The sequence below is a fragment of the Polaribacter aquimarinus genome, assembly GCF_003129485.1.
GTDB classification, from domain to species: domain Bacteria; phylum Bacteroidota; class Bacteroidia; order Flavobacteriales; family Flavobacteriaceae; genus Polaribacter; species Polaribacter aquimarinus.
Map to the genome: position 1 here is coordinate 173,015 of NZ_QFFG01000004.1, position 57,671 is coordinate 230,685.

Here is a 57,671-nt window from a genome sequence, read left to right on the forward strand (position 1 = left end):
TGAAATGTCATTAATGTGTAAACACTTAAAAAACTCAAAACAATGAAAAAAAAAATTACTCTTATAGCATTGAGCTTATTTCTAGTTTCTACAATTGCATTTACTCAAAAAACAGTAAAAGCATCAGAAATTATGAAAGATATAAAGGCTAGTAAATCAATATCTATTACAAATTCTACAATTGTGGGAGTTTTAGATTTTACTTATATGGATGAAGCTATGACCAAACTTCCAAAAAGAAAAAAGAATAGTTGGTGGAATGGTGATAATGACAACACCATAAAAAAACTAATAGATGTAAAAATTTCTTTTAAAAACTGCACATTTCAAGATGATGTTTTAGCTTATATTCCTGATGAGGACAGTGGTTATACATTTGTAGCAAGCTTTGAAGATATTGCTATTTTTAAAGACTGTAAATTTGAGCGTAAGGCAATGTTTAAATACTCTCGCTTTGAAAGAAACTCAGATTTCTCTGGAAGTTCTTTTGATGATGATAGCACATTTAAATATGCCAAGTTTGATCAAGATATTAGTTTTGCTAACACTACTTTCGATGAAGTTGCCACATTTAAATATGCTAAATTTAGAAAGAATGTCAGTTTTTCTAACTCAGTTTTTAAAAATTCTGCTACTTTTAAATACACTCAATTTAATAATGGTGTTTCCTTTAAAAACACAAACTTCGAAGAAGATTTAAATATCAAGTACATGAAAGTCTCTGGAGATTTTAACATCTCTAACATGAAAGTTGCCTACGATATTGATTCTAAGTATACTAAAATTAACGGAAAAAGTTTCAGTAAATATTTAATTGATAAAAAATAGGTATAAATACCTGTTTTTTATATCTCAATTAATTTTAAATTGCACCAATATTGAAATGGGTTGGATTAGGGGCTAACCTGTAACAAAACTGGCTAACTGCTTTAAAAGTAGTTAGCCTATTTTTTTACTTAAATTTATTTTCAACTTTTAGTAAAAATACTTTATTATATTGTACTATTAATTTAATTTTATGTACAACCAAGTTACTCGTCTTTTCGATTTTGCTTATTATCAACAAATAAACAAACCCATTAATAAGAGTTTTAATTTTAAGAAAAACGATGTTTGGCATTCCATTTCTACTCAAGAATATATTAATTCGGCTAATAAGGTTAGTGCTTCGTTACTTTCTCTGGGAGTAAAACCAAATGACAAAATTGCTGTAATTACTGAAAACAATAATCCTAATTGGCATATTTTAGATATCGGTGTATTACAAATTGGCGCTCAGAATATTCCACTTTACGCAACGCTATCAGAAAAAGATTACGAATATATTTTAAATCATTCTGATGCAAAATATTGTTTTGTTTCTAATAATGAAATTTATAAAAAAGTAAAATCTGTAGCATCAAAAACACAACTTAAAAACATTTATTCTCTAGAAGAATTTGAATCGGATTATGGATGGAATACTTTTCTTGAATTGGGCGAAAAAGAGAATCATCAACCTAAAATAGAAGAACTCAAACAAAAAGTAAAATCAGAAGATTTGGCTACTATTATATACACATCGGGTACCACAGGTACTCCAAAAGGAGTCATGCTTAGTCATAAAAATATTATTACTGCCGTTTTTGCCACAAAAGCATCTTTACAAAATATCGATAAAAACTCGATTCGAATTCTAAGTTACTTACCCATATGTCATATTTTTGAAAGAGCTTCATCTTACTACAATCAATATAGAAGCGCCGAAACTTATTTTGCGGAAAGTTTAGAGAAAATTGGAGACAATATTAGAGAAGTGAAACCCCATTATTTAGCAGTTGTACCAAGGCTTTTAGAGAAAATATTTGATAAAATTGTAGATAAAGGCAGTAGCTTAAAAGGAGTAAAAAAATGGCTTTTCTTTTGGGCACTTGAACTTGGAGAAAAATTTGAACCTTATCATAAAAATGGTGCTTGGTATCATTTTAAATTAAGAATAGCTAACAAACTTATTTTCTCAAAATGGAGAGCTGCATTAGGCAACCACATAGAATATATGGTTTCGGGTAGTGCTCCTCTACAGCCAAAACTAATTCGAATTTTTACAGCAGCAAACATCCCTATTTTTGAAGGTTATGGGATGACAGAAGCTGCACCAACAGGTTCTGTAAACGATATGAGAAATCACAATTTTAAAATTGGAACTGTTGGTAAACCCTTAAAAGGCGTTATAATTAAAATTGCAGAAGATGGAGAGATTTTGATGAAGGGTGATAATATTATGATGGGATATTACAAACAACCCGAACTTACTAAAAAAACAATTATTGAGGGCTTTTTACACACAGGTGATATAGGTATTATAGATGATGAGGGCTTTTTAAAAATCACTGATCGAAAAAAAGAAATTTTCAAAACTTCTGGTGGTAAATATATTGTACCTGCGGCCTTAGAAAGCGAATTTAAACAATCTCGTTTTATAGAACAGATTATGGTAATTGGTGAAGCCCAAAAAATGCCAGCTGCCTTAATTCAGATAAATTTTGAGTTTGTAAAAGAATGGGCAAAAAGACATAATCACAAGATTGTAGATGTAACTACCGACAAGAAACTGATTAAACGAATTCAAAAAGAAGTTAATTTTTACAATCAAAAATTTGGGAAATGGGAACAAATTAAGAAGTTTCAAATTACTCCAAATGAATGGACTATTGACGATGGTCACCTCACACCTACTATGAAAATGCGTAGAAAAATCATTTTAGAAAAATATCAAAAATTGTATCAAAAAATTTATAATTAACCATAAATATTATATTATTCTCAATAAAAAACTCTTATAATAAGTATTTGTTAAATCAAGGGAATTTAACTAATTTGCCTACTTCAAAATAAAATATATGGCAGTAGAAGTAACAAGACTATTCGATTTCCCTTATTATCAATTAGAAAAATACAATTTAGATAAAGCATTCATTTCTAAAACAAGTGGCGAATGGGAGAGTATTTCTACAAAAGAATATATTGATAAAGCCAATCAAATTAGTAGAGGATTAATCAATTTAGGTGTAAAACCAAATGATAAAATTGCTGTAATTTCATCAACAAATAGAACAGAATGGAATATTTGTGATATTGGAGTTTTACAGACTGGTGCACAGAATGTTCCTATTTATCCAACTATTTCTAAAGAAGATTATGAGTATGTTTTAAATCACTCAGAATCTATTTATTGTTTTGTTTCTGATGATGAAGTACTTCAAAAAATCAACAAAATAAAAAAGAAAACCAAACTAAAAGCCATTTTTACTTTTGATGATATCAAAGGAGAAAAAAGTTGGAAAGAAGTTTTAGAGTCTGGAAAAGATGAAAGTAATCAAAATGTTGTTGAAGATCGAAAAGCCAATGTAAAAGAAGATGATTTAGCTACTTTAATTTACACCTCTGGAACTACAGGAAAACCAAAAGGTGTAATGTTAAGCCATAAAAATATTGTTTCTAATGTTCTTAGTTCTTTCGAAAGAGTTCCTCTTGATAATGGCAAAGACAAAGGATTAAGTTTTCTACCTGTTTGTCATATTTTTGAAAGAATGATTCTTTATTTATATCAATACTGTGGTGTATCTACATACTTTGCTGAATCTATAGAAAAACTTTCTGAAAATGCTCAAGAAATTAAACCAAATGTAATGACTGCTGTTCCACGCTTGTATGAAAAAATTTATGATAAAATAATTTTAAAAGGCGAAGCTTTATCTGGAATTAAAAAAGCATTATTCTTTTGGGCGGTAAATTTAGGCTTACAATATGAGCCAAATGGTGCAAATGGATGGTGGTATGAGAAAAAATTAAGTTTAGCTAAAAAACTTATTTTCTCTAAATGGCAAGCTGCTTTAGGAGGCGAATTAAAATTGATGGTTTCCGGTAGTGCAGCTCTACAGCAACGTTTAACTAGGGTTTTTACAGCTGCTGGAATGCCAATAATGGAAGGTTATGGATTAACGGAAACTTCTCCTGTTGTTTCTGTTAACGATCAGAGAAATAACGGCTTTAAAGTAGGTACTGTTGGTAAAATAATTGATGGCGTTGAAGTAAAAATAGCAGAGAATGGAGAAATACTTGTTAAAGGGCCAAACGTAATGCAAGGTTACTATAAAGATGAAGAAAGAACAAATAATGTAATAAAAAATGGATATTTCCATACTGGTGATAAAGGAAAAATTGATGAAGATGGATTCTTAAAAATAACCGGAAGAACCAAGGAAATGTTTAAAACATCAGGTGGCAAATATGTTGTTCCTCCATTATTAGAAGGAGAGTTAAAACAATCTTTATTTATAGAACAAGTAATGGTTATTGGTGAAGGTGAGAAAATGCCTGCAGCCATTATTCAACCAAATTTTGAGTTTCTTAGAGATTGGATTAAACATAAAGAATTACAGATTGGAGATTCTAATGAAGAAATTATTGCCTCTGATAGAATTATAAAAAGAATTCAAAAAGAAGTAGATAAATGTAATAAAAACTTTGGAAAATGGGAACAAATTAAGCGTTTCGAACTTACACCAGATGTTTGGTCTATAGATGAAGGGCATTTAACACCTACTATGAAAATGAAACGTGCTGTGATTAAGAAAATTTATCAAAATTTATATGATAAAATTTATAAAGAGTAAAAATCATTCTTTTATAGCCTTTCTAAATTGAAATGCTTTTTTAAATTTTACCATTTTAATTTTTGACATAAACTAATTTGAAAACATTTTCTTTTAAATCCCTAATGATTTTGGTGTTTCAATAATGCTGGAAACTTCTTTTTAAATCGATTTAATCTTGGAATTGAAACTGCTTTTACATAACCTTGGTTTGGGTTTCTTTTTTCAAAATTTTGATGATACTCTTCTGCTTTGTAAAATTTTTTAAACTTTTTAACCTCGGTTGCTATTTTACCACCATAAATATCCTTATTTAATCTGTAAATGGTTTTTTCTATAATTTGTTTTTCTTTGTCATTATTGTAAAATGCAATTGAACGGTATTGTGTTCCATAATCTGGATGTTGCCCATTTATAGTCGTAGGATTATGAGAACCAAAAAATACTTTTACTAGAGTTTCAAAACTTACTTTTTTAGGGTTATAATACACTGCCACAGTTTCTGCATGTCCTGTTTTTCCCGTTCCAATTTTTTTATAAGTGGGATTTAATGTATTGCCACCAGCGTAACCAGAAACTGCTTCTTCTACACCTTTTACGCTTTCAAAAATAGCTTCTACACACCAAAAACAACCACTAGCAAAATAAGCTACTTTTGATTTTTTAGTTGGTATAAATTCTGTTTTAACTTCATTGTCATTTTTATTAAAAAAACCTAAACAAGAGAATATTAAAATTGATAATCCTACAGTAAAAATTGATCTAAAAATTTTCATCTACAAATAATTATATTTTTTAATAGAAAACTGCACCAAGAGTAATTTAACCAACTCTTAGTACAATTTTCAGAACTTTTAAAACGAAATTAATAATTCCGATGCTGTCTTAGACGAATTAATTACCTATAATTTACAACTTGTTTACAACTTTAGCATTTTGTTAAGAATACATGTTGCAGAAATCTTAATAGAACCTTATTTTTGTTGTGAACTTTAACAAATCTATGGAGCATTTTATAGTATCAGCACGTAAATACAGACCTCAAAATTTTGAGGATGTTGTTGGGCAGAAAGCTATAACAAATACCTTAGAAAATGCTATAAAAAATAATCATCTAGCTCAGGCATTGTTATTTACTGGCCCACGTGGAGTTGGTAAAACTTCTTGTGCAAGAATTTTAGCAAAGAAAATTAATCAGCAAGATACAGAACACCCTGAAGATGAAGATTTTGCATTTAATATTTTTGAATTAGATGCAGCTTCTAACAATTCTGTAGACGATATTAGAAGTTTAACAGATCAAGTTCGTATTCCGCCTCAAACTGGAAAATATAAAGTTTATATTATTGATGAGGTACACATGTTGTCTCAAGCCGCATTTAATGCCTTTTTAAAAACTTTAGAAGAACCTCCCCCACATGCTATTTTTATTTTAGCAACTACTGAGAAGCACAAAATAATTCCGACCATTTTATCGCGTTGTCAAATTTTTGACTTTAAAAGGATTGGGATTTTAGATGCAAAAAATTATCTTAAGATTATTTGTGAAAAAGAAAACATTTCTGCAGATGATGATGCCCTTCATATTATCGCTCAAAAAGCAGATGGAGCAATGCGAGATGCCTTGTCTATTTTTGATAGAGTGGTTAGTTTTTCTGGTAATCTATTAACTAGAGAAGCGGTTACAGAAAATTTAAATGTATTAGATTATGATACATATTTTAATATGACGGATTTATTGCTTAACAATAAAATACCAGACGTTTTAAATGCATTTAATACCATTTTAGGTAAAGGGTTTGAAGGTCATCATTTTATTAACGGATTAGCAAGTCATTTTAGAGATCTATTGGTTGCCAAAGATAAAACAACACTTGGACTATTAGAAGTCGGTGATAATGCCAAAAAAAAATATTTAACACAGGCTATTAAAGCTAGTATTCCTTTTTTAATGCAAGCTATTGATAAAGCTAATGATTGTGATTTAAAATACAGGGGCAGTAAAAATCAACGGTTATTAGTTGAACTGACCTTAATGCAAATTGCCTCTATCACTTTTGATGGAGAAAAAAAAAAGTCAGCTAACTACATAATTCCTGCAACATTTTTTCAAGCACTTTCTCCAGCTGCTAAAGAAATTGCAAAACCTTCTCAACAAAAAATAGAAGTTGTTCAGCCTAAGAGAAATACTGAGCCAAAACCTAAACTTGAAAAACCTGTTTTAAAGTCTGTTCAAAAAAGAACTTCTTCCTTATCTTTAAAGAGTATTCAACAGAAAAAAGAAGTTAAAAAATCTGATATTGAAGAGAATTTTGAAAATCATCCAAAAGATATATTTACTGAAAAACAATTGCAAACTCTTTGGAAGGAATATGCTGATTTACTTATCAAAAAAGGAGAAAAAAGTATGGCTTCCATTGTAAGCACTGACCTTCCTAAACTTCAAAATAACTTTAAAATTTCATTTACAGTACCCAACAAATTGATGCAAGATCAGTTTCATAAAGGAAGACCAAAATTACTTAAGTTTTTAAGAGAAAAATTAAACAACTATGGAATTGATATTGTTACTATTTTAAATGAAACTGTAGAGAAAAAATTTGCCTATACTCCGCAAGAAAAATACAAAAAATTAAAAGAGAAAAATCCGTTATTAGAAAAATTACGTCAGACTTTTGAACTAGATTTATAAGCATCTCCAATATCTTTCCCTAGATAAGATAAAACTAAATCTTGTTTGGTTTCTTCGGTTTTTTCAAATTCGGGGATTAAGTAAATACCATCTCCTTTTTCTATGAACAAAGGAATTGATTTTTCTTCTTTAGACAATAACTCTAATATGTTATTGTATTCTTCTTCAGAAGATATGCTTACTTCAATAATATCTGGATTATCTCTAAAAGCTTCACTTAAATTGATATAATCATCATTTGGTGTAAAAAAGTGTTCTCTCTTTTCTAAGTCTCCTTCTATAGCTTCTTGTGTAGAAGCAATTTTATAAGCCCCATGCTCTCCAAAAATCTTAGAAAAACTATTAATTGCATGATTATTAACCGCATCACTTCCTGTAATTGCAATTAAATACCCGACATCATTTAGTTCTATATTATTCGTTAAATCATCATCGTAAACGTCAACTTTAAAAGCTTCAATATCATCTTTTAAAGCTTCTTGAATAAAAGCCTGATTAGAATCTATCAGTATAACTCTTTTACCTTTATCTCGTAAATATCCTGCTATTAATCTTGAAGGATTCGAAGCCCCAACAAATAAAATTGCATCAGATTTCTTTAGAAAAACTCCAACCATTTTCGCAAAAAGTCTTGCAGTTGTTGCGTTTAATAAAACGGTACCTAAAACAATCATAAAAACTAGAGGAGTAATATATTCTGCACCTACTACACCTTGTTTTAATAATTTACTACCAAATAATGAAGCGATTCCTGCTGCAACAATACCTCGTGGTCCAACCCAGCTAATAAAAAGCTTTTCATTAAACTTTAGCTTCGATTTTCGAGTACTAAGAAAAACTGCTAAAGGCCTAATTACAAAAACTACAATACCAAAAAGAGCAGCAGTTTTCCAAGTATATAAAAGCATTAAATCTTCTATATTAATGTTTGCTGCTAGTAAAATAAAAAGAATGGAAATTAATAAAACACTTAGAGATTCTTTAAAATATAAAAGTTCTTTTAGGTTGCTGAGTTTACTATTTCCTAGTACCATTCCCATAACCACAACTGCCAATAAGCCAGATTCATGTGCAAATATTTCTGACTCAACAAAAACCAATAAAACAGTAGATAGAGAAACTACGTTTAATAAATAATGTGGAATTAATTTTTTATTAATTGCATAAGCCAATGCATGGGCAAATGTAAACCCAAAAGTAGTCCCAAATAGTAGAATTTTACCAAATTCTGTTAATGCTGTTTTAGTAAACCCGCCTCCACCTCCAACACTTATAAACTCGAAAACCAATACTGCTACTAAGGCTCCAATTGGGTCTATTAAGATTCCTTCCCATTTTAAAACTGTAGAAACATCTCTTTTCATTGGGATGTTTCTTAAAATTGGTGTAATTACTGTTGGTCCTGTTACTATAATTAAACCAGAAAATAAAAATGAAAGCTCCCAACCTAAATTAAAAATATAATGCGCAACAATTCCTGCTCCAAAAAAAGTTACAGCAGAACCCAAGGTTATTAATTTAGTAATTACTGGCCCAACATTTTTGATTTCGCTTCTTTTTAAAGTTAACCCACCTTCAAAAAGTACGATACTTATTGCTAAAGAAACAAAATAATACAAACCTTCACCTGGAAAGAGCCCTTTTTTGCCATTCCAAATGGGTTCTATCCATTTAGCACCATCATCACTAAAAAATTCAGCAGCTATTGGTCCTACCAATAAACCGATTAAAATTAATGGCAAAATTGCTGGGATTTTGAATTTCCAAGCCACCCATTGTGCTAATATTCCTAAAATGATAATTCCGGCTAATTCTAACATAAAAATTGATAATCGATTAAATGTAAATTTAAGAATGTTTCCTCATCCTAAAAATAAAAATATAGTTTTTTTCTTTCTTATAAAGTTTCCTATATTGTACCAATAACCTAACCTTTATTCCTATTTTTTGCAAAAAATTCATAAAATTTTAATTGGTTTTGCTTTTTCTCCAAATTTAAAAGCTAATATTTTTGAAGCTGTTAGACTCGCTAATATGTTTGATGCGCAATTAGTTGGTGTGCATGTAGGTACAAAATCTAACCAAAAAAAAACAGATTTAAACGTTCTTTTATCTGAAGCTGATAAATTAAAAAACCCTTTTAAAAGTATCTGGAAAGAAGGGAATCCTGTAAAAGTGATTTTAGAAACATGTTCTCAAGAAAGAATAGACTTATTGATTTTAGGTGCAATTCAAAAAGAAAATTTATTAAAATATTATGTAGGCTCTATTGCCAGAAAAATTACTCGAAAAGCGCCTTGTTCTGTGTTACTTTTAATAAAACCTTCTTTAGAAAGAGTTTCTTGTAAACATATCGTTGTTAATGGATTAAAAGACGAAAAAACTGAAGAAACCATTAAAACAGCTTTTGTTGTTTCAAAATATTTAGAATGTACTAAAATTACAATTGTTGAAGAAGTTAGTCAAGAAGAATTACATGTTAAAGTAAATGATGATAAAACTTTACGAAAAGCAAATATTGCCAAAGAAAGACTGACAACTAGAGAAGATCAACGCGTTAAACACATTTTAGAGGATATAAAAAGCAAAAACATTACTGTTAAAACACAAAGTATTTTTGGAAAAAGAGGGTATTCTATTGGTCATTATGCTAAAATTAAAAGAGCTGATTTATTAGTCATGAACGCTCCAAATAAACTTGGGATTTTTGATAGAATTTTTCCACATGACATTGAATATATATTATCTGAATTACCAACTGATGTATTAATAGTAAAATAAATGAAAAAGAAAAATACTTTTAAAACGTTTTTGGGTGATGTTCCACAAAATTTATTTTCTGGGTTTGTAGTTTCATTAATTGCACTACCTCTTGGGTTAGGGTTAGCTTTAGCTTCTGGAGCTCCTCCAATTTCAGGAATTATAGCTGCTATTGTAGGAGGAACTGTTGTTGCCTTGTTAGGTGGGTCAAATGTTACTATTACCGGACCTGGAAACGGTTTAGTTGTAGTCATACTTGCCTCTATTACCACACTTGGAAATGGAGATATGCAACAAGGTTTTTTGTACACTCTAGCAGCGATAGTAATTTCTGGTATTATTATGGTTATTCTTGGGTTTTTAAGAATGGGAGCTCTAGGTGATTTCTTTCCTGCTTCTGCAATTCAAGGAATGCTAGCTGCAATTGGAATTGGAATTTTTGCAAAACAGATTCACGTGATGTTAGGTAATCTTGATGTCAAAGGAAGTATTGTAGAATTATTAATTCAAGTTCCAGAAGGCATTTATAACCTTGTAAAAAGCGATAATTCTAGTACATTTTATGCAGGATTAATAGGTATTGGTAGTTTGTTAATTATGGTTTATTATAGTAAAATCAGAAATAAATATCTCAAATTAATTCCAGCTCCAATGTGGATAGTAGTTTTAAGTGTAGCTATTTATTATTATTTTGATTTGCTTTCTGTTTCAAATTATCCCATTGATAAAAAATTACTAATCAGTTTACCTAATGATATTTTATCAAATTTTGCTTTTCCAGATTTCTCAATTGTCTATCAAACCAATTTTATAAGTGCAGTTATAGGTATTACCTTAATTGCTAGTATAGAAAGTTTATTAAGCATTAAAGCAGTTGATAAATTAGACCCTTTAAAAAGGCGTTCTAACGTAAATAAAGACATTCGCGCTTTAGGTTTCGCTACTGTTATTAGTGGTTTTTTAGGAGGTTTAAATGTAGTTACAGTTATTGCAAGAAGTTCTGTTAATGTAAATAATAAAGGGACTAATCGATCTGCAAATTTTTTTCACGCATCCTTTTTAGTTGTTTTTATTTTACTTTTTGCTGCAGAATTGCGTAAAATTCCTTTGTCAGCTTTAGCTGCTATTTTAGTTTTTACAGGTTATAAATTAGCTTCACCAGAAAACATTAAAAAGGTGTTTGAAATTGGTAAAGAACAGCTTATTATTTTCTTAGTTACTTTATTTACAACAATTTTAACAAATCTAATAACAGGTATTTTAGTTGGTATATTCATAACTTTCATTATTCATATCATTATTAATAAAAATATGATGTTGTTTCTAAAAAACATCTTAAAACCTAATGTTCTAATGTTTAAAGAGGATGAAAAATTTTATGTAAGTGTCAAAAATTTTTCTAGCTTTTTAAATTATACAAAGCTTAAAGGAAAATTAGACCAAATACCTCAATCTGAAGATGCTATTATCGATTTTTCATTATGTGATTTTGTAGACCATTCTGTAATGGAGAATATGAGCAACTATGCAGAATCATTTTCAAGAAAAGGTGGACATTTTGAAGTAATTGGTTTGGATGATTCTAAATCTGGCAGTGAGCACCCATTTGCCTTACGTAAAACTCAGCAAAAAAATGTAATTAATGAAAATGTTGTACTTACAAAACGTCAAATATCTATACAGCAAATAAGTGAAGAAATGCATTGGAAGTACAATGCTTTTTCCGCTCGAGAGATGGAAGAGCTACCTACCTTTGGGTATTTTAAAACCCGTAAAATAAATAAAGTTTCTAACGTGTTATCAAATGAGGATTGTACCATTTTTGATGTAGAATATTCTGAGGGTGCATTAATTGCAAAACAAATATATAAAGCAACAATGCTACACATTCACACTTTAAAGCCTATTCCCAATTTTACTTTAGATAAGGAAGGTATATTTGAATATATTTTAGACTTTGCTGGCTATACTGATATTGATTTTGATGAACATCCAGATTTTAGTAGACGTTTTTATCTGGCGGGAGAAAATGAAGAAAAAATTAGAGATTTTTTTACAGATGAACTAATTTTGTTTTTTGAAAGTAACAAACAATATCACATAGAAGCTTCAGAAAATGGACTTTTAATAATTGGTAAAGGACGTATAAAAGGCATAAAAGAAATTAAAGCACTCGCCTATTTTGGTATGGGTTTGCAAAAAACGATATAATACAAATGTTAGGATTACAATTTGAAACTGAAACTTCTTGGGCAGAAATTGCAAAAGACAATCTACAGCAAATATTAACAGACCATGCTTTTTTAGAGCAAAAAGCAGCTTCTAATGCAGTTTCTATCATCATTAATTATTCCGAAGAAACTGAACTTGTTAAAGAAATGAGCAATATTGCCATTGAAGAAATGCAACATTTTAAAATGGTGCATTTATTAATGGTAAAACGTGGAATGGTTTTGGGTAGAGAGCAAAAAAATGATTATGCAGTAAGGTTGCAAAAATTTTTCCCAAAAACCAAAGACAGGACAGATGCTTTAATTCAACGTTTGTTAGTTGCTGCATTAATTGAAGCTAGAAGTTGTGAGCGTTTTAAAGTGTTTTCTGAAAACATGGAAGATGAAGAATTGTCTAAATTCTACAATAACTTGATGATTTCTGAAGCCAATCATTACACCACTTTTTTACAATTTGCTCGTAAATATCAAGATAGAGAAATTGTAGATAAAAAATGGAATAATTTACTGGTTTTCGAAGCTGAAATGATGCGAGAACGTGGAAAATTAGCTAAAATTCACGGGTAATGTTCTCTAAAGAAGAAGCTGCTAAACTCAGAAAAGAATTCTGGACCAGTTTTGGAAAATCATTTCCAAGAAAATGGTTATTATACAATACAAAAATAAAAGGATTATCTTTTAAGTTTGTAGCAGATAGAAAAAAAGCTGCTGTTTGTTTAGACATTGAAACCCCGGATGAATTGGTCAACTTATTGTATTACGAACAAATGATTTCTTTAAAAACTTTACTAGAAAATGAACTTCCAGAAGTTATTTTTGATGATGGTTATCAATTAGAAAACGGAAAGCAAATTCATAGAATTTATGTTCCATTTGATGGTAAATTTAGTATTCATAACAAAAATACATGGAGAGATTGCTATGAATTTTATATTGAGACCATGAACGCATTTGAGCTCTTCTATTATGAATATGAAGACGTTATTAAGAATATATAAACTTCTCTTTTAATCTAAAAATTAACAAATACACCTACGTTAAGGATTGCAACGGCATCCCCTGAACCTGTTTCAGGGATATAGTGAAAAGCCCGACCTGAAAGGTAACGCCCTTAAAAATCACCCAAAAGAGCGATTTTATTGCTACCATATTTCTTTTTCTATTTTATAAAATTGATACTAAAAGGATAACTTGGAGCTTCGTTATTACTCGCTTTTACAGCATTAATTATAGGGAAAATTAAATAGAAAAACCCAATTGCAATTAATCCTAGAATACCTAATCCTAATAATAAAATTAAAGGAATACAAATTAAAATATAGATAAACATAGAAATTCTAAAGTTTAAAATTGCTTTTCCGTGCGCATCCATATCTAAAACTTCATCTTTTTTTGTAAGCCATAAAATTAATGGTACTATAAAACCACCAATACCCGTTACAAAATCTAATAATTGGCTTAAATGTGTAAGTACTAATAATTGTCTGTTTTGTTTCATTTTTATATTTAAAGTTTAGTTATGTACTTATTTGACGCACAAATTCTTGTTTTGTTACAAAGATACATTTACAAACTAATTAAGCTGTGTATATTTGCAATATGATTAAAAACGATACTATTATTGCTTTAGCTACTCCTTCTGGAGTTGGTGCAATTTCTGTAATTAGACTTTCTGGAGAAAATGCAATTAGCATTGTTAATACATTCTTTAAATCTGTTAAAAAAGGAAAATCGCTTAAAAACCAGAAATCGCATACTATTCATTTAGGTCATATTATTAATAATACTGTGATTATAGATGAAGTTTTAGTGTCTGTTTTTAAAAATCCAAATTCTTATACAGGAGAAAATGTGGTGGAAATTTCTTGTCATGGATCGAGTTTTATTCAACAAGAAATTATTCAGTTATTTTTACAAAATGGTTGTAGAATGGCTGATAATGGTGAATTTACCATGCGTGCTTTTTTGAATGGAAAGATGGATTTATCTCAAGCAGAAGCTGTTGCTGATGTCATTGCTTCGAACTCAGCTGCAAGTCATCAAATGGCAATTCAACAAATGCGAGGTGGAATTACTAATGAATTAAAAGAATTAAGAGTTCAATTACTAGATTTTGCTGCTTTAATAGAGTTAGAGCTCGATTTTTCTGGAGAAGACGTAGAATTTGCAGATAGAACCAAATTTAAAGAATTAGTCGCAAAAATCTCTTTTGTTTTAAAACGTTTAATCGATTCTTTTTCTTTTGGTAATGCCATGAAAAATGGTATTCCGGTTGCTATTATTGGAGAACCTAATGTTGGAAAATCTACACTTTTAAATGCACTTTTAAATGAAGAAAAAGCCATTGTTTCTGAGATTGCAGGTACTACAAGAGATGCTATAGAAGATGAGTTGATTATTGATGGTGTTGCTTTCAGGTTTATTGATACTGCAGGAATTAGAGAAACCAAAGATGTTGTAGAGAATATCGGAATTAAAAAAGCGTACGAAAAAGCAGAAAATGCACAATTGATAATTTTTATTATAGACCCTAGAAAAGAGAAAAAAGAACAAAGACAACAAGAAATTGACAGCATTAAAAAGCGTTTTCCTAATAAAAGACTTTTAGTTATTGCCAATAAAACAGATTTAATTTCTACTGATGAAATTGAAAATTTAAAATCAGAAATTGAAAATTTAATTCCTCTTTCAGCAAAAAACAAAACTGGAATGGATGGACTTAAAAATGAGTTAACTTCTTTAGTAAATATTGGTGCTTTGAGTAATAATGAAACTATTGTTACCAATTCTCGTCATTTTGAAGCACTGAATAATGCATTAATGGCTATAAACTCTGTTCAGGAAGGTATTGATTTAGAAATTTCTACAGATTTGTTTTCTATTGATATTAGAGAATGTCTGCGTCATTTAGGCAACATTACTGGAGAATATGACATTGACAAAGACATTTTAGGGCATATTTTTGGAAACTTTTGTATTGGAAAGTAATTACCTTTCTTTTATTACATAACTACTTGTTTTTCTTTAATTTAACCAAATATATCTTCCTTTATTTGTTGCTTATTAGCTCTTTTTTGATTAAATTCGTTGTATAATCGTTGCCTTATTTCATTATTTGTTGCCCAAATAGATAAATAAAAACACATAGGAAATATTATGCACCATAATGCTACCTATTGACCCATAAGGCTACTTAACGCACCAAAAGGATGAGTAGTAACATATATCTTTTAAAAAATTGTCAGCAATGTAATAAGACATTTACAGCGCGAACAACAGTAACTAAGTATTGTAGTAATTCTTGTGGCAAGAAAGCTTGGAAACTAAGAAAAAGACAAGAAAAAATAAATGCTGCTATTTCTGAAACTGAAATAAAAAACGAAACAATCAATAATACTAATACAGTTCTTAATACAAATAAAGAATACTTAAGTATTACAGAAGCTTCTCAACTTATTGGTGTTAGCAGGTGGACCATTCAGAGAATGGTTCAAAATGGACGATTAAAAGCTGTACCATTTGGTAGAAAAAGAATAGTATCTAAAAAACAAATTGAAAATTTATTTAATGAATAAGCTATGAAAGTAACGCTAAGAAAAAGAAAGAAGAATAAAAATATAAGTTTATACCTCGACTATTATCATAAAGGTAAAAGAAAAACTGAATATTTAAGACTATACCTCACTCCTAACCCTAAAACTACAACAGAAAGAGAGGTTAATAAAAAAACCTTACAACTAGCTGAAACTATTTGCGCACAAAGACAGATTGAATTACAAAATGGAATCTATGGTTTTGATAATATTGAAAAATTAAAAGGCAGTTTTATTAGTTACATTAAGACATTAGCTGAAACCAAAAACAATAGTGCTGGTAATTATGGCAATTGGAATAGTATGTTAAAACATCTTGATAAATTTTGTCCAAATGATATAAGCTTTAAAGATGTTGATAAAACGTTTGTAGAGAATTTCAGAAACTATTTAGATAAAGATGCCATTGGTAGAGCAAATAAAAAACTATCTCAAAACTCAAAGCATTCTTATTTTGGTAAATTTATGGCTGCACTAAAACAAGCTGTTAAAGATGATATTCTAAAAATTAATCCTGGGCAAAATGTAAAGCATTTTAAACAAGGAGAACCTCAACGTGAATTTCTAACCTTAGATGAATTACAAGCAGCAGCAAAAACAGAATGTGAAATTCCTATTTTAAAAACCGCTTTTATATTTTCTACTTTAACAGGCTTAAGATGGTCTGATATAGTAAAATTAAAATGGTCAGAAATTCAACATTCTAAAGAAATGGGATATTACATCAGATTCACTCAAAAGAAAACAAAAGGAACACAAACCCTTCCTATATCAGAACAAGCAAGAACATTATTAGGTGAAGAAGATAATCAAGAAAACCAAATTTTTAAAGGTTTGAATTATAGTGCTTGGTCAAATTTAAAATTACAACAGTGGATGATGAAAGCAGGAATAACAAAAACAATAACTTTCCATTGTGCAAGACACACCTATGCTACCCTACAATTAACACTAGGAACAGATATTTATACAGTTTCAAAACTATTAGGACATAAAGAATTAAGAACAACTCAAATATATGCCAAAGTTATTGATGACAAAAAAAGAGAAGCTGCTAACAAAATAAATTTAGACTTATAATGATAAACGATATTTACGCTTCCTTAATTTCCATAACAGAAGGAATCCATAAGGACAAAAAAAACGAACGTGATTATAAAGAACTGAATAATAATTTTAAAAACAGCGTTGCTTACAAAACTCCTCCTCTATTTACAATAAGTTTTACCGAAAAAGATTTTGGAGCTAAACGAAAATATTATAAAAAATTAATTGATATTGAAACTTGCAATAAGTTTAATAAATTAATTGATAGCTTTCCAGAGAATGCAATAGAACACGAACATATTTTCAATTATCAAAAAATCTTTGACCAATACAAACATCATCTACGAAATGTAGATAATTACATCAAAAAATATAATTTTCATAGAGAAAACATCCAAGAAGAGAACACCTTTGTTATTCAGTATTTAAAAACAAATATGATCTGGTTGTATTTAGAATTACAAGAACGATTTGCTGAATATGGTGAAGAAGACAGATTTACAGTTGAGGAAATCTATAAACACCATTTTAATGAAGTTTTAAATGAATACGATATTGTTAAAAACAAGGATAAAACCACTAATAAAACAGAATTAAAATCAAATACAAAAGTCTCTAAGAAGCTAAATAAAAAAGTTTCATTTGGTTATTTAAAAGAAGATAAAAATTGGCTTTTAAAAATTTTAAAAAGATTACAGTTTAGTATTGATTTACTAGACACTTCAACAGATGTAGAAGATTTATATAAATTATTATTGACTGAAAATTTCAATCAAATTGAAAAGAAAATATATTTAGATTGTAAGACAACTGAATTTAAGTACGTTGTAAATAAATTAAAAATGCATTTTAAAAACTTGAATCCTACAATAATAGAATCTACAGGTCTATTTTATACTAAACTAGGGAAACCTTTAACTGCTCAAAACCTATATTCTAAAAATAACAATCCGTTAAAAAAAGAAAGTATAGACAATATCTTCAAACAAATACAATAAAAAACAATGAGATTTATTAGAAATCTCATTGTTATCTCCCACTCACCTAAAACTCTCACACTTTAAAAATCATTGTTTTTAAACCTTTGTATCGTTCTTGATAACCAAGAATGACATTTGGCCAGATGTCCTAATTTATTTTAAATCAATTTAAAGATGGACACAAATATCATCGAAAAATTAAACAGCATTGAAAAACTCATAATTGAGCATCAAACAATGCAAAAGCAAGTATTAAATTTTAATGAAACGTGTAAGTATTTAGAGTTATCTCAATCTCACTTATACAAACTAACTAGTACAGGAGCAATTCCACATTACAAACCAAATGGTAAAAAAATCTATTTCAATAGACCAGAATTAGACCAATGGTTGTTACGTAATAAAATTGAATCGCAAGACGAAATCGAACAGCAAGCTGCTAATTATTTGATTAATGCAAAAACGGTAAAGCTATGACTGAAATAATCGATTTGCTACTAACAATGTCTCAAGAAATAAAAGACATTAAAGCACGTATAGATTTAATCAAATATCAAAAAGCTGAAAAGCTAAAAGATAATTGGATAGACAATCAAGAAGTAATGCAAACCTTACACATTAGTAAAAGAACATTACAAACTTTTAGAACAAATGGAACAATACCATATAGTAAGATTCAAGGTAAATTTTACTATAAAGTATCTGATATAGAGCAAATACTGCAAGACAATTACTACAACCATAATTTTAGAAAAGATGGAAATAAGTAAAGCAGCAATACTAAACAAAACACATTATGGCATCAATATTTATGCTTATGTATTAAAGCAGTATTATTCAAATCAAACAGTTCTTTCCTTAACAGGAAGGAGCTGTAAAATAATCAAGAATCCTTTTAATAAAGATAAAGAGACTTTAAAAATTACGATTGAAAATAATATTGCTATTCATATAGATACTGAATTAAGTAGTTTTAAAGGAGATGTTTTTGATTTTGCTCAATTGTATTTTGATACTGAAAATTCTGAACAGTTGCTTATAAAAATAAGTGTAGCGTTACAATTAAATTTAAAATCGAAACCTAAAGAAGAAGATAAATTCTTTCACAATGCAGAAAATACTTGGATTGCAAAATGTAGCTTTTTCAAAGCTCCAATTAGAAATGTTTTTCCTGCATATACTTTATGGCTTCATCAAATACATAGCTTAATCATTAGTACTAAATATAAAAGTGCTACAGAAAGTTATAGAAAAATAACTGATACAAAAGAAGCACGAAAATTCAAAGCAAACAATTTCGACTATGTAACTTTTTCAGGAATTTTTAAGAAAAGAAATGACAAAGAATTAATCAAACATTCAAATTTGTTAACCTTAGATTTCGACCATTTAGAAAATATCATTGAACTAAAAAAACATTTACTAAATGATGATTATTTTGATACTGAACTATTATTTACCTCACCTTCTGGTAAAGGTTTAAAATGGATTATTAGAGTAGAGATTTCTGAGATAACACATTCAGAATATTTTAAGGCAGTAGCCAATTATTTAAGTTTCACCTATAACATAGAAGTAGACCAATCAGGTAAAGACGTTTCCAGAGCTTGTTTTTTATCATATGATCCAACTGCTTTTATAAATAAAAGACATCAATTAGTATGAATAAGAAGTTCCAACCTAAAGAATGGCTAAATAAACCCATTAAGGAGATAGCAACAATTAGCAACAAAACAGCAACAATCGTTGTTGAGCCTACTAGCAACAAAATAGAATCCTATATAAATGAAATAGAACGAAATGGTATTGATATTACTGTAAACTATACAAATTGGAGAAATATTGGTTTTGCAATTGCAGAAGAATATGGAGAATCTGGAAGAGAATACTTTCATAGAATAAGTAAGTTTCATTCAAGTTATGACAGTAAAGATTGTGATGAACAATATTCCAAATGCATCAATGCAAAAGGTCACGGAATTTCGATAGCTACTTTATATCACCACATACATCAAGCAGGAATCAGAATCACAGAACAACAAGAAAGCAACAAATTTACAACAGCGAATGCAACAAGTTATGAAACAGATAGTACAACACCAGTTGAAACTATTAAGGATAATTTACCTACAATTTCAGAAAATGTATATCAAACCATTCCAGAGTTTTTAAAACTAGTTGTTGAAACTGCATCCAGTGATGAAGAAAGAGATATTTTATTGTTAGGTGCTGTTACAGCTTTTAGTGCGTGTTTACCCAAATTATTTGGCATTTACGACCAAAACAAAGTGTATAGCAACTTGTATTTATTTGTAACTGCTCCTGCTTCTGCAGGAAAAGGAAGATTAAATAAAATTAAAAACTTAGTAGACCCAGTTCATAAATCAAAAAGAGAACAATCTAAAGTTTTAAAGCAACAATACGATTCAGAAATGAATGTTTACAATCTACATAAAGGGAAAAGTGAAAAAGCAGAAAAACCATCTAAACCACCAGAACAAATGCTATTCATTCCTGCTAATAATAGTGTAACTGGTGTATATCAATTAATATCTGACAATGAAGGTAAAGGATTAATTTTTGAAACTGAGGGAGATACATTAGCACAAGCCTTTAAAAGCGATTATGGTAATTATTCTGATGGTTTTAGAAAAGCCTTTCATCACGAAACAATAAGTTATTACAGAAGAACAGACAGAGAATATGTAGATATAGATAAACCTTGTTTATCAACAATTCTTTCAGGTACACCAAAACAAGTAGCTACATTAATTCCGAATGCAGAAAATGGGTTGTTTAGTAGATTTATGTTTTACTATATGAACATCAAGCCAATTTGGAAAAATGTTTTTAATAATAATAACAAAGTAAATTTAGACGATTATTATAACAATCTAGGGCTTCAATTTTTAGAGCTATATAAAACGTTAAAGAACAATGGTGAGATTGAAATTCAACTATCAACAACACAGCAACAACAGTTCAATTCTTTTTTTGAATCGTTACAAACCAAATATGTAAATCTACAACCAGAGGAATACATTGCAACCATAAGAAGATTAGGTTTAATAGCATTTAGAATAATGATGATATTCTCAGTATTTAGAATTATGGAAGATGGGGATGTAAATACTATTAGACAATGTGAAGATGAAGATTTTAACAATGCCATTTCTATAATTGCAACACTGGTAAACCATAGTAGTAAAGTGTTTAATGATTTACCTATTGAACCTAAAACACAAAAAAGATTGAATAAAAAAGAGCGTTTTTTAAATGAACTTTCAGCAAACTTTACAAGACAAGAGTATTTAAATATTGCAGATAAATTTAGCATCCCTCACAAAACTGCTGAAGGCTATATTACTTCTTTTGTAAAAGCTAATTTAATTCATAGAGATGCACATAATTGCTATACAAACCCTGCAAAAGAAACCTAAGGATTTTAAGGAAACTAAGGAAGCAAAGGAGCAATCAACTCTTTTGCTTTTTTTCTTAATATCCTTAAATCCTTCAAATCCTCATAGACATAAATTAAAGGTTTCTTTTTTGTTAATGATTAGTTAGTAACTATTAATTGCCTTTAATTAATTCTTCTTTTCTTTTATTATATTAGTGATGTTTTTTAATCAACTTTATTTCAAAGTTAGATTATTGTGAAAAAGAAAAATAAATGTCATTATATCAAACATCTGTTCTAAAGAACCATATCAACTTACAAGAAAAAGAGGTTATTGTAAAAGCCTATAAAAAGTATGTCAAATATTTTTTAAATCCTACCATTCAAGAAAATATACGTAGTTCTAAAGAAGAAGAATATCAAGGTATATTTTTAACAGAGTTATTTGTAAATATTTTAGGCTATACACTAAAACCAAAAGCAGACTTTAATTTAGTTGCAGAATATAAAAACCAAACCAATTCTAGAAAAGCAGATGGGGCAATATTACATAATGATATTGCTATTGGAGTAATAGAATTAAAAGGCACAAAAACCAAAGATTTAGAAAGCATACGTAAACAAGCATTCGATTATAAAGCCAATCAAAAAGGATGCGTATATGTAATTACGTCTAATTTCGAGAAGTTACGTTTTTATATAAATGATGCCACCGAGTTTGAAGAATTCAACTTATTCGAACTCACTAAAGAACGTTTTCAACTCTTCTATTTATGTTTACAGAAAGATAATATTATAAACAATGTTCCTTTAAAAATTAAAGAAGCATCTATAGTACAAGAAGAAAAAATAACAAAAGATTTTTATAAAGATTATTCACTCTTTAAAAGAGAATTGTATAGAGACTTGGTAAAGCAAAATGCCAAACGTCTTAAAACTCAAAATGTCATTTCGAGCGCAGTCGAGAAATCTCCAGAAGAACAAGCAGAACAACAACGCTTAGAAAAAAATGTAAAACTCACATTATTTAAAAAATCACAAAAATTAATAGACCGTTTTCTATTTATATTCTTTGCAGAAGACCGTAGTTTATTACCTGCAAATAGTACCCAGCAAATATTAGACAAATGGAAAGATGATGTAGATTTTGGTGACGACAGACCATTATACACGCTATTTAAACAATATTTTAAATTCTTAGACCAAGGAAGAGCAGGTACATCTAAAAGGGCAGAAATATATGCTTATAATGGCGGATTATTTAAAGAAGATACGTTATTAGATAGTTTACTAATTGATAGTGATTTACTATACAAACACACCCATAAATTAGCAGGTTACGATTTTGAAAGTCAAGTTGATGTTAATATTCTAGGACACATTTTCGAAAACTCTTTAAATGAAATTGAAAGCGTAAATGCAGAAATTGAAGGTGCTAATTTTGACAAGCAAACCAGCAAACGTAAAAAAGACGGAGTATTCTACACCCCAAAATACATTACCAAATACATAGTAGAAAATACAGTAGGTAAATTATGCGAAGAAAAGAAAGCAGCATTAGGTATTAAAGAAGAAGAATATTTTAAAGGACGTAAAAACAGAAATAAAACCACCATAACCAAGTTAGTTGGTTTGTTAGACACCTATAGAGATTGGTTATTACAATTAACCATTTGCGACCCTGCTTGTGGTTCTGGTGCATTTTTAAACCAAGCCTTAAACTTTTTAATTGCAGAACACACCTATATTGATGAACTAAAAACAAAAGTATTAGGTGGAGGTTTTCAATTCTCAGATATAGAAAACACCATTTTAGAAAACAACATTTTTGGGGTAGATTTAAACGAGGAATCTGTAGAAATAGCCAAACTTTCTTTATGGTTACGTACAGCACAACCACGTAGAAAATTAAACGATTTAAGTAGTAATATTAAATGTGGTAACTCTTTAATTGATAGCAAAACAGTTGCTGGTGATAAAGCTTTCCATTGGGAAACAGAATTCCCACAAGTTTTTGATCCTTCGTCAAGCTCAGGAGGTGGTTTTGATGTGATTATTGGGAATCCTCCTTATGTTTTTGCTAGAGATAATTTTTCTCAAGAAATTAAAGACCATTATTCTAAAAAGTATGTATCAGCAGAATATCAAATAAATTTGTATTTGTTATTCATAGAGAGAACAATTAATCTTATTAAAAACAAAGCGAATTACGGCTTAATAATACCTAATGCTTGGTTAATGGTTGACTCAGCAAAGGGTCTAAGAAATTATATATTAAATACTTGTGAAGTAAATCAAATCATCAATTTGGCAGGTTATTCATTTGAAGGTGTTAATGTGGAAACCATAATTATTATTGCAACAAAATCTAAAGAAGTTACTATTACAAATAAAGTTGATGTATCATTAAGTCAAGGAAAAGAGTTTCGATTTGCACACCAACGAAAACAAATTGACTTTAAAAATAATGAAGGTTTTGAATTTAAAGTTTTTTCTGATGAAACAAGTGTAGCCTTAACTAAAAAATTAAAAAAAGGTTCTGAAATTCTGGATAATTTAGTGTTGATAAAGGCAGGGTTACAGGCTTATGAAAAAAACAAAGGAGAACCAAAACAATCGGTTGAAGATGTAAAAAACAGACCTTATGATTATGATTTTAAGTATGATGAAAACACTCATAAGTATCTTGAAGGAAAAGATGTAGGTAGATATTTTACGAATTGGTCTGGACAGTATTTGAGGTATGGTAAAATGTTAGCATCACCAAGAACAATAAATTTATTTGATGGGGAAAAAATTATAATTCGAGAAATCACAGGCAAGTTTCCAAATAGTATTATTTCTACCTATTGTGAGGATTTTTATTTATACAATAGAAGTAATATAGGTATTATAAAAAGAGATAAAAAAAACATTTCTTTAAAGTATATAGTCACTATTCTTAATAGTAGGTTAATGGCGTATTATTTTGTAAAAAACACTGCAAAATCAGTTCGTAAAATGTTTCCTAAAATTATTTTAAATGATTTAAGAAAGTTTCCTATTAAAGAAATATCAACAGAAGCGCAACAACCATTTATAAAAAAAGCAGAACGAATATTATTCTTAAATGAAGAATTACAAACATTATCTTCTAAATTCCAAAGAACCTTAATAAGAAAATTTGAAACTTTAGAAAAGCTACCTAAAAAATTAGAAAACTGGTATAGTTTGACTTTTGCAGATTTTGTAAAGGAATTAAAAAAGAAAAAAATAAAACTTTCTTTATCTGAAGAATCAGATTGGGAAGATTATTTCCTAACAGAACAGACAAAAGTAACTGCTTTAGAATATCAAATTAATACACAAGATACTCGCTTAAATTGGTTGGTTTATGAGTTGTATGGCTTAACAGAAGAAGAAATCTCAATAGTTGAAAACTCTTAAGATTCACGAACACCTTAATAAAAATAAAAAAGGGGTGAGCTAAATTGCTATAGTAGAAAACTCGTAAGTCATTGTAATAACGTATGTCATTGCGAGTTTACGAAGCAATCTCTTAAAAATTGAGAAATAAAAAAAATGAAAAAGAATAACAATACATTATGTCAGAAAAATTGCATTTCAATATCCTATCCTTTGATTGGCCAGAAATAAAACCAATATTCTATTTTACAGTAGAGGAAACAGAAAATAGTCATCCTATCCATAAATCCAAATGGTCTCCTAAAATATTAGAAGCCTTTCCAGAAGTAAACAGTTCAGATAAAGAGTTTATTTATACAACCTACACACAGCAAGTAGATGGCGCTATTGGGCTAGAAATAAAAATGTTTAAAAAAGAACTTCAAATATATAAACAGTACCTCAAATTCAAAATTAGAAATCACTTTAAAGAAAAAGGGTTTATCGTAGTCAAAAATTTTATTGGAGATGTTCAAATATGGTTAAAAGAAAAAAAAGAAATTCACCCATTATACAACAGGTATTATAAGTTTTCTTTAAAAATTCAATTTGCTCAGGTTTCAGAACACCCAGAACTAATTGTTTCTTTTGATGGTATGGCCAAAGTAATGAACATTCCTTTATCGGAAATTGAAGACACAACATTGGTAAAAAGAACGGTTTATAATAACAGTGTATTCAATTATCAAAAATTAAACGATCCTGATAAACAAGACTTTTACAATACCATAGAATTTGAGAAAGCTTTCCCTTTATTGCGCAGAGATTTGGCAAAAGCATACAATATACCAGAGCCAACTCCAGAACGTAGTAATAGATATACAAATTATCTAAAAAATAGTACAACTTTTGCAAATGCTTACCTGCTAACAGAAGAATTTAAAGCAATAATTCCAATATATGGCAAAAAATTTATTGAAGTACCTAAAAAACTAATAAACCACATAGACCCACAAAAAGGTTTATTAGAGTATGCGAACAAGAATAAAGGTCTCATACCAAAAAGAGAACTTGGTAAATTCAAACCATATAGAAGACCAGAAAATCCAAATATCAAATTCTTTTTCATTTATCACGAAAGTCATCAACCTCAAATAAAAACGCTCTATAAATATTTAACAAAAGGTACAGGTGAAGGTACTTTTTATCAAAGTTTAGAAAGTTACATCAATATCAAAGCAAAATTGTCTAACGACCATTTTATAAAATATACAGATGTACACAATCCTATTCCAGAAATTATAGCGCAATTAGAACAAAAAGAATTTGACAAAGATTCAATAAGATATGCTGCATTTTATATCAGTCCTTTTGATAAGTTTACACCCAACAAAGAAGACAAATTAGTCTATGTAAAAGTGAAAGAACTATTACTCAAAGAAGGTATTATTTCTCAAGTAATAGATTACAATAAAATGCAAATAGATATCAATAAACCTAAGAGTTATCAATATACATTGCACAATATATCTTTAGCTATACACGCTAAATTAGGAGGTGTTCCTTGGAAGTTGGCAGTTACAGAAAAAAAAGAATTAGTAATTGGTGTAGGTGCATTTACTTTTCAAGATGCAAATAGACGCTATATTGCAAGTGCATTTAGTTTCCAAAACAATGGTTTGTTTAATGGTTTCGATTATTTTTCTGAAAGCAATAGTAAAGCTTTAGCAGGTAGTATTTGTAATAAAATAAGAACTTTTTCCTCTCAGATAGAACCAGAAAAAGTAGTCATTCATTTCTATAAAGATATGAGCGAAAAAGAAATAGCACCTATAAAAAAAGGAATGAAATTGTTAGGCTTAAATGTCCCATTATATATTTTAAATATCAATAAAACTGAAGCACAAGATATTATTGCTTATGATAGTAATTGGTCTAATCTAATGCCAAAAAGTGGTACATATATTAGAATAGGTTTCAATAAGTTTTTACTATTCAATAATGCAAGGTATAAAAATGATTATAAATATCCTGCTGCAGAAGGATACCCCTTCCCTATAAAAATTGGTATTTCAAGTCCAGATGAAGACGCTTTCGAAGATGCAAATATTATTACGGTGCTACTCACACAAGTGTATCAATTCAGTAGATTGTATTGGAAATCTTTAAGACAACAAAATGTACCAGTAACCATAAAATACCCAGAAATGGTTGCACAAATTGCACCTCTTTTTCAAGGTACAATTCATAAAGATTCTAAAGATAAATTGTGGTTTTTGTAAATACTTTGCACAACCATTGCATCATTAAATTTTTATCTTTGTAATTGTGAAATTTGTAACAGTCATATTATCCTTAATAATACTATTGCTTTCAGCAAAGCCTTGTTCTGATGGTCAAAACATAGAAGACCAGCATCAAGACAAAATAAGTGTTAATCACAATCATCAAGAAGATAGCGACGATTCTTGTCCTGTAACTTGTATTTGTAATTGTTGTGGTATGTCTATTACTTACGAACCAATCAAGACATTTGATTTAAAATTCAATATTAAAATTTCAACGGAGTTAATTTCTACATATCAACCTGTTTATAGGTTTAATTTTATTTCTAATATTTGGCAACCGCCACAAGTAATAAGCTAAAACAACACGATTTTAAATCAATTATTTAGTTAATTACAATTATAATTCAATGAATAAATACATATTGAGCATAAAGCTCATTTTAATACTTTGCCTATCATTACAGGCACAAACAACTAACATACAAATTAAAGTTATAACAGAGGCTGAAAACGAGCCTTTAATGGGTGCTACAGTTTACTTTGAAGCATTAGAAAAAGGTGCTGTAACTAATTTTGATGGTATTGCAGAATTTACAGAAATACCAGACGGTCAGCATCAAATAATAATTTCCTTTTTAGGTTTTGAAACATTTGAGACAACAATTCAAATTCCAAGTAATAAAAAATTAGTGTTTAAACTAAAAGAGGGTGGCAATCAATTAGATGCTATAGTACTGCAATCTACAAGAAGCACAAGAACAGTTCGAAAAACACCTACACGCATCGAGTTTATAGGTGCAGAAGAATTAGGAGAAAAAGCAATAATGAACCCCACTAATATTTCTATGGTGCTTCGTGAAAGTACAGGAATACAGATGCAACAAACTTCTTTAAGTAGTGGGAGTACTAATATTCGTATTCAAGGTTTAGATGGTAGGTACACGCAATTATTAAGAGATGGGTTTCCATTATATGGTGGCTTTTCAAGTGGATTAAGTATTTTACAAATTCCACCTTTAGACTTACAACAATTTGAGATTATTAAAGGTAGTTCCTCTACACTTTATGGAGGTGGAGCTATTGCAGGTTTGGTGAATATGGTTTCTAAAACACCAAATGAAGAACCTGAATTAGACATTATGCTTACGCAGACTCAAGCATTAGGAAGTACAGCTAATATATTTTATAGCAGACGAAATGAAAAATTTGGTTTTTCACTTTACGGATCTGGGCACTATCAAAAACCTTTTGACCCAGAAAACGACGGTTTTAGTAATTTACCAAAAACAACATCAATTTCTTTTAATCCTAAAGTATTTTATTATCCATCAGAGAATACAACAATTTGGTTTGGATTAAACGGAACGTATGATGATAGAATTGGTGGTGATATTAACAAAATTGAAAGTGGAGAAAATGGCTTCCATCAATATACTGAAGAAAACAATTCTAAAAGATTAAGTAGTCAATTGGTGTATCAAACGCAATTAGATTCTGTTAGTTCATTAGAATTTAAAAATAGTGTCTCTTTTTTTGATAGGAATTTAACTGTTCCTGATTTTAATTTTGATGGTCAGCAAACAAACACTTTTACTGAAATCACATATTCCAAAGCATCAGAAAAAACAGATTGGATAATTGGAGCTAATCTATATACATCAAATTTTGATGAAAATGACAGTGCACCTTTACAACGTGACCAAAAGGATGTAACTGCTGGAGTTTTTGTAAATAATACTTATGATATATCAGAAAACTGGATTTTGGAAACAGGTTTAAGAGCAGATTATAATACTGATTTCGGTTTCTTTCCACTTCCAAGAATTTCATTACTATATAAAAATAATAGTGGATTTTCAAGTAGAATTGGTGGAGGTTTAGGGTATAAAATTCCAGATATTTTTACAGAAGAAGCAGAGTATATAAATTTCGAAAATGTTCTTGCAATAGATAAATCCACAGTAAATGCAGAACGTTCTTATGGTGTTAATTTCGATTTCAACTATCAAACACGTTTAACTGATGAGATTGGTTTTTCTGTAAATCAATTATTCTATGTTACTGCTATTAATGATGGGTTGCTTTTAAATTCAACAGATAACGGATTATTTCAGTTTGAGAACGCAACAGATAAGATTTTAAGTAAAGGTTCAGAAACGAATATAAAATTTACATACAAAGACTTTAGATGGTTTTTAAACTATGCGTTTATTGATACCAAACTAAATTATTTACCTGGTAATCCTCAAAAACCATTAACAGCAAAACATAATGCAGGTAGTGTATTAATGTATGAGTCTGAAAAGTGGCGAATTGGTTATGAAACCTACTATACAGGAAAACAATTTTTATCTAATAGAACAGAAACTACAGATTTTGTAACTATGGGATTATTAGTAATGCGTAATTTTAAGTTTTTGAGTGCATTTATAAATTTTGAAAACTTTACAGATAGAAGACAAAGCAGATTTTCACCTTTGGTTTTACCACCACACGAGAATCCTGTATTTCCAGAGATTTATGCACCTACAGATGGTTTTATATTTAGTGTAGGGCTTATTATTAAACCATTCGGAAACGAAGACCACGATTAGTTATGCAAACCATAGAACAATTATTAGAGTTAAAAAATATTCGCGTTACGGCAATGCGTTTATTGATTTATAAGTTTCTTGCAGAGAAACAAGTAGCAGTAACATTAAGTGATATTGAAAATGCTTTTGACAAAGCCGATAGAACGACGTTATACAGAACTGTAAAAACTTTTGAAGAAAAAGACATTGTACATCAAATAGATGATGGTACAGGTATTACCAAATATGCTTTATGTGAACAAGGTTGTAGTTGTGATATAAATAAAGATTTACACTTACATTTCCATTGTAACAATTGTAATGAAACCATTTGCTTAACAGACCATAAAATACCAAAAATTAAAGTGCCTGATGGCTTTGTTTCAGAAAATGTAAACTTGGTTGTAAAAGGTATATGTGATAAGTGTAGTGGATAACAAATGCACTTCCATTGCACTAACTATTGTACTACTTTTATTGAAAATTAATGTATATGAAGTTAAATACTAAAATACCAAGCAATTTAAAAGTTGCTTTTGAAAGTGAATTGGAAAAATATAGACAACATCTTAATTCTGGTAATTATAAAGATGCTTGGTATCATTTAGAACGAAGTCATATCATAGGGCAATCTTATCCTATAGAACATACTTATTCACATTGGTTAATGCTAAAATTTGGATTTATGCAAAAAGATACTAAAGAAGTACTCGGTCAAATTATTAGGTTACTTGTTGGTGGTTGGAAATCATTTATTGACCACGTTCCACTTGGCAATACAGGTGGTGCAAACGTACCACCATTAAAGCGTATGCCCATTCCTAAAGATATTAAAGAATTATTATATAAATAAAACGCCAGTTGAATGATATTTAAAAATAAAATTATTCTTTTTTATTTTTTTGTTAAATATTTAAAAGCAAAACAATGATTCTATTTACTTATTTTATATTTTATTTCCTATTTGTTTTTGTAATCAGGTCTATATTGTTGTGGCAGAGAACAGGTATAAATCCTTTGACCTTCAATAAAACTGATGATGCTCACGGTTTTAATGGTAAGATTTTTACATTTATTACAATTTTTGAACTCATTATTGTTGGTATCTATGCTTTCAAAAAAGAGTGGTACGAATATTTATTACCTTTTTGGTATTTAGAAAATCCTATTTTACAAAAAATTGGATGGGCATTTTTGTTTACATCATTGATTTTAGTGTGGATTTCTCAAAGCCAAATGTCAACCTCTTGGAGAATTGGAATTGATGAAAAGAACAAAACCAAATTAGTAATAAATGGAATGTTTTCAATTTCAAGAAACCCAATTTTTCTTGGAATTATAATAGCAAATATTGGATTGTTTTTAGTAATTCCGAACGCTTTTACTTTATTGATAATTTCATTATCTACAATAAGTATAAACACACAAATTAGATTAGAAGAAGAATTTTTAAAACGAGAGTTTGGAGATGAGTATATAAAGTATGCTAAAAAAGTAAGACGTTGGTTATAAATTTTTCTAATCTAAAGAATTAAAAAATGATAAATAAAAAGAAAGTTAGTTTAAATGACTTAAAACCTGATTCAGAAAAAGAACATAATCACAATGATGGTCACAACCATAATAATCAATCAAATAATTTCAAAGAGTATTTTCCTGCCATAATTAGTTTTACAATGCTAATAATAGGGCTAGCTTTAGATTATTTTAAGGTATTATTCTTTAATGATTGGCAACGAATTATTTGGTATGGAGTTGCTTATCTCCCTGTTGGTTTCCCTGTGGTTAAAGCAGGTTGGAAAAACATAAAAAAAGGCGATGTTTTTACTGAGTTTTTCTTAATGTCGATAGCAACAATAGGCGCATTTGTAATTGGCGAGTTTCCTGAAGGTGTGGCAGTAATGCTTTTTTATGCAGTTGGAGAACTATTTCAAGCTGCAGCAGTAAATAGAGCAAAAGGAAATATTAAAGCATTATTAGATGTTAGACCAAAAGAAGCCAATCTATTTCGTGATGGTGACTATATAAGTGTGTCGCCAGAAGCTGTAAATATTGGAGAGAAAATTCAAGTTCGAGTAGGTGAAAAAATTCCATTGGATGGTATTTTATTATCCGAAAAAGCATCTTTAAATACTGCAGCATTAACAGGCGAAAGCAAACCAGATTCTATTCAAAAGGAAGCCAAGGTTTATGCAGGTAGTATTAATTTAGAAAGCGTTATTGAAGTTGAGGTAACCAATAAGTTTGAAGATAGTTCTATAGCGAGAATTTTAGACTTGGTTCAAAATGCGACAGCACGCAAATCTAAAACAGAATTATTTATTAGACAGTTTGCTCGTATCTACACACCAATTGTAGTGTTTTTAGCTATTGGTGTTACTTTTATACCTTACTTTTTTGTAGATGATTATGTATTTAGAGATTGGTTATACAGAGCATTAATTTTCTTGGTAATATCTTGTCCTTGTGCGTTGGTAATTTCAATTCCTTTAGGATATTTCGGTGGATTGGGAGCAGCTTCAAAAAATGGAATCTTATTTAAAGGTGCTTCATTTTTAGATGCAATGACCAAGATAAATACTTTGGTAATGGACAAAACAGGAACAGTTACCAAAGGTGTTTTTAAAATCAAAGAAGTAAAAGCAATCGGTTGTAATGAAACCGAATTTATGCAATACTTAATGGCGATGGAAGAACAATCCACGCATCCAATCGCTAAAGCAATTTTAGAGTATAAAGCAGAAGGAGAATATTTTGAAGCTAACAAAGTATCTGAAATTGCAGGTAAAGGTTTAAGAGGGATTGTAAATAGTAAAACAGTTTTAGTAGGAAATAAAGCCTTAATGATTGCCAATAGTATTTATGTTCCAACTGAAACGGAATCTATTGTAGAATCGATAATATTAGTAGCAATCGATAATCAATTTGCAGGTTATGTAGTAATAGCAGATGAATTAAAAGAGGATGCAAAAGAAACAATTACAGATTTACATAAAGTAGGTATTAAAAATATTATGATGCTTTCTGGTGATAAAGATTCGATAACGCAACAAGTAGCCAAAGAGTTAAATATTGAAATTGCTAAAGGTGGTTTACTACCAGAAGATAAATTAAACGAAGTAGAAATTTTAAAGAAAAATCCTGAAAATAAAGTAGCTTTTATAGGTGATGGTATTAACGATGCACCAGTTTTAGCAGCGAGTAATGTTGGTATTGCAATGGGTGGTTTAGGTAGTGATGTCGCTATTGAAACAGCAGATGTAATTATTCAAACAGACCAACCTTCAAAAGTGGTAAAGGCGATTAAAATTAGTCGTTCTACACGTAAAGTAGTTTGGCAGAACATCATATTAGCTTTTGGTGTTAAAGTGATTGTATTGTTTTTAGGAGCAGGTGGTTTAGCTACAATGTGGGAAGCGGTATTTGCAGATGTAGGAGTGGCTTTATTAGCAATTTTAAACGCAGTCAGATTACAACGAATGAGATGGAGTTAACCACTAAACTTCTGTTAAACAAAACCAACATTTGTTAAATTTTCGTAACTTCGCAATCAGTATGAAACAAGTATTCCATAAAATAATGTCTTTAGCAATGGCTTTTGTAGTGTTATTCTCTACAATGTCATTTACTATGAATATGCATTATTGCGGAGATACTTTAGTAGAAACGGCTATTTTCCATAAAGCCAAAGGTTGCGGTATGGAAATGGAAAAACCTTCTACTGAAGGATGTTCAATTACTAAGAAAAATTGTTGCGATGATAAACAATTAGCAATTGAGGGTCAAGACGAACTTCAATTACAAGTTGACAAAATTTCATTTGAACAACAGGTATTCATTGCTTCATTTGTTTACACATATATTAACCTTTTTGAAGGTATAAAAAATAATGTATCTTCTTACGAAGAGTACAAACCGCCACTCGTCATAAGGCAACTCTACAAAATTGACGAGACGTATTTAATTTGATTTTTAAACTTTAGACTGTTTTATCCAATGGCTTTGTGTCATAAGGATAATTTGTTGTATTCGGTGTTTTCTAAACATCAATGTCTAACTGTTTAATAATCAAAATATATGCTTAATAAAGCAATCAAATTTCTTATAGAGAATAAACTCGTTGCAGTACTACTACTCGTCCTTTTCGTAGGATGGGGAACAGTAAATGCACCTTTCGATTGGGATACAGGATTTTTACCAAGCAATCCTGTAGCTGTAGATGCAATTCCAGATATTGGAGAAAACCAACAAATTGTATTTACAAAGTGGGACGGTCGTTCACCACAAGATATTGAAGACCAAATTACCTATCCATTAACCACATCTTTGTTAGGTATTCCTGGAGTAAAAACCATTCGTAGTTCGTCTATGTTCGGCTTTTCAAGTATCTATATCATTTTTGAAGAAGACATAGAATTTTACTGGAGTAGAAGTCGTATTCTCGAAAAACTAAACTCATTACCAAGTGGTTTATTACCTGAAGGTGTTAATCCTGCTTTGGGTCCAGATGCAACAGGATTAGGACAAATATTTTGGTACACACTTGAAGGACGTGATGAAAACGGAAACGTAACTGGTGGTTGGGATTTACAAGAGCTACGAAGTATTCAAGATTACTATGTTAAATATGCACTATCCTCTGCAAGCGGAGTATCAGAAGTTGCCTCTATTGGTGGTTATGTTCAGGAATATCAAGTCGATGTTAATCCAGAATTGATGCGTCAATATAATATTGGTTTGCACCATATTGTGAAAGCAGTTAAGGAAAGTAATAAAGACATTGGTGCACAAACTATTGAAATTAATAATGCAGAATATTTAGTACGTGGTTTAGGTTATGTCAAGTCTATTTCAGACATAGAAAATGCAGTTGTTACTTCCGAAGATTATACAGCAATACGAATTAAAGACATTGGAAAAGTATCATTAGGTCCTGCAACAAGACGTGGTTTATTAGATAAAGAAGGTGCGGAAGTTGTAGGTGCTGTTGTAGTTGCGCGATATGGTGCAAACCCAATGGAAGTAATCAATAATGTAAAAGAGAAAATTAACGAATTAAGTGCAGGCTTACCTTCAAAAGTATTAGCAGATGGTAGAACATCACAAGTCACAATAGTTCCATTTTACGATAGAACAGAATTGATTCAAGAAACGTTAGGTACACTCAATGAAGCCTTAACATTAGAAATACTAATTACCATTTTGGTCATTATCATTATGGTATTCAATCTTCGAGCATCAGTATTAATTTCTGGCTTATTACCTGTTGCGGTTTTAATGGTGTTTATAGCTATGAAGTTCTTTGGTGTAGATGCAAACATTGTCGCTTTATCAGGTATAGCAATTGCTATTGGAACAATGGTCGATGTTGGTGTCATACTCTCTGAAAATATTATAAGGCATTTAGATGAAGATGATGGAACAAAACCCATTAATACGGTAGTTTATAACGCCACAGCAGAAGTATCTGGTGCAATCGTAACCGCAGTAATGACAACAATAATTAGTTTCATTCCTGTATTTACTATGATTGGTGCAGAAGGAAAATTATTTAGACCATTGGCATTTACAAAAACCTTTGCGTTAACAGCATCTATTATTGTTGCTTTATTTTTAATACCACCATTTGCAGCATTTTTATTCAGAAAGAAAAGCATTAAAAACACTTTTAAAACTATTTTAAATGGTGTTTTAATAGCATTAGGTATTGCAGCGATAATCTACGGGTATTGGTTAGGGTTGATTTTAATAGCTTTTGGAATTACAGCACTTCTCAATCTTCAAAATAAAATAACAGACAAACAAGCTAATCTTGTCAATATCATTATTTCAGCATCAGCAATCATATTTCTGTTAGCCGAATATTGGAGACCATTAGGTGTTGATAAAAGTATCTTCTGGAATCTCATTTTTGTTAGTGTTATATGTTTTGGTTTATTAGGTGTTTTTTCGCTATTCATCAAATACTATACGCGTATTTTAAGTTGGTGTTTAGATAATAAATTATTGTTTCTATCTGTACCAACAGCTATTGTAATTGCAGGGTTTTTCATTATGAAGAACACAGGCAAAGAGTTTATGCCATCCTTAAACGAAGGCTCATTTCTACTTATGCCAACATCAATGCCACATTCTGGCGTAGAAGAAAATAAAAGAGTTTTACAACAATTAGATATGGCAGTAGCCAGTATTCCAGAAATTGCAACAGTTGTAGGTAAAGCAGGTAGAACAGAATCAGCGTTAGACCCAGCACCACTATCAATGTATGAAAATATCATTCAGTATAAGCCAGAATATATGCTGAATGCAGATGGAGAAAGGCAACGCTACAAAGTAAATGATGATGGTTTGTTTGAATTAAAAGATGGTCGTTTTATTGCAAATCCAAATAATTCTAAAAATGTTACTTATAGTACAGTTAAAAGGTCTCAATTAATTGAAGACAAGGATGGCGAATACTATCGTAATTGGCGACCAGAAATTGAATCACCAGACGATATTTGGAATGAAATCGTAAGAGTCACCAAATTACCAGGTGTTACGTCAGCACCAAAACTACAACCCATTGAAACGAGATTGGTAATGCTTCAAACAGGAATGCGAGCACCTATGGGAATAAAAGTAAAAGGTCAAGACTTAAAGCAAATTGAATCGTTTGGTGTGCAATTGGAAAACATTATCAAAGAAGCTGAAGGAGTTAAAAAAGAAGCTGTTTTTGCAGACCGTATCGTTGGTAAACCCTATTTATTGATTGATATTGATAGAGAGAAAATTGCACGTTATGGAATTTCTATACAAGATGTTCAGGATGTATTAAAAGTAGCAGTTGGTGGTATGGTATTAACACAAACGGTTGAAGGCCGTGAGCGATATGGTGTTCGTGTGCGATACCCAAGAGAATTAAGAGCTAACCCAACAGACTTACAACAGATTTATGTGCCAGTTGAAAAAGGCAGTCCTGTTCCATTAAGCGAATTGGCAACTATTCGCTACGAACAAGGTCCACAAGTCATTAAAAGTGAAGACACCTTTTTAGTAGGTTATGTCTTGTTTGATAAATTAGATGGTTTTGCAGAAGTAAGCGTTGTTGAAAATGCACAAGCATTGATTCAAGAAAAGATAGAATCTGGTGAGTTAATTGTGCCAAAAGGTATCAATTATGCATTCACAGGAACGTATGAAAATCAATTACGAGCAGAAAAAACGCTATCTGTTGTTGTGCCATTAGCCTTGGCAATTATCTTTTTAATACTGTATTTCCAATTTCGTTCTGTGGCAACCTCATTAATGGTATTTACAGGTATCGCAGTAGCGTTTGCAGGTGGATTCATAATGATATGGCTCTATGGTCAAGATTGGTTTTTAAACTTCAATTTCTTTGGCGAAAATTTGCGAGACTTATTTCAGATGCATCCCATTAATTTAAGTGTAGCGGTTTGGGTTGGGTTTATTGCACTCTTTGGTATTGCAACAGATGATGGTGTAGTAATGGCAACGTATTTAACGCAAACTTTTGATAGAAATACACCAGAGAATAAAAAGGAAATTAGAGCGTCCATAGTAGAAGCTGGAGAAAAACGTATCAGACCTTGTTTAATGACAACAGCAACGACCATATTAGCATTATTACCAATACTCACATCTACAGGACGAGGAAGCGATATAATGATTCCAATGGCAATACCAAGTTTTGGTGGAATGCTTATAGCCTTAATAACCTTATTTGTAGTTCCAGTATTATATAGCTGGAAATCCGAAGTTCAACTTAAAAGAGCAACAAAATGAAATATATAAAAATCAATATAAAAACAGTCTTTGTTCTTTGTGCTTTATGCTTCGTGCTTTCTGCACAAAGTCAAGAGTTAGAAACGCTTATTGATGTTGCATTAAATAACAATCCAGAAATTCGAAAATTTGAGTTGCAATACAAAAGAGCTTCTGAAAAAGTAAACGAAGTCAATACAATTCCTAATACCGAATTTGGTGTAGGTTACTTTGTGAGCGAACCAGAAACACGAACAGGTGCGCAACGATTTAAAGTATCGGCTAAACAAATGTTACCGTGGTTTGGCACAATTACTTCACGAGAAAATTATATCAGTTCATTAGCCGATGCAAAATATGAGGACATTGTTATTGCAAAGCGAAAATTGATGGCTTCTGTATCACAATCCTATTATAATTTATACGCTAACAAAGCGAAACAAAGGGTGCTAACAGAAAACATTAAACTATTGGAAACCTATGAGACATTAGCACTAACATCTGTTGAGGTTGGTAAAGCATCTGCTGTAGATGTGTTGCGATTGCAAATGCGTCAAAACGAAATGCAACAACTAAAAGATGTTTTAAGTCAACAGTTTTTAGCAGAACAAACAAATCTGAATAACCTTTTGAACAGGGAAAATGATATTATTGTTACTGTGGTAGAGAGTTTAATAATGCCAACAGAAGACTTTGAAATCACTACTAAAAATTTAGCATTACATCCTGAATTGTTGAAGTATGATAAACTCTATCAGTCCATAGAACAATCAGAATTATTAAACCAAAAAGAAAGCAGTCCTATGATTGGTTTTGGCTTGGACTTTATCAATGTTTCCGAAAGGCCAGATATGAATTTCTCGGATAACGGTAAAGATATTGTGATGCCTATGATTTCCGTGTCAATCCCAATTTTTAATAAAAAATATAAATCTCAAACCAAGCAAAATGAGTTAGAAAAGCAAGAAATAACAGCTCAAAAACAAGAACGATTAAACACTTTGGAAACACTTTTAAGTAATGCGATTAATGAACGTATTTCGGCAAGAATAAGTTATGAGACTCAAACCAAGAACTTAAAACAAGCTAAAGATGCAGAAGACATCTTAATCAAAAGTTACGAAACAGGAACGATAGATTTTAATGATGTTTTGGATATTCAGGAATTGCAACTAAAGTTTCAAATGAACCAAATAGAGTCTATTAAGGGCTACTATGTGCAAAGCACAATTATTAATTATTTAATTCAATAACAATGAAACATACATATAAAATAACAGGAATGACTTGTGGCAGTTGTAAAGCATCTGTAGAAAAAAGTTTAAGTAACATTGATAATATTACCAATGTTGAAGTTAATCTCGAAAAAGGAGAAGCTACTATAACTATGGAAAAGCACGTTAAGGTAGAAGAACTTCAAAAATCTTTAGCTACAAAATATACCATATCTCAAAAAGAGGAAAAGAACGTCTTTTCGTCTTCTCAATTTAAAAATGTTGAAGCTGTAGAAGAAAAAAGCAAACTACAGCAATTAAAGCCTTTACTACTAATCATCTTTTATATAGCAACCGCAAGTGTATTATTACATTATAAAGATTGGAGTTGGAATGCATTTATGCTCGACTTTATGGGCTTATTCTACATTGTGTTTAGCTTCTTCAAGATGTTAGATTTAAAAGGCTTCCCAGAATCTTTCAAAATGTACGACCCATTAGCAAAACGAGTTCCTGCTTATGGTTGGATTTATCCATTTATTGAAACTGCCTTGGGTTTAATGTTTTTAATGCGCTTTAAAGTAGAAATTGCTTTAATAGTAACACTTGTTGTTTTAGGTATTACAACTATTGGAGTTACAAAAACATTATTGGATAAAAAATCTATTCGATGCGCTTGTTTAGGTACAGCTCTGAAACTTCCTATGACAGAAGCCACATTTATTGAAAATGCCATTATGATTGTAATGGCAGTATTAATGTTAATAAATATTTTTTAAGAATGAAAAAAATACTACAAATATCCGTGATAATTACACTTCTTTTCGCCTGTAAAAACGAATCCAAAAAAGAGGTAAAAGATGAGCTTCAACAACACAAAGTTGAAAAGAAAGAAACACCAAAGAAGAAACCATTAAGCCCACATACATCTACAATGGCAATGATTGGAGATGCACATATTCATATAGACTATTCATCGCCAGGAGTTAGAGGACGGATCATCTTTGGTGGATTAGTTGGTTATGATAATGTCTGGCAAGCTGGAGCACATATGGCAACTTGGATTGAAACCAATAAAGATTTAATTATAAATGGTGAGGTGCTTCCAAAAGGAAAATATGGGTTTTTCACGATTCCTTCAAAAGAGGATTGGACTATAATGATTAATAAAAACTGGAATCAACACGGTAAAGACGATTATAATGTAAATGATGATGTGATACGATTTAAAGTGAAACCAAGTATTTCAGACAAAATTACAGAGCATTTAGAATATAAAGTAAATAAGATTAGTGAAACAGAAGGAAGTATTTCTCTTGCTTGGGAAAAGGTGACAATTAGCTTTCCATTCAAAATAAATCAATAAAATGGTAAACAGACATACAGCATTAAAAATTAGAAAATCCCATAGATATTTAGGCTTGTTTTTGGGTATTCAATTTTTGTTTTGGACAATTAGTGGTCTGTATTTTAGTTGGACAGATATTGATGAAATACACGGAGACCATTTTAAAAATATGGAATATCAGCCTAAATCATTTAACAATCTAATTAGTCCATCACAGCTTAATGTTTCACAAGGTATCAACACTATTGAGTTGAGAGACATTAATGATTCGCCTTACTACTGGGTAAATAAAAAACAATTATACAATGCTATTGATGGAAGCCCAAAGAATAGCATCACAAAAGAGGAAGCACTTTATATAGCAAAAAACTATATGAAAAGTGATTTGGTAGTTGAAAATGTAGAGCAAATTAATGAGACTGGAAAGCACCACGAGTATAGAGAAAAGTTATTGCCAGCTTATGTGATTTCTTATAAATCTGACGAGGCATTGAAAGCTTATGTGTCCGTAAAAGATGGAAAATTTCAAACTGTAAGACATCGTAGTTGACGTTGGTTCGATTTTTTATGGATGACGCACACAATGGATTATGAAGGTAGAGATAACTTTAATACAGTAGTTTTAAGAGCATTCTCGTTGTTAGGCTTAATAACGGTTTTGAGTGGCTTTTTACTATGGTACACATCGTCACCATCAATCAGAAAAATATTAAAAAGAAGAAAAAATAATTAGAGATGAAAAAATATATAGTTTACATAGGAATATTAATAATTGGTTTACACTTGGGTTGGTTGCTATTTGGAAGTTCATCCAATGAAAGTACAGAGCACAATCATACGGAAACAAAAAAAACCAATCAAATGTGGACGTGTTCTATGCATCCACAAATTATGCAACCAGAACCAGGTGATTGTCCTATCTGTGGTATGGATTTAATTCCTGCCGAAAGTAGTTCAGATGGTTTGCTAGCAAACCAATTCAAGTTAACTGAAAATGCGATGGCATTAGCCAATATTCAAACGACTGTTGTTGGTAATGGAAATGCTGAAGGTAATACGATTAAGCTATCTGGTAAAATTGCTGAAAATGAAGAAGCAAACGCAGTACAGGTAAGTTATTTTTCAGGTAGAATAGAACGTTTGAATATCAGTTTTACAGGAGAAGAAGTCCGTAAAGGTCAATTATTAGCAACCATTTATTCGCCAGAATTGTATGCAGCACAACAAGAGTTAATTACAGCATCATCTTTAAAGGAATCACAACCTGCATTGTACAAGGCGGTTCGCAATAAATTGAAGTTGTGGAAGCTATCTGAAAATCAAATCAATCAGATTGAAGAAACTCAAAAAGTAAAAGAAAACTTTCCAGTTTATGCAACCGTTTCAGGAACAGTTACCGAAAAATTAGTAGAACAAGGTGATTACATCAAACAAGGTCAACCTTTATTAAAAATTGCGAATCTAAACACGGTTTGGGCAAACTTTGATGTATATGAAAATCAAATCTATTTATTTAAAAAGGGACAAGAAGTTTTAGTGACTACAAACGCTTATGCTAATAAGGAATTTAAAGGGAAAGTAGATTTCATTGACCCAATTTTAAATACCAGAACAAGAACAGTAACCTTACGTGTGGTCCTTAATAATAAAAACGATGTATTTAAACCAGGAATGTTTGTAACCGCCAATATTGAACGAGTTTCAAGTAGTAATGATGAGGTATTAACAATTCCAGCATCTGCTGTACTTTGGACAGGTGAACGTTCTGTTGTCTATTTAAAAACCAATCCAGACCAAACCGTTTTTGAAATGCGTGAAGTTGTTTTAGGTAATCAAATTGGTAATGAATATGAAGTTTTGGAAGGTTTATTTATTGGAAATGAAATCGTGACTAACGGAACATTTACGGTTGATGCAGCAGCTCAATTACAAGGCAAAAAATCAATGATGAATAAGGAAGGTGGCAAAGTAATGACAGGTCACGAAGGACATTTAGGAATGGATAATAATGCATCAAAAAAAGAAAGTGACCATACTAATATGAACGAAAGATTGACAGTGTCAGAGAAATTTCAAGAACAATTAAAAGTTGTTTACAATGATTATATCAATTTAAAAGATGCTTTAGTTAAAGAAGATTCAAAAAATACTTCAGTTAATGCAACAAGTTTATTAAACAATTTAAGTAAAGTGGATATGAAATTATTATCAGACAATAATGCTCATACACATTGGATGTCATTAGTCAAAGAAATACAATCTTCTGCAACATCTATCTCTAAAACCTCTGATATAAAGGCTCAAAGAGACCATTTCAAACATCTATCATCACATTTAATAAATGCTGTACAACTGTTTGGTGTTAATGAAAAAGTGTATGTGGAATTTTGTCCTATGGCAGATAACAACAATGGAGCATATTGGTTGAGTAAAGAAGAAAAAGTAATCAATCCATATTTTGGTGAAGCAATGCTAACCTGTGGAGAAGTAAAAAAAGTAATAGAATAATAAATCAAGTAATAACAATTAAATTTTAAAACAATGAAGAAAGTAATTTTAAGTTTAGCTGTAATAGCAGCATTAGGTTTAACAAGTTGTAAAAACGAAACTAAAAAAGAAACAGAAACCACAACTACTGAAATATCAAAAGATATGGCAATGACAGACCTGTCTTTTGGTGTAAGAGGAAATTGCGGAATGTGTAAAAGTACCATTGAAAAAGCTGCCAATAGTGTTGAAGGTGTTGCAAGTGCCAATTGGGATGTCGATAAAAAGAAGATTGATGTTTCTTTTGATGATACCAAAACAGATGCTATGACAATTCACAAAGCTATTGCAGCTTCAGGGTATGATACCGAAAAAGTAGCTGGTAGTAAAGAAGCTTATAACAATTTACCTGGTTGTTGTAAATACGACCACGAAATGGCTATGAATCAGTCAGGTGAAATGAAATCGGAAGACCATTCAAATCACGACCATTAAGCCAATAATTTAAGAGTCTTTTTAGAAAGGCTCTTTTTTATTCCCCACAACCCAAAACCCAGTTTTTTCGTGCCTCAAAATCCTCTGTCTTTTGTGTTGTTCCGCTCGCCACAAAAGTTTAGCGTTTTTTTTGTCTTTAAGGTAATAGCATATTACAGCTTTGGTTTTCATAAAATCAAACCAAACTGCAATAAGCTATTCTTTTATTATTCTATCATAAAACCCTAAACTCACCCAAGCTATGTTACATAATACAAGTTATAGTAGCAAAAATCCTTACAAGGGTTTGCTAACGCAGTATTCTTATATTTTCGTAGCTATAACTGGTATTATGTAAAATATCCGCTTTTCTCACGCTCACATCCGTTATTAACAATGAAATTTAGATATTTAAATAATATTCAGTCTTTAATGCATTGTTTTTATAAGTGCTATTATAGTTTCGATAAGATGCTCTTGTTAGAATGTAAAATAGCACTTTATAAGATTAATTGTTAAGCACCTATAAAATCAAAAAAAGCCAATAAGAGTGTAACTTATTATTTGTCAGAAAATTCGTAAAGTTGTTTTCACTAAAATTGTATGCTATGGTAATGCTATAAAACTAAGTTAAAGTATAATACATAGCAGTTCTTAAAAGTAATTTTTAGATGCATCCAATTTTAAAGAAACCAATCAAGAAACAAAGAACAAAACAAATAAAAAGTTACACACTTATTTTCGCTGCTGCACACGCACTAGGTACTCTGTCTTTAATAATTTTAAAAAGAAACCCACATCGTGGAGAGGTGGGTAAAAAATTGCTATGAAAAAGAATGTGAGTCTAAACTCACAGTAGTAAAAATACTAAATTTTAAAGAACATTAATAGTTTATTATTTATTATCTTATTCATCTGCACAAAACCATCGCTAAGTCCAAGTATTCCTTATCTCAAGTCTTTGTTTGTTTCATTTCACTAACAAAAAATAATTTTAATCATATAAATCAAAAGTCATTTCTTAAATAAATCAATAAATAAAAAAAGATAGCAAATATAAGTGCCTTGCATCATCCAACGCTTTTAGGTTATCAAGGTCAAGCCCTCCGGGTTTTGAATAAAACTTTTTTTTATTCACATTCTCTCATTAAAACAATACTCGAACTTAAAAAAACTTTTATCCAAAAACCTTGACAACCTATCCTAAGGCACTAGTCCAGGGCATATCTCTTTTTACTTCCAAAAAAATGTGCGAAGCGCAGCGAAGCATAATTTTAATTGGATACCTATGTCAACTTTTGAAATCAAGACCCACCAGATTGGGCGCACTTACTCAAACCCACATTTTTTTATTTTAAACAAAGGGCTAAACAGCGGAAAACCTTTAACTCTCTCCTGCCCTAATTGTTTTGTAATAATAACAAAAACAGAAAAAGAAAAAAACACATTATATCATTTATCTATGATGCTGCAAATTGGCGGATATTATGCATATTATTTAAAAGGCAGTGTTATTCCTTTTATTTCTATAAACGATTGTAAAAACACTTTATTAAAAGGTTTTGAATCAAGTAAAAATTTAGAATTTAATAAGCATATAAAAGCTGTCAGTATAATTTCTAAAAAAGAAAAAGAACTACAATATGTCATCGAAAAAATGGCACTTTTAAAGAAATCTTATATAGAAAGTCTTTTTAAAAACGCAAAGTAGGGCAACAAAGGGCAACAAAAATAGAACACGTCAAATTGCATAATAATTGCAGTATATTAATATAGTTGGTACAAGTTAAAACCAAGTCCGTACCAACTCCAAATGTATATTAATATTTAAATCGTAGTAAAATGGGTAAAATTTCACAAGGTATTTTAGGTGGATTATCTGGTAAGGTTGGAAACGTTATCGGAGGAAATTGGAAGGGAATTGATTATTTAAGAATCAAACCTTCAAGTGTTAAAAACCCTCGAACAGAGGGACAAGTAAATCAACGTAATAGATTCTCTATTACTTTAAACTATTTGCAACCAAATTTAGGTTTTATTAAATTAGGTTATAAATCGTTTGCAACAAAAAAGACTGAATTCAATGCTGCAATGTCTTATGTATTGAATAATGCAGTTAGTGGTACAGCTCCAAACTTCACTATTGATTACTCTTTAGCATTGTTAAGTAGAGGTACTTTATCAGGAGTATTAAATGGTACTACTGATTTGTCAACTGCTGGAGAAGTAACTTTCAATTGGGATGATAATTCAACAGAAGGAAATGCAAATGCAGATGACAAAGCAATGATCCTTGTTTACAATCCTGAAAAAAAAGAATCTATTTATACATTGGATGGAGCAAATAGAACAACTGGAACAGATGTAATTTCAATTCCAAGTTCTTATGTAGGTGACACTGTACACCTTTTTATGGCATTTGTTACTTCTGATAATAGCACAGTATCAAATAGTATTTATTTAGGCTCTGGAACAGCTATTTAATTTTTGATGTTTTAATTGAAAAGCCACTCAAATGAGTGGTTTTTTTTATGCTATATTTGTTCTTCAATCTATTGTTATTTATTCCCAAGTTTCCTTTAATATGTATAATCTGTACCCTATTTGTTGCCCTATCACTTCAAACCTACTAAAATCAAGGGTAGTTAAATATTGTATCGGAAAATAATGACAATTCAAGATTTAGTAGGCAACTTCTCAATTATAGGCAGTAATCAAGATGATTCAGAAAACACTTATACAGGAGAGTTAAACTTGTCTTTAAATCAAGAAAACCAAATTATTGCCAAGTGGTTAATTAATAAAAATCAACAGCAATTTGGTATTGGTTTTTTTGAGAACAATACTTTAATTATTAATTTTCAGTACCAAGGAGATGAAAACAACCTTTATAAAGGAACTGTAACTTATAAATGTTTAACTAAAGATATTCTGGAAGGTACTTGGATTGAAGAGTATGGAAACCCGGAGTTTTTAGGAACTGAAAACTGTTTTCGAATAAATGAAAAATATTTAAACTAAAAAAGCGACCAAAAGGCCGCTTTTTTTAAGGGGTTAAAAAGTAATTTATTCAATTACTACCTTTCTAGATATTTCTCCTTTATTGGTGTTTAGTTTTACAATATAAACACCAGTAGGTAATTCTCTTTGAATCTTTAATTGTTTTTTATCTTCTTGCTCCTTAATAATCCAATGACTTATTTTTCTACCTAAAATAGAATACAATTGAACTTTTTTGATAAAAATGTCCTCATTTTTTGATATAACCAATAACTTGTTTTTATTATCTGTATAAATTTTTGTAGTGCTGTTAATAATCACATCATCTACTGATAAAGTATTACTTGGTTTAAATGAGAGAAAAAACCTATCTGTATATTTCCCTTTTTCTAAAGATATAGTTGCTTTTCCATTTTTTATATTATGAGAAGTACCACTAACTTTATCAAAAATAAATAAATCACCAGAATAATTTTTTATTTCATCTACTACTATAGTTATCTCACCAGAATAATTGATATTTATTTCTAATGGTACCTCTAGATCATTATAAATTGATTGAACTCCTGCTATAACATATTTTTTATCATCATTTGGAAATTTCCAATATATATCAGTCTCTCCAACATCAAACATCTCAGCATCATACCCTTTATCATAACTAAAAGATTGAAAAGGACCAAATGAAACAGCTAATTGTCTGTGTAAACTTATATTATTATCCCCTTTATGATCCATGCCGATTTTTAAAATTGGAATACCTTGGAAATTGGAAGATTTTTTTGCCTCTCTAAAAAACACAGAACCACCATCTTCTGTTACATATTCTCTTTGACTATTATCAAAAATAATATCACCACCATCAGTATCACCAGCAACAAAGAAACCTTGTCCAATAGGTATAAAAGCTTCAGGTTCTTGAAAAATATTATCACCAGAAGTTGGAGAACAGCTAACTTCTCCATTCATATCATATAGGTTTAAATAATCAATGATAATTGAATCTGTATTATTTGATGCAATGGTAATATTATTACCTACCAAAACACAAAAAGAAACAACTTCTGTATTAAAGTCTCCAGAAGTTGAAGGTAAAGTAATGGCAGTTTTAAAAACATCATTTACTTTTAAGTTAATTGTTTTACTTAAGGTAGATTTATACCTAATTCTTAAAGAATCTACACTTCTACTTATATTATTAAAAGTAATAGAATCTGTAGCTGAATTTAATAAAATAGCTGTACCTTCTATTTCTCCACTAGTTACGTTTTCTGTAGATTCTGCTTCTAAGGTAATATCTACAGTACCTGTTACACCATTCAAATTTTGTGCTTTTGCAGTTACTCCTGTAGCAATAGTTCTTGTTGCATAACCACCAACATATCCTGTAAAAAAATGTCCATCAATTCCTGAAGACACATTTTCACCGGCGTGTTTCCAGAAATATAAGGTACCCGTTATAGAGCTAATATTATCTTCTATAAATTCTTTTACACTTATGGCAGAGGCATAAGGGTTTCCTATTAGATAAGATTCATCTGCTCCAATAGAGGTTTGTACATTTCCGTCTTTAGGGACACCTAAAAACGTATAATTTTGAGGTCTACCAGGACCTTTAAAAATAAAACCATTAGTATTTTCTATAGTTCCAGTACTTCTTGTTTGCGTCCAATTAGCTCTACCACCAGAACTTGATGCAAAAGTATACATCCAATAATCGGCTAGTGTTATGGGTAAATTATTAGTTTCGTCAAAAGTTCCATCATAATTTAGACCTACTAAGAAAGTGATGTCTTTGGCAATATTAGTCTGAGAGTTTCCAACGACTCCATCGTAACTTGTAGCATTTGAACCATCTTTAAAAACACTACCTATAATGTAGTTACTAGATCCAGCACTACTTTTAACAGGAGAACTCATATAGTTATATCTATATTTACTTGGTACTGTAGAGTTTTGATCTACTAACAAATTACCACTACCTGTAACTAAACTTGCAGAAGTATGTGTTTGAATAAATTGAGCTTTACTATTACCTGTTGCTCCTGTAGAATTGATTAAACGAATCTCTCCGTTTAAGACAACATCGTTAGTAACTACTAATAAATTATCTGTAATCCCTAATTTTCTTGAAGCATTAACCGTTAATTTTCTAGCACTTAATTTTGTATTAAGTGCATCGTGATTATAATCTTCATCAATAATCACAAAACGAGAACGATCAGGGAAACCATTGTTCCAAGAACTACCAGTTCTAGTTGTGCTAGCTGTTCTATGCAAACCAAGTAAGGTATTAGCATCTGTGTTAGAACCTGTAATTTCAGAAATTAAAGGAGCGTGTGGGTGTCTACCATCTTGTGCTGCTGCAGATTGATTACTATATGTTAAAATAGTATCATCTATAAAAGCTACCCATTCACTTGCAGTGTAATCGGTATTGGTAGAGGTAACTTCGTCAATTCTTACAAATGAGGTTTTATTTGGTATGCTCGAAACTACGTCATACCTGTTATCCCAAGAAGTACCATCAGTAGTGGTAGATAAAGTAATAATATCATTACCATCGCTAATGTTCGTTATGCTTGCATTAGTAGATGTTCTTGCACTACCATTTGTATTTGTTACATTAGTAAACGCAGAACTTGTACCAATTAATAAAGATTGTCCAGCAGTTAAGGTATTAGTACTAAAGGTAAATACTCCATCTGGAACTTGACCAGAAAAAACTCTAGTTTTATCTCTAAATAATAATAAATTTATTTCTCCTGCAGGTATGGTAGTTGTACCTATATTGGTTACTTCTATAAAAACGTCTCCACCAACTTGATATACTTGAGTAATCATAGGTGTGCCAGATAAACTCAATACCCTTGCTGTAATAACATTACTTTCTGCTGTACACATATTGGTAACGCTTGTTGCTATTCTTTTGTAATACGTAGTTACGGTTACTGTGCCTTCATCATAAGTTGCAGCGGTAGCTCCTCCAATAGGAGAAAAACCATTTGTAGCGCTTGTAGTGCTTTTCCACCATTGATAAGTAACACCACCTAAGCCTGTTGCGTCTTCTGTAGAAGTAAAAGCTGTTACATCAGTACCACTCAGAATTATTTGATCTCCCGCAATTAGACCACCATTAGTTTTTTCTACATTTATGGTTATGGGGTATTCTTCGCTAATTTTTCCAGAAGATGCAATTCTTACAGTTAAAACCCCTGTGTAAGTGCCTCCAGCAGCAACTGTTGGTACCGTAACTTGTATTGGAGATAATGGTAAAGCTGCGTTCGAAATATCTACAAAACCTTGTAAGTTAGCCGCATCTGTAAAATCTATACTGTATTGATCTGGAGAATTTGAAGTTCCCGAATATGCAAAATTAGCCGTTGTAGTTCCAGAACAAAGACTAACAGATGGGTTTGTTAATGTTATTGTAGGTGTTGTAGTATCAGTTATGGTAATGGTTATTGGGTAACTTTTTTCACATCCATTTGTAGCTTCTCTAATTGTAACTGTAGCGGTATAAACACCAGCAGTTAAACCAGCAGGAACTGTAATTTGTATTGGTGATACTGGTAATGCAGTGTAAGGTACATCTGTAAAAGCCGCATCATCAAAATCTATTTTATATTCGTTAGGTGAATTTGTTGTTGCAGAATAAGTTAAATTAACAATTTGAGCTGCAGGATCTTCAGTTGCTGAAGGATTTGGACCAAAAGTAATGGTTGGTGATGGATTTACAGTTATAGAAATAGCGTTAGACTCTACAGTTGTACAAGTGCCAAAAATTTTAGAGGCACTTACTTTAAGAGAAGTAGTACCAAACGGTATTGGATCTGTATCTATAGTTTTATTACCAGCTGTTGCAGGACCTAAAAAACTTGGCCCTACAGTATTATTATCTTGATCTAATAATTGATATAACAAACCTGGTTGGGCTGCTAATACTGTTACTTGGAAAATTCCGTTTTCACAAATAGGTGTGCTAGAAACTGCAGTTATGGTAGGTACTGCAGGAGGGTTACAAATTACCACTTTAGAGGATGATTGGTCACTCTCACAACTACCAGCTTCAGTTGCTGTAACTGTAACCACTGCATCTGCATATAATATCTCCAAAGGTGTGTCTAAACCTGTAAATGTCCAATTACCGCTACCATCTGTGGTCGTTGTTAATTCATTACCACTACTATTAAATGCTTTATCTCCATCTAAATACAATTGTATGGTAGAACCTGTTGGTAAACCTGTGCTAGTACCTGTAATACTTGCATCCCCTTCTGTAATTGGGTCAGAAGAAATTGTCAAAGAGGTAAACGTTGTTTTAGAACTTATCAATACTTCGTTAGAAATGTCACTTAAGGTTTCACCTGTATTTTGAGCTGTAGCAGCTACATAATTTCCTGAAGGTATATTGAGTCCTGTTACTGTCCAATTACCGTTTGCATCAACAGTTGGTGTCGTTCCAACTTGAGAATCACTTGTGGTAACCCCGACCCCAACACGAGTATATAATCTTATAGTACCACCAATTTCGCTAGAAGTACCAGAAATTGATGTAGCGTTTCCATCAAAACAACCATCTATGGTAACTACTGGTGCTATGGACTTTGCTATAACAGTTCTAGAAGTACTTACTGATGTACAAACAGCTGTTGCTTGTAAATTAGAAACATACAAAACATCACCTACTTCTAAAGTTAAACTAGAAATATCTATAGACCAAGCAGTATTACCATCTGAAGGGTCAAATAAACCGGTATATACATTGTTCCTGTACAACCTAATAGTTGAGTTCGTTTGTGCTGTTCCTGAGATAGCAGATGTATTTACTATTAAAGATGTAGGACTATTAAATGTAATTGCACCACTAGTTACACTACCATCATTACCTCCACAATAACTAAAAGGTGTACTTGCTGTAGATTGACAAGTAGTATTTGACGCTAACATTACAATTACCGTATAATAACCTGAGTTGGCTTTAAAACCTCCACCTCCATTGAATGACCAAGCCCCTCCAGTTCCTGCTGTGGTAGTAAATCCATTTGTACCTTTATTGATACTCCCCCAAGTAGTTAACTCTGTTTCATTGTTAAAAATACGAACTATAATGGCTGTACCACTAGTAAAACCAGAGGTACCTTGTATAATTTTTCCTCCACTACCTCCAATACCAGTTATAACAGGGGTTGCAGGGGGTGTACAACTAGAGTCTGCAACAGTTTCTGTATCACAGTTACCTTCTGAAGTACCTTTTACAAGTGTGTTAGAAGAATCTCTAACAGTTGCAGTAGCTGTAATTTTTTGTCCAGGAGTAATTGCTCCTGCAATAGTATAGCTCCAAGAAGTACCTGTAGTTGTAGTAGTTCCTTGCGAAACACCATCAACAAAAACCTCAATAGTTGTAGTATTACCACTTTCTAAGGTTGTAGTTCCGTTAACTGTAACTCCAGTACCGTCATTAATAGGTCCTGTTATTTGAGGACAATCTGCTCTTACTATAGGATCTCCATTGGTTGGGGTTTGAGTGTCTATAGCTATTTCATAAGAAGTATCTGTATTGTTTTGAGAGTCATTTACTCCTGCTACATCAGAGGTTCCGTTATTACCAATAATACCCTTAGGGTTTATAGAGGTAACAGAAACCATTCTTAATTTTGTAGTTGGGTCTATTCCTGCAATACTACTAAAAGGAATGTAAAAATCATAAAAATAATCGGGGTCATCACAAACAGTGGTTAAAGCTAAAGATTTTATAGCATGAGTTGTATAAGGAAGTGCTGCTAATTCTATAACGTTTGAAGGGTCGACTACATTATAAGCATTTACTTCAAAATTTGTTCTTAGCACTATTTCAATTTCAAAACCAGGGTTTCCAGGAACGGCATCAGGATCTGCATTAGGCCCAGTAAATCCAAATTTTTCATCAGTATCGATTAAAATTGAATACCCTTTAGAGTTAGATGCAGCACCACCTAATCGAAAACGAAAGCGCATATTTTCAGTTCCATCTATTGTTGCAGGGTTTACATCATCTTTATTGTAGTAAGAAGATCTACTGTCTGCATCTTGTACTAAATCTGTAAATGCACAACTAGGACCTTTATTTAAATCTGCTGTTGGTTCTGCAGTGATTTCTGGTATGCCCACATAGGCAATTTCACTATATAAAACATCATTTATATCAGTAGCAAGAATATTTGGAGGAAAGCCAATATTTGTAAATTGACTAGGGGTTTGTGAAGGTGGTAAAGAGACGTATCCATCTCCATTAGGATCTAAAACCGTATTAGGAAAACCTTCTACAATGACACCAGGTGTTTGGGCATTACTATTTATTGTGTAAAAACAAACAAATAATAATACTAAAAATCTTAGTATAAATTTCTTTTTCTTTGATTTCATATTATGGGGGGAAATAATACTATAACCAAATATAAGTATAAATTTTTGCACATATAGTTTTAAAATTAATTACTTATTAATTATTACTATTTTACTACTACGAATTAGACCTCATATACAGCAAAAAGTTTATTTACTGTATTTTATCTTGTAATAATTTAGAAGAAAGTTTAATATTTTTATGACACCGCTTTTTTCTAAAAGTCACATAATTATTACTTTAAGTGATTTTTATTACTACATATTTCATCCAACAATACAAAAAACACACATTTTTCTAAACAAAAAAACTCCAACTTTTCAGTTGGAGTTTCCCGTCTCAAATAATCAAATTAAATCTATTTTCTAACAGATTTTACAATCGCTAAAGCAGCTTTTACATCCTGCTCTAGTTTACTATAATCTTTATTGGCAATAATATCTTTAGATATTAATTTAGATCCCATACCAACACAAGTTACACCAGCATCAAACCATCCTTTGAGGTTTTCTTCGGTTGGAGAAACTCCACCAGTTGGCATAATACTTGTCCATGGTTGAGGACCTTTAATTCCTTTTACAAATTGTGGTCCATAGATATCACCAGGGAATAATTTTACGATTTCACATCCTAATTCTTCTGCTCTAGCAATTTCTGTTAATGTACCACAACCTGGAGACCATAAAACTTTTTTACGGTTACAAGCTATTGCAATATCTTCTCTTAAAACCGGAGTAACAATAAAATTAGCTCCTAAAGCCATATATAAAGATGCAGCTGCTCCATCAGTTACAGAACCTACACCCATGATCATTCCAGGTAATTCTGCAATTGCATATTTTGTTAACTCACCAAAAACTTCGTGAGCAAAATCTCCACGAGCAGTGAACTCCATTAAACGAGCGCCACCATCGTAACAAGCTTTTAAAACTTTTTTACTTAATTCTATATCGTTATGAAAAAATAAAGGAATCATCCCCGTTTCTTTCATTGCTGCTGCAACTTCTATTCTTGTAAATTGTGCCATATTTTATGAGTCGGAAGTCCGAAGTTGGAAGTCCGAAGTTTTAAATTATTAATTTATAGAAGTTTGAAACTCAACTTCAAGCTTCAAACTTCTATCTTCATTTTTTTATCTAGCTACACGCCCTGAAGCATCACCTCCCATTAATTTTTCTACCTCTGCAACTGTTACTAAGTTAGCATCACCTTTAATTGTGTGTTTTAAACAAGAAGCAGCAACTGCAAAGTCTAATGCATTTTGATCATCTTCTGGGTATTTTAACAATCCGTAGATTAATCCTCCCATAAATGAATCTCCACCACCTACTCTATCTACAATATCAGTAATTTGGTATTGACGTGTTTGGAATAATGTTTTACCATCATATAATACTCCTGCCCAAGTGTTATGAGAAGCAGAAATAGAACCTCTTAAAGTTGTAATTACTTTTTTAGCTCTTGGAAATTTTTCCATCATTTGCTCACAAACTGATAAAAAAGCTTCTGCTTTTACGTCATGTCCTTGAGTTTGTACTGTAATTCCTTCTGGTTTGATACCAAAGTGCATTTCTGCATCTTCTTCGTTTCCTAAAACGATGTCACAATAAGAAGTTAATTCTGTCATAACAGCTTCTCTATGCGCTGCGTCACAATACTTCCATAATTTTGCACGGTAGTTTAAATCAGTAGAAATTGTAATTCCTCTAGCGCTTGCAGCTTTAACAGCTTCTAAACATACATCTGCAGAACCTTGAGAAATTGCTGGTGTAATACCTGTCCAGTGAAACCACTCACATCCTTCAAAAACTGCATCCCAATCAATCATTCCAGATTCAATTTCTGCAATTGCAGAATGTGCTCTATCATAAACTACTTTAGAACCTCTAGATACAGCTCCAGTTTCTAAAAAGTAGATTCCTAAACGATCACCACCCCATACAATCTTATCTACACCTACGCCTCTTTTGCGCATTTCCATCATTGCACACTCACCAATATCATTTTTTGGTAAACGTGTTACGAAATCTACATCTACACCATAGTTTGCTAAAGAAACTGCTACGTTAGACTCTCCTCCACCATAAATAGCATCAAAACTATTTGCTTGTGAAAATCTTAAAAAACCTTGTGGAGCTAATCTTAACATGATTTCTCCGAATGTTACAACTTTTGCCATTTTTAAATTTTATTCTATTATAGTTAATTGGTTAAACGTTTAAGCAGTTTAACAAAATAAAATCAAAAAGACATATTTACCTAATCTTCTTGATTATTATGAATTATCGCTATATATTTGCTTGAACGATTAAGCAAAGGTATAAAAAAAATTATTATCAAAAAGAAAACTACCATAAAAGATATTGCAAATGTTCTAAACATCTCTCCTGCTGCGGTTTCTAAAGCGCTTCACAATGATTCTAGAATTAGTGAAAAGACAAAAAAAGCAGTTAGACAGGTTGCAAAAAATCTAAATTATCAACCAAATCATCTAGCAAGTGCATTAAGAAGTGGAAAAAGTAACTTGGTTGGTGTTATTGTACCTAGAACAAATAGTAATTTCTTTTCATCAGTTATTCAGAATATTGAAGAAGTTCTAAATAAAGAAGGTTATAATATTATTATTACACAATCTAACGAATCTTACAAAAAAGAATGTGATAGTATAGATACCTTATTATACACTCAAGTTGATGGTATTATAGCTTCTATGGCAAATGAAACTGTAGATTTAAGTCATTATGAAAAAGTAAAAGCCAAAGGAATTCCTTTAATTTTATTTGATCGTGGTGAAAATGATTTGAATGTAGATTATATTGGTATAGATGATTATAATAGCAGTCATATCATTGTAGAACACCTGGTAAGTCAAGGGTGTAAAAGAATTGCACATATAGGTGGTTATAAACATACTCGAATTTATAATAACAGAATTCGAGGATATATTGATGCTTTAAAAAAGTACAACCTCCCTTTAGATGATGAATTATTGCTAGAGGGTAATTTGACCATTAAGGATGGAAAAGCAAAAATGCTTCAACTGTTAAATTTAAAGAACAGGCCTGATGCGGTTTATGTAGCAGGTGATTACGCAGCTTTAGGTGCATTAAGAGTTTTAAAAGAGAAAAATATTAAAATCCCACAAGAAATTGCGTTGGTTGGCTTTAGTAATGAACCCTTTACGTCTATGGTTACACCTACCATATCTAGTATAGAACAGCACAGTGAAGAAATTGGCAAACAAGCAGCTTATGTATTTTTAGAACATGCAAAAAAAGATACTGTATCTCAAACGCTTTCAAAAAGAATATTAGATGTTGAATTGATTGTTAGAGATTCTTCTGATAGAAATAAGAAGTAAGCTTTCTCTTTCTTATTAGAAACTTTTACCTATTTTTGTTTAAGACCAAACAAAATTTCTTATCATGAAACAGCTAATTATTTTACTGCTTTTAATTATTGCTTTTTTTATTGGATATGGAAAATACCAACAATACAAAAGATATAATTCTCCTAGTGTTGATTACAAAACTGAGAAAAAATTAGACTTGGAGTATCATAACCAAGAATTGGTGATTAATTATCATAAAGCTATTGAAGACTTGAACAGTTTTGTGATGATGCAATGGACTGTAAATGGAATTGATGTTAGAACGCCAGAAGATGATGATGAGGAAACAAAATTAGCAGTTAATAAATATACTAAAAAATTAGCCACTATTAAATATTATGAAAGTAAATTAGAAAAATCTGCTGCTTTAAAAAGTGAAGGTTTATCCAACAAAGAAATTAAATTTTTAGAAGAAAAGGGTACAGATCTAAAAGCGTATCTACATCAACAAGAAGTTAATAAAATTAAAAGTATGTTCGATGCTGATAGTAAAATGGTTTACGGGCAAAAAAGTGCTTTGATTTATGAAGTCCAAAAGAAATTATTGGCCAGTGGTATAGAGTTAAAAGTAGATGGTCTTTATAAAATCGAAACCTTAAATGCTATCAAAACTTTTGAAGAAAAAAACAATCTTTATCCAGATGGATTATTAGATGTTTTAACTTTGGATGCTTTGTTTCAATAAAAAAGATGTTGATTTAAAACCAACATCCTTTTTAAAATAAGAAACCAAATCTTCTCTTTGTTTTTTCATTTGGATTTTCAGTTTCTTTCTCTTTTATTGAATCATCTTTTATAAAACTTTTAGTTTTAATTCTTTCCTTTTCATATTTTAAATATTCAATAAATTCATTATTAAAAGCATATATATGTGCAAACTTTAAGGTTTCTAAAGCTTTAGTATATTCTTTTGTGTGTTCATATAAATTTGCTTTTTTTAAATATAACATTGCTTTATCTGAACCTCGCACTGTTATTGCATAATTAATATATTCTTCCGCTTCTTTATAGTTTTCATTCCATAATAAAGCGTTGATGTAATGCACTTGTACCTCTAAATTATTAATATTTTCTGCTAAAACTAATTTATAGTAAGCAATTCCTTCTTCGTAATTATTTAGAATCTCTGCATATACTCTACCCATTAAACTTAATGCCATTTCATCATTTTCATTATAAGATAAAGCATAATTTAATGCTTCGATACATTTTTCTAATTCATATGGATAAGCATCTAATGCCTTAAACACATAGTTGTTATTTATTGTACCCATTTTATTTTGATTTGTTTAGTCTGTCACTTCGAGAGAAATTATTTGTAACTGAGTGAAAAATAATTTTGTATCGAGAAGTTGTTTATTGTTCTCGATACAAGTTTTCTTCATTTCATTTTGAAAAATCACTCGAACTGACAATCTATATTTTTATTCCAATTGTTTTCTTAAATCATTCTTAAGTTTGTTTCTTTTACTCTTAAATGATTTGTCCTTTTTTACTACGTTAAAATCTGTTCCTTTAAAAACTCTCACTGGATTTCCTCTTTCTAATGCTTGATGATTTTCCCATTGATTTTTAAGTTGTTCTTTTGCTTCATCAAGAGTAAATTCTTCCAACTTTTCTTGTAGCCTTTTTATAGCTATTTTTTTATTCTGATGTTGAGATCTGCTGTCCATAACCAAAACTTGAATTCCTGTTTTTAGATGTTTTGCTCTAATTGCAGAACTTACTTTATTTACGTGTTGACCTCCTGCTCCTGAACTTCTAATAGCTTGAAATTGAATGTCTTTTTCTAGGATTGTATTCCCCACAAAAGCAGGAATTTCATCAACCTCAAAACAACCTACAAACCAGTTTTTACGTTTGTGAAACTTTCTAAATGTTGAAGTACCAATCCATTGAATGGTACCCAACCAGTTTTTTAAAAAATCAGCAAGATGGTTTCCTTTTAGCTGAATACTTACAGATTGTATAGTGCCATTTTCTATTCCTGTTTCTCTGTTGAGAATTGTATAATCAATCTTATTGC

General features: G+C 30.7%; 44 protein-coding genes and 1 pseudogene (1 of these 45 cut by a window edge). 37 read left to right on the forward strand and 8 right to left on the reverse strand.

All coding sequences use genetic code 11. From position 1 onward, the window contains the following. The first annotated feature begins 42 nt into the window (after positions 1 to 42). From DIS07_RS10600 to DIS07_RS10610, 3 genes are all read left to right on the forward strand, one after another. Positions 43 to 828, forward strand: coding sequence for a pentapeptide repeat-containing protein (locus DIS07_RS10600; protein WP_109405228.1), 786 nt, complete (start codon positions 43 to 45; stop codon positions 826 to 828). Between the two features lie 190 nt (positions 829 to 1,018). Further along, entirely contained in the window at positions 1,019 to 2,782 is a 1,764-nt protein-coding gene (locus DIS07_RS10605) for an AMP-dependent synthetase/ligase (protein ID WP_109405229.1), read from the forward strand. A 97-nt stretch (positions 2,783 to 2,879) separates the two neighbouring features. Beyond that, on the forward strand, positions 2,880 to 4,655 hold the full coding sequence (locus DIS07_RS10610) for an AMP-dependent synthetase/ligase (RefSeq protein WP_109405230.1): 1,776 nt from the start codon (positions 2,880 to 2,882) through the stop codon (positions 4,653 to 4,655). A gap of 101 nt (positions 4,656 to 4,756) precedes the next feature. On the opposite strand, the gene msrA is transcribed toward DIS07_RS10610, so the two are convergent. Next, positions 4,757 to 5,410, reverse strand: a complete 654-nt coding sequence (gene msrA, locus DIS07_RS10615; RefSeq protein ID WP_109405231.1) for a peptide-methionine (S)-S-oxide reductase MsrA — start codon at positions 5,408 to 5,410, stop codon at positions 4,757 to 4,759. Between the two features lie 227 nt (positions 5,411 to 5,637). On the opposite strand from msrA, the gene dnaX reads away from it, so the two are divergent. Further along, a complete protein-coding gene (gene dnaX / locus DIS07_RS10620; RefSeq protein ID WP_109405232.1) occupies positions 5,638 to 7,326 on the forward strand; it encodes a DNA polymerase III subunit gamma/tau in 1,689 nt (562 codons plus the stop codon). Here the strand turns inward: dnaX and DIS07_RS10625 are convergent. Then, complete coding sequence (locus tag DIS07_RS10625) at positions 7,302 to 9,146, reverse strand: cation:proton antiporter (RefSeq protein WP_109405233.1); 1,845 nt, start codon at positions 9,144 to 9,146, stop codon at positions 7,302 to 7,304. The two genes, dnaX and DIS07_RS10625, sit on opposite strands and share 25 nt — an antisense overlap. A gap of 127 nt (positions 9,147 to 9,273) precedes the next feature. On the opposite strand from DIS07_RS10625, the gene DIS07_RS10630 reads away from it, so the two are divergent. From DIS07_RS10630 to DIS07_RS10645, 4 genes are read left to right on the forward strand one after another with little or no spacing between them, the layout of a single operon-like run. Beyond that, positions 9,274 to 10,107 carry a universal stress protein gene (locus DIS07_RS10630; RefSeq protein WP_109405234.1) on the forward strand — a complete coding sequence of 278 codons (834 nt, stop codon included), beginning with the start codon at positions 9,274 to 9,276 and terminating at the stop codon, positions 10,105 to 10,107. After that, positions 10,108 to 12,297: a SulP family inorganic anion transporter gene (locus DIS07_RS10635; protein ID WP_109405235.1), complete on the forward strand. Its 2,190-nt coding sequence runs from the start codon at positions 10,108 to 10,110 to the stop codon at positions 12,295 to 12,297. 5 nt (positions 12,298 to 12,302) lie between these two features. Next, positions 12,303 to 12,884 carry a tRNA-(ms[2]io[6]A)-hydroxylase gene (miaE, locus tag DIS07_RS10640; protein WP_109405236.1) on the forward strand — a complete coding sequence of 194 codons (582 nt, stop codon included), beginning with the start codon at positions 12,303 to 12,305 and terminating at the stop codon, positions 12,882 to 12,884. Next, positions 12,884 to 13,315 carry a DUF4268 domain-containing protein gene (locus DIS07_RS10645; protein WP_109405237.1) on the forward strand — a complete coding sequence of 144 codons (432 nt, stop codon included), beginning with the start codon at positions 12,884 to 12,886 and terminating at the stop codon, positions 13,313 to 13,315. The genes miaE and DIS07_RS10645 overlap by 1 nt, the downstream gene beginning before the upstream one ends. A 161-nt stretch (positions 13,316 to 13,476) precedes the next feature. Here the strand turns inward: DIS07_RS10645 and DIS07_RS10650 are convergent, their stop codons facing one another. Beyond that, the gene (locus DIS07_RS10650; RefSeq protein WP_109405238.1) at positions 13,477 to 13,815 is read right to left on the reverse strand and encodes a DUF4870 domain-containing protein; all 339 of its coding nucleotides are present in this window, start codon (positions 13,813 to 13,815) and stop codon (positions 13,477 to 13,479) included. 101 nt (positions 13,816 to 13,916) lie between these two features. Between DIS07_RS10650 and mnmE the strand changes: the two genes are divergently transcribed. The 27 genes and pseudogenes from mnmE to DIS07_RS10785 all read left to right on the forward strand — a co-directional run bounded on the left by mnmE (position 13,917) and on the right by DIS07_RS10785 (position 45,890). After that, entirely contained in the window at positions 13,917 to 15,305 is a 1,389-nt protein-coding gene (mnmE, locus tag DIS07_RS10655) for a tRNA uridine-5-carboxymethylaminomethyl(34) synthesis GTPase MnmE (RefSeq protein WP_109405239.1), read from the forward strand. Positions 15,306 to 15,526: 221 nt separating this feature from the next. Next, positions 15,527 to 15,892, forward strand: a complete 366-nt coding sequence (locus DIS07_RS10660) for a helix-turn-helix domain-containing protein (protein WP_109405240.1) — start codon at positions 15,527 to 15,529, stop codon at positions 15,890 to 15,892. A 3-nt stretch (positions 15,893 to 15,895) separates the two neighbouring features. Continuing rightward, the gene (locus DIS07_RS10665; RefSeq protein ID WP_109405241.1) at positions 15,896 to 16,990 is read left to right on the forward strand and encodes a site-specific integrase; all 1,095 of its coding nucleotides are present in this window, start codon (positions 15,896 to 15,898) and stop codon (positions 16,988 to 16,990) included. Further along, the gene (locus DIS07_RS10670; protein ID WP_109405242.1) at positions 16,990 to 17,955 is read left to right on the forward strand and encodes a DUF6617 family protein; all 966 of its coding nucleotides are present in this window, start codon (positions 16,990 to 16,992) and stop codon (positions 17,953 to 17,955) included. Before DIS07_RS10665 ends, DIS07_RS10670 begins: the two co-directional genes overlap by 1 nt. Positions 17,956 to 18,111: 156 nt before the next feature. Then, positions 18,112 to 18,414 carry a helix-turn-helix domain-containing protein gene (locus tag DIS07_RS10675; RefSeq protein WP_109405243.1) on the forward strand — a complete coding sequence of 101 codons (303 nt, stop codon included), beginning with the start codon at positions 18,112 to 18,114 and terminating at the stop codon, positions 18,412 to 18,414. Then, positions 18,411 to 18,707 (forward strand): helix-turn-helix domain-containing protein, encoded by a 297-nt coding sequence (locus DIS07_RS10680; RefSeq protein WP_109405244.1) that lies wholly within the window; start codon positions 18,411 to 18,413, stop codon positions 18,705 to 18,707. The genes DIS07_RS10675 and DIS07_RS10680 overlap by 4 nt, the downstream gene beginning before the upstream one ends. Next, positions 18,694 to 19,602 (forward strand): BT4734/BF3469 family protein, encoded by a 909-nt coding sequence (locus tag DIS07_RS10685; protein ID WP_109405245.1) that lies wholly within the window; start codon positions 18,694 to 18,696, stop codon positions 19,600 to 19,602. The genes DIS07_RS10680 and DIS07_RS10685 overlap by 14 nt, the downstream gene beginning before the upstream one ends. Continuing rightward, entirely contained in the window at positions 19,599 to 21,377 is a 1,779-nt protein-coding gene (locus tag DIS07_RS10690) for a DUF3987 domain-containing protein (RefSeq protein ID WP_109405246.1), read from the forward strand. Before DIS07_RS10685 ends, DIS07_RS10690 begins: the two co-directional genes overlap by 4 nt. Before the next feature lie 233 nt (positions 21,378 to 21,610). Then, positions 21,611 to 24,763: an Eco57I restriction-modification methylase domain-containing protein gene (locus DIS07_RS10695; protein ID WP_109405247.1), complete on the forward strand. Its 3,153-nt coding sequence runs from the start codon at positions 21,611 to 21,613 to the stop codon at positions 24,761 to 24,763. A gap of 158 nt (positions 24,764 to 24,921) precedes the next feature. Continuing rightward, on the forward strand, positions 24,922 to 27,003 hold the full coding sequence (locus DIS07_RS10700; protein WP_109405248.1) for a Piwi domain-containing protein: 2,082 nt from the start codon (positions 24,922 to 24,924) through the stop codon (positions 27,001 to 27,003). A 46-nt stretch (positions 27,004 to 27,049) separates the two neighbouring features. After that, positions 27,050 to 27,367: a DUF6660 family protein gene (locus tag DIS07_RS10705; protein WP_109405249.1), complete on the forward strand. Its 318-nt coding sequence runs from the start codon at positions 27,050 to 27,052 to the stop codon at positions 27,365 to 27,367. Positions 27,368 to 27,416: 49 nt separating this feature from the next. Then, the gene (locus DIS07_RS10710) at positions 27,417 to 29,603 is read left to right on the forward strand and encodes a TonB-dependent receptor (RefSeq protein WP_109405250.1); all 2,187 of its coding nucleotides are present in this window, start codon (positions 27,417 to 27,419) and stop codon (positions 29,601 to 29,603) included. A 2-nt stretch (positions 29,604 to 29,605) separates the two neighbouring features. Beyond that, on the forward strand, positions 29,606 to 30,019 hold the full coding sequence (locus DIS07_RS10715; RefSeq protein ID WP_109405251.1) for a Fur family transcriptional regulator: 414 nt from the start codon (positions 29,606 to 29,608) through the stop codon (positions 30,017 to 30,019). A 56-nt stretch (positions 30,020 to 30,075) separates the two neighbouring features. Continuing rightward, a complete protein-coding gene (locus DIS07_RS10720) occupies positions 30,076 to 30,435 on the forward strand; it encodes a DUF3703 domain-containing protein (RefSeq protein ID WP_109405252.1) in 360 nt (119 codons plus the stop codon). Between the two features lie 164 nt (positions 30,436 to 30,599). Continuing rightward, positions 30,600 to 31,094, forward strand: coding sequence for a methyltransferase family protein (locus DIS07_RS10725; protein WP_235869127.1), 495 nt, complete (start codon positions 30,600 to 30,602; stop codon positions 31,092 to 31,094). Between the two features lie 29 nt (positions 31,095 to 31,123). After that, a complete protein-coding gene (locus DIS07_RS10730) occupies positions 31,124 to 33,076 on the forward strand; it encodes a heavy metal translocating P-type ATPase (protein WP_109405344.1) in 1,953 nt (650 codons plus the stop codon). Between the two features lie 61 nt (positions 33,077 to 33,137). Then, complete coding sequence (locus tag DIS07_RS10735) at positions 33,138 to 33,551, forward strand: HYC_CC_PP family protein (protein WP_235869128.1); 414 nt, start codon at positions 33,138 to 33,140, stop codon at positions 33,549 to 33,551. Between the two features lie 108 nt (positions 33,552 to 33,659). Further along, positions 33,660 to 37,367: an efflux RND transporter permease subunit gene (locus tag DIS07_RS10740; protein ID WP_109405254.1), complete on the forward strand. Its 3,708-nt coding sequence runs from the start codon at positions 33,660 to 33,662 to the stop codon at positions 37,365 to 37,367. After that, positions 37,364 to 38,599 carry a TolC family protein gene (locus DIS07_RS10745; protein WP_109405255.1) on the forward strand — a complete coding sequence of 412 codons (1,236 nt, stop codon included), beginning with the start codon at positions 37,364 to 37,366 and terminating at the stop codon, positions 38,597 to 38,599. The genes DIS07_RS10740 and DIS07_RS10745 overlap by 4 nt, the downstream gene beginning before the upstream one ends. A gap of 2 nt (positions 38,600 to 38,601) precedes the next feature. After that, positions 38,602 to 39,339: a heavy-metal-associated domain-containing protein gene (locus DIS07_RS10750; protein ID WP_109405256.1), complete on the forward strand. Its 738-nt coding sequence runs from the start codon at positions 38,602 to 38,604 to the stop codon at positions 39,337 to 39,339. A gap of 2 nt (positions 39,340 to 39,341) precedes the next feature. Next, complete coding sequence (locus DIS07_RS10755) at positions 39,342 to 39,926, forward strand: DUF2911 domain-containing protein (RefSeq protein WP_109405257.1); 585 nt, start codon at positions 39,342 to 39,344, stop codon at positions 39,924 to 39,926. A gap of 1 nt (position 39,927) precedes the next feature. Continuing rightward, positions 39,928 to 40,641: pseudogene (locus DIS07_RS10760) on the forward strand (PepSY domain-containing protein). A gap of 2 nt (positions 40,642 to 40,643) precedes the next feature. After that, on the forward strand, positions 40,644 to 42,416 hold the full coding sequence (locus DIS07_RS10765) for an efflux RND transporter periplasmic adaptor subunit (protein WP_109405258.1): 1,773 nt from the start codon (positions 40,644 to 40,646) through the stop codon (positions 42,414 to 42,416). A 33-nt stretch (positions 42,417 to 42,449) separates the two neighbouring features. Further along, positions 42,450 to 42,890, forward strand: a complete 441-nt coding sequence (locus DIS07_RS10770) for a heavy-metal-associated domain-containing protein (protein ID WP_109405259.1) — start codon at positions 42,450 to 42,452, stop codon at positions 42,888 to 42,890. Between the two features lie 1,267 nt (positions 42,891 to 44,157). Continuing rightward, positions 44,158 to 44,580: a DUF6943 family protein gene (locus DIS07_RS10775; protein WP_109405260.1), complete on the forward strand. Its 423-nt coding sequence runs from the start codon at positions 44,158 to 44,160 to the stop codon at positions 44,578 to 44,580. A gap of 131 nt (positions 44,581 to 44,711) precedes the next feature. Continuing rightward, on the forward strand, positions 44,712 to 45,353 hold the full coding sequence (locus tag DIS07_RS10780) for a DUF6266 family protein (protein ID WP_109405261.1): 642 nt from the start codon (positions 44,712 to 44,714) through the stop codon (positions 45,351 to 45,353). A gap of 183 nt (positions 45,354 to 45,536) precedes the next feature. Beyond that, positions 45,537 to 45,890, forward strand: a complete 354-nt coding sequence (locus DIS07_RS10785; protein WP_109405262.1) for a hypothetical protein — start codon at positions 45,537 to 45,539, stop codon at positions 45,888 to 45,890. A 45-nt stretch (positions 45,891 to 45,935) separates the two neighbouring features. On the opposite strand, the gene DIS07_RS10790 is transcribed toward DIS07_RS10785, so the two are convergent. From DIS07_RS10790 to DIS07_RS10800, 3 genes are all read right to left on the reverse strand, one after another. After that, complete coding sequence (locus DIS07_RS10790; RefSeq protein WP_109405263.1) at positions 45,936 to 52,274, reverse strand: T9SS type A sorting domain-containing protein; 6,339 nt, start codon at positions 52,272 to 52,274, stop codon at positions 45,936 to 45,938. 338 nt (positions 52,275 to 52,612) lie between these two features. Further along, a complete protein-coding gene (locus tag DIS07_RS10795) occupies positions 52,613 to 53,281 on the reverse strand; it encodes a bifunctional 4-hydroxy-2-oxoglutarate aldolase/2-dehydro-3-deoxy-phosphogluconate aldolase (RefSeq protein WP_109405264.1) in 669 nt (222 codons plus the stop codon). Between the two features lie 105 nt (positions 53,282 to 53,386). Continuing rightward, the gene (locus tag DIS07_RS10800; RefSeq protein ID WP_109405265.1) at positions 53,387 to 54,433 is read right to left on the reverse strand and encodes a sugar kinase; all 1,047 of its coding nucleotides are present in this window, start codon (positions 54,431 to 54,433) and stop codon (positions 53,387 to 53,389) included. 117 nt (positions 54,434 to 54,550) lie between these two features. Between DIS07_RS10800 and DIS07_RS10805 the strand changes: the two genes are divergently transcribed. Together DIS07_RS10805 and DIS07_RS10810 are read left to right on the forward strand one after the other, a co-directional pair. Continuing rightward, positions 54,551 to 55,615 carry a LacI family DNA-binding transcriptional regulator gene (locus DIS07_RS10805; RefSeq protein WP_235869129.1) on the forward strand — a complete coding sequence of 355 codons (1,065 nt, stop codon included), beginning with the start codon at positions 54,551 to 54,553 and terminating at the stop codon, positions 55,613 to 55,615. Between the two features lie 64 nt (positions 55,616 to 55,679). After that, complete coding sequence (locus tag DIS07_RS10810) at positions 55,680 to 56,330, forward strand: peptidoglycan-binding domain-containing protein (protein ID WP_109405266.1); 651 nt, start codon at positions 55,680 to 55,682, stop codon at positions 56,328 to 56,330. Between the two features lie 31 nt (positions 56,331 to 56,361). Here DIS07_RS10810 and DIS07_RS10815 read toward each other — a convergent pair whose 3' ends face one another. Next, the gene (locus DIS07_RS10815) at positions 56,362 to 56,919 is read right to left on the reverse strand and encodes a tetratricopeptide repeat protein (RefSeq protein ID WP_109405267.1); all 558 of its coding nucleotides are present in this window, start codon (positions 56,917 to 56,919) and stop codon (positions 56,362 to 56,364) included. A 150-nt stretch (positions 56,920 to 57,069) separates the two neighbouring features. Further along, positions 57,070 to 57,671 carry the 3' portion of a peptide chain release factor H gene (prfH, locus tag DIS07_RS10820; RefSeq protein WP_109405268.1) on the reverse strand. Its footprint extends 100 nt past the window's final position, so 602 of the gene's 702 nt are visible here — the last part of the coding sequence; its start codon lies beyond the right edge, outside the window; its stop codon occupies positions 57,070 to 57,072.

Bases quoted from the DNA above. Each gene is read 5' to 3' on its own strand.
- DIS07_RS10600 (WP_109405228.1), top strand. From the start codon at position 43: ATGAAAAAAAAAATTACTCTTATAGCATTGAGCTTATTTCTAGTTTCT.
- DIS07_RS10605 (WP_109405229.1), top strand. From the start codon at position 1,019: ATGTACAACCAAGTTACTCGTCTTTTCGATTTTGCTTATTATCAACAA.
- DIS07_RS10610 (WP_109405230.1), top strand. From the start codon at position 2,880: ATGGCAGTAGAAGTAACAAGACTATTCGATTTCCCTTATTATCAATTA.
- msrA (WP_109405231.1), bottom strand. From the start codon at position 5,410: ATGAAAATTTTTAGATCAATTTTTACTGTAGGATTATCAATTTTAATA.
- dnaX (WP_109405232.1), top strand. From the start codon at position 5,638: ATGGAGCATTTTATAGTATCAGCACGTAAATACAGACCTCAAAATTTT.
- DIS07_RS10625 (WP_109405233.1), bottom strand. From the start codon at position 9,146: ATGTTAGAATTAGCCGGAATTATCATTTTAGGAATATTAGCACAATGG.
- DIS07_RS10635 (WP_109405235.1), top strand. From the start codon at position 10,108: ATGAAAAAGAAAAATACTTTTAAAACGTTTTTGGGTGATGTTCCACAA.
- miaE (WP_109405236.1), top strand. From the start codon at position 12,303: ATGTTAGGATTACAATTTGAAACTGAAACTTCTTGGGCAGAAATTGCA.
- DIS07_RS10645 (WP_109405237.1), top strand. From the start codon at position 12,884: ATGTTCTCTAAAGAAGAAGCTGCTAAACTCAGAAAAGAATTCTGGACC.
- DIS07_RS10650 (WP_109405238.1), bottom strand. From the start codon at position 13,815: ATGAAACAAAACAGACAATTATTAGTACTTACACATTTAAGCCAATTA.
- mnmE (WP_109405239.1), top strand. From the start codon at position 13,917: ATGATTAAAAACGATACTATTATTGCTTTAGCTACTCCTTCTGGAGTT.
- DIS07_RS10660 (WP_109405240.1), top strand. From the start codon at position 15,527: ATGAGTAGTAACATATATCTTTTAAAAAATTGTCAGCAATGTAATAAG.
- DIS07_RS10665 (WP_109405241.1), top strand. From the start codon at position 15,896: ATGAAAGTAACGCTAAGAAAAAGAAAGAAGAATAAAAATATAAGTTTA.
- DIS07_RS10670 (WP_109405242.1), top strand. From the start codon at position 16,990: ATGATAAACGATATTTACGCTTCCTTAATTTCCATAACAGAAGGAATC.
- DIS07_RS10675 (WP_109405243.1), top strand. From the start codon at position 18,112: ATGGACACAAATATCATCGAAAAATTAAACAGCATTGAAAAACTCATA.
- DIS07_RS10680 (WP_109405244.1), top strand. From the start codon at position 18,411: ATGACTGAAATAATCGATTTGCTACTAACAATGTCTCAAGAAATAAAA.
- DIS07_RS10685 (WP_109405245.1), top strand. From the start codon at position 18,694: ATGGAAATAAGTAAAGCAGCAATACTAAACAAAACACATTATGGCATC.
- DIS07_RS10690 (WP_109405246.1), top strand. From the start codon at position 19,599: ATGAATAAGAAGTTCCAACCTAAAGAATGGCTAAATAAACCCATTAAG.
- DIS07_RS10695 (WP_109405247.1), top strand. From the start codon at position 21,611: ATGTCATTATATCAAACATCTGTTCTAAAGAACCATATCAACTTACAA.
- DIS07_RS10700 (WP_109405248.1), top strand. From the start codon at position 24,922: ATGTCAGAAAAATTGCATTTCAATATCCTATCCTTTGATTGGCCAGAA.
- DIS07_RS10710 (WP_109405250.1), top strand. From the start codon at position 27,417: ATGAATAAATACATATTGAGCATAAAGCTCATTTTAATACTTTGCCTA.
- DIS07_RS10715 (WP_109405251.1), top strand. From the start codon at position 29,606: ATGCAAACCATAGAACAATTATTAGAGTTAAAAAATATTCGCGTTACG.
- DIS07_RS10720 (WP_109405252.1), top strand. From the start codon at position 30,076: ATGAAGTTAAATACTAAAATACCAAGCAATTTAAAAGTTGCTTTTGAA.
- DIS07_RS10735 (WP_235869128.1), top strand. From the start codon at position 33,138: ATGAAACAAGTATTCCATAAAATAATGTCTTTAGCAATGGCTTTTGTA.
- DIS07_RS10740 (WP_109405254.1), top strand. From the start codon at position 33,660: ATGCTTAATAAAGCAATCAAATTTCTTATAGAGAATAAACTCGTTGCA.
- DIS07_RS10745 (WP_109405255.1), top strand. From the start codon at position 37,364: ATGAAATATATAAAAATCAATATAAAAACAGTCTTTGTTCTTTGTGCT.
- DIS07_RS10750 (WP_109405256.1), top strand. From the start codon at position 38,602: ATGAAACATACATATAAAATAACAGGAATGACTTGTGGCAGTTGTAAA.
- DIS07_RS10755 (WP_109405257.1), top strand. From the start codon at position 39,342: ATGAAAAAAATACTACAAATATCCGTGATAATTACACTTCTTTTCGCC.
- DIS07_RS10765 (WP_109405258.1), top strand. From the start codon at position 40,644: ATGAAAAAATATATAGTTTACATAGGAATATTAATAATTGGTTTACAC.
- DIS07_RS10770 (WP_109405259.1), top strand. From the start codon at position 42,450: ATGAAGAAAGTAATTTTAAGTTTAGCTGTAATAGCAGCATTAGGTTTA.
- DIS07_RS10775 (WP_109405260.1), top strand. From the start codon at position 44,158: ATGTCAACTTTTGAAATCAAGACCCACCAGATTGGGCGCACTTACTCA.
- DIS07_RS10780 (WP_109405261.1), top strand. From the start codon at position 44,712: ATGGGTAAAATTTCACAAGGTATTTTAGGTGGATTATCTGGTAAGGTT.
- DIS07_RS10785 (WP_109405262.1), top strand. From the start codon at position 45,537: ATGACAATTCAAGATTTAGTAGGCAACTTCTCAATTATAGGCAGTAAT.
- DIS07_RS10790 (WP_109405263.1), bottom strand. From the start codon at position 52,274: ATGAAATCAAAGAAAAAGAAATTTATACTAAGATTTTTAGTATTATTA.
- DIS07_RS10795 (WP_109405264.1), bottom strand. From the start codon at position 53,281: ATGGCACAATTTACAAGAATAGAAGTTGCAGCAGCAATGAAAGAAACG.
- DIS07_RS10800 (WP_109405265.1), bottom strand. From the start codon at position 54,433: ATGGCAAAAGTTGTAACATTCGGAGAAATCATGTTAAGATTAGCTCCA.
- DIS07_RS10810 (WP_109405266.1), top strand. From the start codon at position 55,680: ATGAAACAGCTAATTATTTTACTGCTTTTAATTATTGCTTTTTTTATT.
- DIS07_RS10815 (WP_109405267.1), bottom strand. From the start codon at position 56,919: ATGGGTACAATAAATAACAACTATGTGTTTAAGGCATTAGATGCTTAT.